General features: G+C 59.4%; 54 protein-coding genes and 1 tRNA gene (1 of these 55 running past the window's edge). 14 read left to right on the forward strand and 41 right to left on the reverse strand.

Annotated elements, in window-relative coordinates; translation table 11 throughout:
- Window positions 1-1,706 precede the first annotated feature (1,706 nt).
- From VGR81_00300 to VGR81_00335, 8 genes are all read right to left on the reverse strand, one after another.
- Window positions 1,707-2,204 (reverse strand): hypothetical protein, encoded by a 498-nt coding sequence (locus VGR81_00300; protein ID HEV2287372.1) that lies wholly within the window; start codon window positions 2,202-2,204, stop codon window positions 1,707-1,709.
- Window positions 2,205-2,282: 78 nt separating this feature from the next.
- Complete coding sequence (locus tag VGR81_00305) at window positions 2,283-2,717, reverse strand: hypothetical protein (GenBank protein HEV2287373.1); 435 nt, start codon at window positions 2,715-2,717, stop codon at window positions 2,283-2,285.
- Between the two features lie 347 nt (window positions 2,718-3,064).
- Complete coding sequence (locus VGR81_00310; protein ID HEV2287374.1) at window positions 3,065-3,553, reverse strand: hypothetical protein; 489 nt, start codon at window positions 3,551-3,553, stop codon at window positions 3,065-3,067.
- A gap of 47 nt (window positions 3,554-3,600) precedes the next feature.
- Window positions 3,601-5,007, reverse strand: coding sequence for an RHS repeat-associated core domain-containing protein (locus VGR81_00315; GenBank protein ID HEV2287375.1), 1,407 nt, complete (start codon window positions 5,005-5,007; stop codon window positions 3,601-3,603).
- A 424-nt stretch (window positions 5,008-5,431) separates the two neighbouring features.
- The gene (locus VGR81_00320; GenBank protein HEV2287376.1) at window positions 5,432-6,493 is read right to left on the reverse strand and encodes an RHS repeat-associated core domain-containing protein; all 1,062 of its coding nucleotides are present in this window, start codon (window positions 6,491-6,493) and stop codon (window positions 5,432-5,434) included.
- Between the two features lie 153 nt (window positions 6,494-6,646).
- Window positions 6,647-7,411 carry a hypothetical protein gene (locus VGR81_00325; GenBank protein ID HEV2287377.1) on the reverse strand — a complete coding sequence of 255 codons (765 nt, stop codon included), beginning with the start codon at window positions 7,409-7,411 and terminating at the stop codon, window positions 6,647-6,649.
- Between the two features lie 329 nt (window positions 7,412-7,740).
- Window positions 7,741-8,217 carry a lytic transglycosylase domain-containing protein gene (locus VGR81_00330; GenBank protein HEV2287378.1) on the reverse strand — a complete coding sequence of 159 codons (477 nt, stop codon included), beginning with the start codon at window positions 8,215-8,217 and terminating at the stop codon, window positions 7,741-7,743.
- Window positions 8,218-8,253: 36 nt separating this feature from the next.
- Window positions 8,254-8,649 (reverse strand): hypothetical protein, encoded by a 396-nt coding sequence (locus VGR81_00335; protein ID HEV2287379.1) that lies wholly within the window; start codon window positions 8,647-8,649, stop codon window positions 8,254-8,256.
- A gap of 151 nt (window positions 8,650-8,800) precedes the next feature.
- Here VGR81_00335 and VGR81_00340 point away from each other — a divergent pair, with 151 nt between their 5' ends.
- Complete coding sequence (locus VGR81_00340; GenBank protein HEV2287380.1) at window positions 8,801-9,496, forward strand: class I SAM-dependent methyltransferase; 696 nt, start codon at window positions 8,801-8,803, stop codon at window positions 9,494-9,496.
- A gap of 32 nt (window positions 9,497-9,528) precedes the next feature.
- On the opposite strand, the gene VGR81_00345 is transcribed toward VGR81_00340, so the two are convergent.
- The 6 genes from VGR81_00345 to VGR81_00370 all read right to left on the reverse strand — a co-directional run bounded on the left by VGR81_00345 (window position 9,529) and on the right by VGR81_00370 (window position 17,823).
- Complete coding sequence (locus VGR81_00345; protein ID HEV2287381.1) at window positions 9,529-12,735, reverse strand: hypothetical protein; 3,207 nt, start codon at window positions 12,733-12,735, stop codon at window positions 9,529-9,531.
- A gap of 17 nt (window positions 12,736-12,752) precedes the next feature.
- Entirely contained in the window at window positions 12,753-15,842 is a 3,090-nt protein-coding gene (locus tag VGR81_00350) for a hypothetical protein (GenBank protein HEV2287382.1), read from the reverse strand.
- 98 nt (window positions 15,843-15,940) lie between these two features.
- Window positions 15,941-16,195, reverse strand: a complete 255-nt coding sequence (locus VGR81_00355; GenBank protein HEV2287383.1) for a hypothetical protein — start codon at window positions 16,193-16,195, stop codon at window positions 15,941-15,943.
- 39 nt (window positions 16,196-16,234) lie between these two features.
- Complete coding sequence (locus VGR81_00360) at window positions 16,235-16,783, reverse strand: hypothetical protein (protein ID HEV2287384.1); 549 nt, start codon at window positions 16,781-16,783, stop codon at window positions 16,235-16,237.
- A gap of 114 nt (window positions 16,784-16,897) precedes the next feature.
- Window positions 16,898-17,293 (reverse strand): hypothetical protein, encoded by a 396-nt coding sequence (locus VGR81_00365; protein ID HEV2287385.1) that lies wholly within the window; start codon window positions 17,291-17,293, stop codon window positions 16,898-16,900.
- Between the two features lie 191 nt (window positions 17,294-17,484).
- Window positions 17,485-17,823, reverse strand: a complete 339-nt coding sequence (locus tag VGR81_00370) for a hypothetical protein (GenBank protein HEV2287386.1) — start codon at window positions 17,821-17,823, stop codon at window positions 17,485-17,487.
- 127 nt (window positions 17,824-17,950) lie between these two features.
- Here VGR81_00370 and VGR81_00375 point away from each other — a divergent pair, with 127 nt between their 5' ends.
- From VGR81_00375 to VGR81_00385, 3 genes are all read left to right on the forward strand, one after another.
- Entirely contained in the window at window positions 17,951-18,301 is a 351-nt protein-coding gene (locus tag VGR81_00375; protein ID HEV2287387.1) for a DUF2089 domain-containing protein, read from the forward strand.
- 45 nt (window positions 18,302-18,346) lie between these two features.
- The gene (locus VGR81_00380; GenBank protein ID HEV2287388.1) at window positions 18,347-18,793 is read left to right on the forward strand and encodes a hypothetical protein; all 447 of its coding nucleotides are present in this window, start codon (window positions 18,347-18,349) and stop codon (window positions 18,791-18,793) included.
- A gap of 138 nt (window positions 18,794-18,931) precedes the next feature.
- A complete protein-coding gene (locus tag VGR81_00385) occupies window positions 18,932-19,861 on the forward strand; it encodes a pirin family protein (GenBank protein ID HEV2287389.1) in 930 nt (309 codons plus the stop codon).
- A 43-nt stretch (window positions 19,862-19,904) separates the two neighbouring features.
- Here VGR81_00385 and VGR81_00390 read toward each other — a convergent pair whose 3' ends face one another.
- Window positions 19,905-20,927: a Hint domain-containing protein gene (locus tag VGR81_00390; protein ID HEV2287390.1), complete on the reverse strand. Its 1,023-nt coding sequence runs from the start codon at window positions 20,925-20,927 to the stop codon at window positions 19,905-19,907.
- A gap of 67 nt (window positions 20,928-20,994) precedes the next feature.
- Between VGR81_00390 and VGR81_00395 the strand changes: the two genes are divergently transcribed.
- Both VGR81_00395 and VGR81_00400 read left to right on the forward strand, forming a co-directional pair.
- Window positions 20,995-21,552 (forward strand): hypothetical protein, encoded by a 558-nt coding sequence (locus VGR81_00395; GenBank protein ID HEV2287391.1) that lies wholly within the window; start codon window positions 20,995-20,997, stop codon window positions 21,550-21,552.
- A 142-nt stretch (window positions 21,553-21,694) separates the two neighbouring features.
- A complete protein-coding gene (locus VGR81_00400; protein HEV2287392.1) occupies window positions 21,695-22,753 on the forward strand; it encodes a hypothetical protein in 1,059 nt (352 codons plus the stop codon).
- A gap of 244 nt (window positions 22,754-22,997) precedes the next feature.
- Here VGR81_00400 and VGR81_00405 read toward each other — a convergent pair whose 3' ends face one another.
- On the reverse strand, window positions 22,998-25,382 hold the full coding sequence (locus tag VGR81_00405; GenBank protein HEV2287393.1) for a hypothetical protein: 2,385 nt from the start codon (window positions 25,380-25,382) through the stop codon (window positions 22,998-23,000).
- Between the two features lie 94 nt (window positions 25,383-25,476).
- Here VGR81_00405 and VGR81_00410 point away from each other — a divergent pair, with 94 nt between their 5' ends.
- On the forward strand, window positions 25,477-25,752 hold the full coding sequence (locus tag VGR81_00410; protein HEV2287394.1) for a hypothetical protein: 276 nt from the start codon (window positions 25,477-25,479) through the stop codon (window positions 25,750-25,752).
- 6 nt (window positions 25,753-25,758) lie between these two features.
- On the opposite strand, the gene VGR81_00415 is transcribed toward VGR81_00410, so the two are convergent.
- The 3 genes from VGR81_00415 to VGR81_00425 form a co-directional block, all read right to left on the reverse strand.
- Window positions 25,759-26,250, reverse strand: coding sequence for a hypothetical protein (locus VGR81_00415; GenBank protein ID HEV2287395.1), 492 nt, complete (start codon window positions 26,248-26,250; stop codon window positions 25,759-25,761).
- A gap of 203 nt (window positions 26,251-26,453) precedes the next feature.
- On the reverse strand, window positions 26,454-26,603 hold the full coding sequence (locus VGR81_00420; GenBank protein HEV2287396.1) for a hypothetical protein: 150 nt from the start codon (window positions 26,601-26,603) through the stop codon (window positions 26,454-26,456).
- A 451-nt stretch (window positions 26,604-27,054) separates the two neighbouring features.
- Window positions 27,055-27,414, reverse strand: coding sequence for a hypothetical protein (locus VGR81_00425; protein ID HEV2287397.1), 360 nt, complete (start codon window positions 27,412-27,414; stop codon window positions 27,055-27,057).
- 322 nt (window positions 27,415-27,736) lie between these two features.
- On the opposite strand from VGR81_00425, the gene VGR81_00430 reads away from it, so the two are divergent.
- A complete protein-coding gene (locus VGR81_00430) occupies window positions 27,737-29,647 on the forward strand; it encodes a choice-of-anchor D domain-containing protein (GenBank protein HEV2287398.1) in 1,911 nt (636 codons plus the stop codon).
- 48 nt (window positions 29,648-29,695) lie between these two features.
- Here VGR81_00430 and VGR81_00435 read toward each other — a convergent pair whose 3' ends face one another.
- Complete coding sequence (locus tag VGR81_00435) at window positions 29,696-30,397, reverse strand: hypothetical protein (GenBank protein ID HEV2287399.1); 702 nt, start codon at window positions 30,395-30,397, stop codon at window positions 29,696-29,698.
- A gap of 101 nt (window positions 30,398-30,498) precedes the next feature.
- Window positions 30,499-33,375 carry a hypothetical protein gene (locus VGR81_00440; GenBank protein ID HEV2287400.1) on the reverse strand — a complete coding sequence of 959 codons (2,877 nt, stop codon included), beginning with the start codon at window positions 33,373-33,375 and terminating at the stop codon, window positions 30,499-30,501.
- Window positions 33,376-33,457: 82 nt separating this feature from the next.
- Here VGR81_00440 and VGR81_00445 point away from each other — a divergent pair, with 82 nt between their 5' ends.
- Entirely contained in the window at window positions 33,458-34,072 is a 615-nt protein-coding gene (locus VGR81_00445; GenBank protein ID HEV2287401.1) for a hypothetical protein, read from the forward strand.
- Window positions 34,073-34,122: 50 nt separating this feature from the next.
- On the opposite strand, the gene VGR81_00450 is transcribed toward VGR81_00445, so the two are convergent.
- Both VGR81_00450 and VGR81_00455 read right to left on the reverse strand, forming a co-directional pair.
- Window positions 34,123-34,770: a hypothetical protein gene (locus VGR81_00450; protein ID HEV2287402.1), complete on the reverse strand. Its 648-nt coding sequence runs from the start codon at window positions 34,768-34,770 to the stop codon at window positions 34,123-34,125.
- Window positions 34,771-34,844: 74 nt separating this feature from the next.
- A complete protein-coding gene (locus VGR81_00455; GenBank protein HEV2287403.1) occupies window positions 34,845-35,438 on the reverse strand; it encodes a hypothetical protein in 594 nt (197 codons plus the stop codon).
- A 158-nt stretch (window positions 35,439-35,596) separates the two neighbouring features.
- Between VGR81_00455 and VGR81_00460 the strand changes: the two genes are divergently transcribed.
- Window positions 35,597-36,358, forward strand: a complete 762-nt coding sequence (locus tag VGR81_00460) for a hypothetical protein (GenBank protein HEV2287404.1) — start codon at window positions 35,597-35,599, stop codon at window positions 36,356-36,358.
- A gap of 119 nt (window positions 36,359-36,477) precedes the next feature.
- Window positions 36,478-36,565 (forward strand) — tRNA-Leu (locus VGR81_00465).
- A 125-nt stretch (window positions 36,566-36,690) separates the two neighbouring features.
- On the opposite strand, the gene VGR81_00470 is transcribed toward VGR81_00465, so the two are convergent.
- Window positions 36,691-37,971 (reverse strand): hypothetical protein, encoded by a 1,281-nt coding sequence (locus VGR81_00470; GenBank protein ID HEV2287405.1) that lies wholly within the window; start codon window positions 37,969-37,971, stop codon window positions 36,691-36,693.
- Window positions 37,972-38,353: 382 nt separating this feature from the next.
- Between VGR81_00470 and VGR81_00475 the strand changes: the two genes are divergently transcribed.
- Together VGR81_00475 and VGR81_00480 are read left to right on the forward strand one after the other, a co-directional pair.
- A complete protein-coding gene (locus tag VGR81_00475; protein ID HEV2287406.1) occupies window positions 38,354-39,316 on the forward strand; it encodes a response regulator in 963 nt (320 codons plus the stop codon).
- 195 nt (window positions 39,317-39,511) lie between these two features.
- Window positions 39,512-40,573 (forward strand): hypothetical protein, encoded by a 1,062-nt coding sequence (locus tag VGR81_00480; GenBank protein ID HEV2287407.1) that lies wholly within the window; start codon window positions 39,512-39,514, stop codon window positions 40,571-40,573.
- Between the two features lie 11 nt (window positions 40,574-40,584).
- On the opposite strand, the gene VGR81_00485 is transcribed toward VGR81_00480, so the two are convergent.
- The gene (locus VGR81_00485; GenBank protein HEV2287408.1) at window positions 40,585-41,784 is read right to left on the reverse strand and encodes a hypothetical protein; all 1,200 of its coding nucleotides are present in this window, start codon (window positions 41,782-41,784) and stop codon (window positions 40,585-40,587) included.
- 302 nt (window positions 41,785-42,086) lie between these two features.
- On the opposite strand from VGR81_00485, the gene VGR81_00490 reads away from it, so the two are divergent.
- Entirely contained in the window at window positions 42,087-42,980 is an 894-nt protein-coding gene (locus VGR81_00490; GenBank protein HEV2287409.1) for a response regulator, read from the forward strand.
- Between the two features lie 27 nt (window positions 42,981-43,007).
- On the opposite strand, the gene VGR81_00495 is transcribed toward VGR81_00490, so the two are convergent.
- The 16 genes from VGR81_00495 to VGR81_00570 form a co-directional block, all read right to left on the reverse strand.
- Window positions 43,008-43,778, reverse strand: a complete 771-nt coding sequence (locus VGR81_00495) for a hypothetical protein (protein HEV2287410.1) — start codon at window positions 43,776-43,778, stop codon at window positions 43,008-43,010.
- A gap of 10 nt (window positions 43,779-43,788) precedes the next feature.
- Entirely contained in the window at window positions 43,789-44,574 is a 786-nt protein-coding gene (locus VGR81_00500; protein ID HEV2287411.1) for a hypothetical protein, read from the reverse strand.
- A 163-nt stretch (window positions 44,575-44,737) separates the two neighbouring features.
- Window positions 44,738-47,185 (reverse strand): hypothetical protein, encoded by a 2,448-nt coding sequence (locus VGR81_00505; GenBank protein HEV2287412.1) that lies wholly within the window; start codon window positions 47,183-47,185, stop codon window positions 44,738-44,740.
- Between the two features lie 80 nt (window positions 47,186-47,265).
- Window positions 47,266-47,688 (reverse strand): hypothetical protein, encoded by a 423-nt coding sequence (locus VGR81_00510; protein HEV2287413.1) that lies wholly within the window; start codon window positions 47,686-47,688, stop codon window positions 47,266-47,268.
- Window positions 47,689-47,718: 30 nt separating this feature from the next.
- A complete protein-coding gene (locus VGR81_00515; GenBank protein HEV2287414.1) occupies window positions 47,719-48,447 on the reverse strand; it encodes a DUF4145 domain-containing protein in 729 nt (242 codons plus the stop codon).
- Between the two features lie 8 nt (window positions 48,448-48,455).
- Window positions 48,456-50,186: a hypothetical protein gene (locus VGR81_00520; GenBank protein HEV2287415.1), complete on the reverse strand. Its 1,731-nt coding sequence runs from the start codon at window positions 50,184-50,186 to the stop codon at window positions 48,456-48,458.
- Window positions 50,187-50,236: 50 nt separating this feature from the next.
- Window positions 50,237-50,404: a hypothetical protein gene (locus tag VGR81_00525; protein ID HEV2287416.1), complete on the reverse strand. Its 168-nt coding sequence runs from the start codon at window positions 50,402-50,404 to the stop codon at window positions 50,237-50,239.
- A gap of 85 nt (window positions 50,405-50,489) precedes the next feature.
- Window positions 50,490-50,804, reverse strand: coding sequence for a hypothetical protein (locus VGR81_00530; protein HEV2287417.1), 315 nt, complete (start codon window positions 50,802-50,804; stop codon window positions 50,490-50,492).
- Window positions 50,805-50,908: 104 nt separating this feature from the next.
- On the reverse strand, window positions 50,909-51,277 hold the full coding sequence (locus VGR81_00535; GenBank protein HEV2287418.1) for a hypothetical protein: 369 nt from the start codon (window positions 51,275-51,277) through the stop codon (window positions 50,909-50,911).
- Between the two features lie 381 nt (window positions 51,278-51,658).
- Window positions 51,659-52,165, reverse strand: a complete 507-nt coding sequence (locus VGR81_00540; GenBank protein HEV2287419.1) for a hypothetical protein — start codon at window positions 52,163-52,165, stop codon at window positions 51,659-51,661.
- Complete coding sequence (locus VGR81_00545) at window positions 52,162-52,704, reverse strand: hypothetical protein (protein ID HEV2287420.1); 543 nt, start codon at window positions 52,702-52,704, stop codon at window positions 52,162-52,164. Before VGR81_00545 ends, VGR81_00540 begins: the two co-directional genes overlap by 4 nt.
- Complete coding sequence (locus tag VGR81_00550) at window positions 52,701-54,272, reverse strand: hypothetical protein (protein ID HEV2287421.1); 1,572 nt, start codon at window positions 54,270-54,272, stop codon at window positions 52,701-52,703. Before VGR81_00550 ends, VGR81_00545 begins: the two co-directional genes overlap by 4 nt.
- Window positions 54,269-54,826 (reverse strand): energy transducer TonB, encoded by a 558-nt coding sequence (locus VGR81_00555; protein HEV2287422.1) that lies wholly within the window; start codon window positions 54,824-54,826, stop codon window positions 54,269-54,271. The genes VGR81_00550 and VGR81_00555 overlap by 4 nt, the downstream gene beginning before the upstream one ends.
- A gap of 149 nt (window positions 54,827-54,975) precedes the next feature.
- The gene (locus tag VGR81_00560) at window positions 54,976-55,512 is read right to left on the reverse strand and encodes a GNAT family N-acetyltransferase (protein HEV2287423.1); all 537 of its coding nucleotides are present in this window, start codon (window positions 55,510-55,512) and stop codon (window positions 54,976-54,978) included.
- Window positions 55,513-55,590: 78 nt separating this feature from the next.
- Complete coding sequence (locus VGR81_00565) at window positions 55,591-56,445, reverse strand: CPBP family intramembrane glutamic endopeptidase (GenBank protein ID HEV2287424.1); 855 nt, start codon at window positions 56,443-56,445, stop codon at window positions 55,591-55,593.
- Window positions 56,446-56,537: 92 nt separating this feature from the next.
- A protein-coding gene (locus VGR81_00570) for an ABC transporter permease (GenBank protein HEV2287425.1) crosses the window boundary here: on the reverse strand, window positions 56,538-57,671 show its end. Its footprint extends 1,797 nt past the window's final position; 1,134 of the gene's 2,931 nt are visible here — the last part of the coding sequence; its start codon lies off the right edge, out of view; its stop codon occupies window positions 56,538-56,540.

Consider the following 57,671-nt stretch of genomic DNA (forward strand, 5'->3'; position numbering starts at 1 on the left):
CGGTGAAACGCAAACTCTCGGCTCGCGCACCCGGTCGCACGCTGCGCATGCAAGGCCGTCAAGCCCTGCTGCTCGGTTTGAGTTTCAATTTGTATCGCCTGTAGCATCGACGCCTTTTTCATAGGATGTCAACAGAGCCATCATGTCTTTTCGTTTTTCTTGGTCCTAAACCATAACGTTCGGTCTTACAAACCGCGACGCGCTGTCAAGCCCTCTGGCTCCTGGTCTACCAAGCTGTTTAGACGTGCGTTACGTTATGCATCTCAGTAAAATAGGATCTAGCCGGTAAAAAGCTTTAATAACCTTGTTGGGTTGTTCCGTAACAGGGGCCATCTACGCCAAACTAGCAAACGGAAAAATTCCATGCAACGCGGGGAAGTATCATATCGCCGCGCGAACGTCGCGACGGCAGTTTGGTCTGCCAACCTGCCTCGACGTGCCTCGGTTATGCGTTTCGACGAAACCCACGACGCAGACGGTGTGCGGGTAGCCCGCCTCAATTCCCATGTCTTTGTCTTTCTTAACAAGCATAACGGAGCGCACTCGCCTCCTTCTATATGATAACATAATACGGATTAGAGGAAGATACGCTTGGGGGCAAATTTGTGTCAAGCGGTATTTGAGCGTTTTGGAGGGAAAGGTGCGGAATTGCAAGTTGCACAAACGAGTTGGGTTAAGCGGCTCGTCTACAATTTCTGTAGTTATGGATAGAACGATTCGCCTGGGATGGCGGTAGAGGTGAACAAGGCTTGCGGTGGGGGCTGCCGAGGGGCATCCATTGCGGAGACGGGCTTGGGTCGAGGTGCTGGCTCGGCGCGCAGTGCGATAGTGGTGGACGTGGACTTCCCTCGGATGAACAGCTTTCAACGGAAATGCATTTTCAGAGGCAGACGGGCTGGGTTGAGTGCCGATGCGATGCGCTTCGCTTCGTGGTGGTTGTGGATGAGGTTTCCCGGCGGAGGCGGACCCGCCGTGAAAGGACTGCCAACAAGAGCATATTTTAGGGACACGTCGCGTTAGCTCAATGCGCTTTATGGGCCAGGCGAGCGGTTCAGTCGTCGGGAGAGGTGATGGCGGCACGCTCCGCAAAGGAGGAGTCATAAGGTACGATCCCGGGCGGTTTTTTCGTCCATGGTAAGCGCGCCAAAGGGGTTCGGGTTCCCTGCGTGATGCAGCACAAATGACGGGCAGCGGCCGAGAATCTCGTACTCGCGGGCGAAAAAGCGCGGGCCGCGCAGAGATGCGAAGGCTCAGCCTTCGCGCTTCGGGCGCGCGCCAGAGGAGGAGGGTTTACGCGGCTGCGCCGAGAGTTGAAATTACGGAGGACGGGACAATGGGTAGCCGACTCGTTGTGTCGCGTGTCCAAAGTGCGCCGGAGAAAAAGAATTTACGCGACGCAGCGGCTCAGCGCGTCGTAACTGAGCCCGAATGGCCCAGCGCTCAGGAATTGGCCAGGCTAGTTCGTGCTGCAAATGGCAGATTCTTCCTACGCGACTGCAGCGAGAGTTGAAATTGCGCGCATGGAGGCGGCAGGGCGATGGAAGCACTGGGTTAGCGGCAATGTGCGAAAACGCGGATGGCGAGACGCTTCAATTCCCCTCTGACGCTTCGATGGGAAAAATCTTCGCCAACATCGGAGCTGCGCGGCGCGCGGAGATGCGAAGGCGGGGCCTTCGCGCTTTGGACGCGCGCCAGAGAAAAAGAATTTACGCGACTGCTGCGGCGATGCCGGCCGGGTCGGGCGAGGGCCAGCGGCCCAGAATCTCGTATTCGCGATACGCCGCGTCGTAGAGATTCGTCGTGGTGTTCTCCGCGTTCCCCGCAAACGCAATGTTCGTCACGCCCGTGCTGCCTGAAGCTGCATACGTCTCGCTCCTTCGGCTACGCTCAGGACAGGCTCCCGGCGCATACGCCAAATCATTGTACATCGTCCGTGAGGTCGTGGAAGCGAAGCGCGAACTCCCGATCCAGTCGGAATGCTGATAATACGGCGACGAGCCGCTGGACTGCCACACCTCCGCCGTCTCGCCCGGCATGGGAACCCACGCTTTGACGAACGTTTGGCCATTCATCAACTGCATCTGGAATCCTGTGGGAGAGTACTGAATTTGCGTGTAGCTGCCTGATTGCCCTTGCTCCACCATGCGTCCCAACGCACCATAGGTCATGGTGACAGAATCAATCGTCGTGGGTAGCGCTGCCACGGAAGAGTCGTGATCTACGAAAAACTCCATACTCCAAAAAGACCAAAAAACGAAGCCCGACCAACCCGCACTCGTCCCTCACGGCCTTGTCGAAAGCTCAATCTTTGCCAAAGCAGTTCGATAGGCCACGAAATAACCGAGAGGCCCACTGAATAACCACACGACAATAGTGATAGTGATGGCGAAGTTCGCCGAGACCAAGCCCATCTTTACCGCCGAGTAAGACAGCGCCGTCACGGCCAGCTCGATGAATGCTGTGGATGCGATGGCCATGTTGCGAGCGCGCCGCTTCGGAGGGTCTTCGCGCCGTCGGTTTATTCTATCGAAGAAAGGCCCAACCACAATTGGCGCGACTGCCAAGGCGATGTACGGACCAACAAGTCTGTGCACAGATATCTTAAAAAGCCATAGGCCCAAGAACAGTGATCCCGTCTCCAGCAGTAGCCAGGTCCCCAGATACCAGAACATCCATACGAAGCAACTCTCATTGGCCCTGGAGAGTGAAAGCTTCATGGCGCGCCTCCTACGATCCGGGGCCACAGGTGACTGCCTGCTTGATTGCTGAATACGCCCTCTTCGTCTCAAAGATGCTGATGCCCGTCAGGGCGACACCCCCCTGCCGATACGGCTACTGCTCCAAAGCTAGCCGCTGCGCTTTGTTTTCAACACGTTAACCGGGAGCGCCCGAAGGTTAACCGCCAGCGCCGGAAATTTTGTAAGACGTTGATTTTTCGATGGTTCCTATACAGCAACCCAAGTTGCTGTGCAGCACCCTTTTAGGGGTGACGTGTCCCTAAGAACACCCCGTGCGAAGCACGGCTCTTTACGGCGCTCCCCGGCGCTCCCCGTTAACCAGGTGGCTAACCCCTCGCTCTCATCCGCCGGGACTTGACGTAAACTATAAATAGAACTGCCACAGCGATGACATCGAATGCGACGCCCAACGGAACGTGATAATCGAACCAGGCGTTTAAGAGGAGCACGAGCACGACGATCACCCAGAACACAGGGGAACGCCCCTTGAATCGATCAAAAAATGTAGGCCGCACTGGTTGGATGGTGTGCTCGCCTTTTGGTGAAGATTCGGGAATTTTGGAACCTAGTACACGTCCGCCGAATAGTTCTCGTCCCCACTTGTCAACTTCTACGCCACAACTGGGACACGTCCAACCACCCCACATCTCTTGGCGAAGAGACTGCGGATGTCGCAGCTTTGGAAGCGGCGTGTTGCAGCGCGGGCAAGAAACATCGCAAGGATTGATTCCCCACCTGTTCTTTGCAAGAGTTCCGTAAATCACTACGGCCCCACCGACAGCCAGCAAACCCAGAATCACGACCAGAGGAATCATCGCCGCTCTTCCTTTCGACCGCGCTGTGCGACCAGTTCGCCCGGGCCCTAAGACGGGCCGTAGGCTCCGGTGTTAGAGCAAACAAAAGTAGCCGCAGCGCCCAAAAACACACCTGCCCCTGCACCTGCCACGCCCCCAACGACTCCCCCTACGATCGCACCGGGGATGGCACCAAGGCCAGCCGTGGGAACTCCTAGGCCATCTGCCCCTGCAATTGCCCCTCCTATGGCACCCTTTGTTGCGCCGCTCGCCATCCAGTTCAATATCCCACCGGAAGGAGAGTGTCCGCAAAGGTCCCATTTGGCTGCGGCCTTAGCTTTTTGCCACAGAGTCGGCGACGGCTGCGGTGTCGGTGTTTGCGGTGATTGCAGTGACTGCGGTGATTGCAGTGACTGCGGTGGCTGCGGAAACTGGGGACTGAATATGAAAGCGGTCCCCGTTGGTTGGAAGGGGTCGACTGTAAATGTACAAGCCACAACCGGGCAGAACGGCTGTGGCTGCGACGAGCTAACCACTGGAATGTTGTTTATCCCGAAAAGAACGGGAGGCTGCCCAGATACTCCCTGACCAGGTTGGAATCCCCCGTTGGGGATTTGTCCGCTATCGTCTCCGACGTAGGCACCATCGAAGGTGCCACTTCCGCCAACGCCAAGGGACCCAGACCAATCACTAAAGTAATTGCCGCCGCCGCCGAAGGGATTCTGGTGGATGAAGCAGCCGCTCTGCTGCTGAGGAGGATCGGCCTCTGCATCGCTGGCGTCTGTATCCGACGGCCCGTCACCGGAAGCCTGCTGCGAGGTGTCCGTGGGCGTCGCTTCCACCGTGGTACATGACCAAGTTCCCAACCGATCCATCAGCATCAATGGATTGTTGGTCACATAACTGTAGCGATTCCAGCTTTGCGGATTGGCCGGATTCGCGGCGGCCATGCCTGCCGGATCGGGCGAGGGCCAGCGGCCCAGAATCTCGTATTCGCGATACGCCGCGTCGTAGAGATTCGTCGACGTGTTCTCCGCGTTCCCCGCAAACGCAATGTTCGTCACTCCCGTGCTGCCTGAAGCTGCATACGTCTCGCTCCTTCGGCTACGCCCACCACGGTGGGCAAGCTCAGGACAGGCTCCCGGCGCGTACGCCAAGTCATTGTACATCGTCCGTGAGTAAGTGGATGCGAAGCGCGCGCTCCCGATCCAGTCGGAATGCTGATAATACGGCGAAGCGCCGCTCGCCTGCCACACCTCCGCCGTGCCGCCGGGCATGGGAACCCACGCTTTGACGAACGTTTGGCCATTCATCAGCTGCATCTGGAATCCGGTGGGCGAGTACTGAATTTGCGTGTAGCTTCCCGATTGTCCTTGCTCTACCATGCGTCCCAGCGCGTCGTAGGTCACCGTGACGGAATCCAGGTACGCAGGCGGTACGCAGCGCTGCTTAAAGTCTCGGTCCAAAGACGCCATGTCATCATCCGGTGGAGGATCGATTTGTTGCAAAGGGAAGCGTGGTGGGCGTCCCACTGAATCCGCGAGACCACGAAGCCGCCCGATTCTGACTCCTTCTCGGCTTCGTGTCCGCGCTCATTTAGACTGGCCCCTCTGTCGCCATGCCAAGATCTCGCGCGTAAACCACCACCATAGAGTAGACACAAAAAGCACAACGCCGATATCCACGATAGCTTCAAACCACCGCCACGGGTATCGTAGGCCAGCTCGTCCTGCAGCCGCCCTGAACGTTACGTAATCTATCGCACGATACAGAATGATAAAAGGGAGACCGAAGCGGAGTACGGACTGCCAGAAACTGGCGCACTTGAGACTCCCTTTCGCTAGCTTCTTCGTAAATGGTTCATGCATCGTGATCTCCTTCCAATCCAGGTCACCCCATCTAGCCGCCACCGCAGGCTGCGAGACTGGATTTCAATTGGTTTATGATCTGCCTTGTGTCGACATAGTTGTGATACAGCTGCACTGCGGTTCCCTCTAGTAGCCCCCCAAGGAAACCGACGACTGCACCGGGGACGGCTGCCTCCACACAACCGACCTCAACGGTGGTCACGCACCCAATCACGGCCCCACTTACCGTCCCTGCGACTGCTGCCTTGAGTGGATTCTTAAACTGATTCCGAAGTGAATACAAATCCGCAGCAGCGGCGTCAGCATTTGTATAAGCTTCAATCTCGCAATTTTCTACATCATCAGGAGATTTGGGCGATGTCGGTGATTGCGGCGTGGGGTTGCCTGGGCTGCCGGGGCCGCCACCCCCACCGAAGCAGTCGCCGCCTCCGCAGAGGTCTCCGCCACCGGGGCCGCCTCCGCCGAGATTAAAAACATAACAAGTTTGATAATTGAGTTCTCCGACGCATAGCGTCTGCACTCCACCGCCGCCACCACCGCTGCTACTACCACCACCGCACGGCACTAGTGCCCCGTCTACGTCACAATAGCCCCCGTTGTCAGGACCACAATCGACGTCATTCGGGACTCCACCCTGTCTGGCTGCAGCATAGGAGAGCGGCCCTCGTTCTTGCATGCCTGCCGCGAAGCAGCCCTTCGGCCCGAACCCCGACGGATCGATCAATAGCAGCGGGTTGTTGAACACGTAAGCATAGCGATTCCAGCTTTGCGGATTCTCCGGATTCGCAGCCGCGATGCCTGCCGGATCCGGCGACGGCCAGCGGCCCTGAATCCCGTACTCCCGGTATTGCGCATCATACAACGCTGCCGACGTATCCTCGTTGTTCCCTGCAAACGCAATGTTCGTCACTCCCGTGCTGCCCGTCGCTGCATACGTCTCGCTCCTTCGGCTACGCCCACCACGGTGGGCAAGCTCGCCCAGGCGGGCAAGCTCAGGACAGGCTCCCGGCGCATACGCCAAATCATTGTACATCGTCCGCGAGTAGGTGGATGCGAAGCGCGAACTCTCCAGCGAAGATTTGTTTTTTTCCAAGCATTTTCTTGCGAGCGACGCCCTCGATTGTGTCCAACTTGATCAGCTACCGCTCACGATATACTGCACCATGGACAATCATCTTGGCAATGGCGCAAGGCTTGCGAGGCGGCAGAGTGATGGAGATGCTTCAGGCGCGCGGCGATTGTGGCGCTAGCGGCAATGGCCGGAGGAGCAGAGGGCGGCGGAGGAGATTGCGCCGCCGATGAGGAGGAGTTTCGCGTCGTGGCCGAGGCGGCGCCAGAACGAGCCGCCCTTGAGCGCCTTGAGCGCGGCGTCGCGCTGCTCGCCGGCGGCGGAGAGTTCTTCGCCGGCGAGTTTGAGCTGCCGATTTTTTGTTTGTAAATCCTGCTGCGCGGCGGCGAGCTTCGCCTGGCATTCCTTGCACGATTCCACGTAGTCGCGCAGAGCGGGCAAGTCAATTTGCGGAATCGTGGCCAGCGCGGGCGGAAGCGAGTTCCCTGCTGGCGTTTGCGCGGGCTGGAGCGCGGATTTTGGCGCTGAAGATTGTGGCGCAGCGGACGCAGCAACATTCGATGATGCTTGCGCGGAAGCGGCCGCGCGCGAAGTTGCAGGCACAGTGATTTCGACGGGTTCCGGCGTGGGGATTTGCTTCGGAAGCCATGCGGCGATTTGCGCGGCGGTTTTCAGTTGTGCGACTTGCGCTCGCATCGCGGCGATTTGCTGCGCGGTGGCGCGATCGCGCGATTGCTCGGCGGCGGTGAGCGCGTCGTACTGCTTTTTCTGCTGCGCGAGCAACTGGCCCTGTGCGGCGATGGTTGCGGTGGCGTGAAGCAAAGCGTCGTGCGCGGAGAGCCACTCCTTAAAAACAAAACCGCTGGCGGCCAGCGCAGCGACGAGAAGCGATTCGCGCCAGTATTTTGCGACGGCAAGCGTCGCCGTGGCGAACATGCCCATTGGAAAATCTCCCTTTGCGAATTTACGATTGCGATTTCATTTTTGCGCGTGGACGATTCGAGCGGGAAGTATTGCGACGACGTTTCAGCGACAGAGATTCGGATCTGCAGAGCCGCGCCTTGCAGGCGCGCGGGCAGGGCAAGCCCTGCCCCTACGAAGGCAACACACGCGGCGAGTTATTTCACGCCGTCTAAATTGGTGAAGTCGCGCGGCGGCGATGGCACAGGAGCGCGAATGGCGTCGAGCGCGCGGCGAAAAGTTGCAGCGCAGAAAAGCGATGCGGCGAAATGGGCTGGAAGCCGGCGATCGCGCAGGATTTTATGGGCGCGTCACGACGCGGTTTTGTATTTCTCGGCGCACGCGAGAACCTCGCTGGCGTAGGAAGGATTCGCGCCGCCGTTATAGGCCTGGAGCGCGTCGGGCAGATTGCCGTGCTGCAGGCGCAGCTTTTCGCTGAGCGCGCGGCATTGCCATTCGATGCCCGTCGCGGGATCGCACAGCGCGGCGAGACGGCCGCGATAGCCGAGTTCGCGCGCGAGTTCGCCCATCACCTGGCCGAGTCCCCAGGAGAACGCGCGAGCGCGAGCCTCGGTCGAATCATGCAGCGCGCCGGAAGCGAGCATGGGCGCGATGTAGCGCGTGAAAAAAGCGTCCTCGTAGCGAATGGTCCACGGCTGCCAAGAGCTTTCGCGCTCGATCTGGCCGCAGACGATGTGAGCGAAGAGGCCGTGCGCGGTGGCGATGGCGCGAGCCAAAGCGATGAGATCATCGCGCGCGATTGCGTTTTGATTTTGCGTGGCCGACACAGCAATTCCCTTCCCGGCTTTCTTTCGCGCGAGGCGTCAGTTCCCTGCTGAATGCGGATCGCGTGCGTCGCGGATGTGATCGCGGTCGTTGGGATGTTCATCGCGAGAATCGCGATTATTTTCCGCACGCGCATCGGCTGAAGAATCGGCATCGCGCGCAAAACAATCGGACGGAGCGGCGTCCCATTCGCGCGGCAGCGGCGATTGGCGAAGATAGAGCGCGACGCCGAGAATGGCGCTCAAGAGCGCGGAAACACCGCCGATTTTGAGCGTGTCGTGAATGCCCGCAGCGAGATTGAAATGATGCGGGTCAATGCCGATGGCAGCGAAGCCGGTGACAATGCCGTTTGCGGCGCCGGAAATGGCCGCGGCGGCGATGCCTTTGAGCCAGAGTTCAGCGGAAAACCATTTGCTGGAAATTTGTGCGGGCATGAATTTCCTTTTCTACGAGAGCCGCTCAAGTGCGCAGAATTGCGCGCCTAGTGCCGAGGAAATAAAAATGACGGGCTAGCAACGGCGCGGCGGCTATATGCGCGCTATGTTGGTTGGTATTGTGCTTATCCGGGGAGTAAAATGAGCCGTCATGCCCACGAACCTTGACTCCTCTCGCAAGTTCTGGGATCAGAAGGCGCAGCAAAATCCCTACTGGTACATCTCTTCCTATGGCCCTTACGAAGGCCGAGATCTGAAGGAATTCTGGCGCTCCGGGGAAAATATCTGGCAAGAAATCAAAACCACGATTCACTACTTTCCTTCACCTTCTGATGCGGTAGTCGAAATCGGATGCGGCATCGGCCGGCTGACGCGGGCCATTGCTCCAGAGGTCAAAGAAGTTTTTTCGTTTGATATTTCCGAGCAGATGCTGGAGCTTGCGCGGCAAAACGTTCCATCGAACGTAAAACTGAATCTCGCGGAAGGAACTTCGCTTTCCCCGGTCCCGAATGCGAGCGTTGATTTGGCGCTTGCCTATTGCGTGTTTCAGCATTTGCCGACGTTGAAGGATTTCGAGTCTTACTTGCAAGCGATGCATCGCGTGACGAAGCCGGGAGGCATCATTGCATTCACGATTTGCGAGCGCCATTGGACATGGTCGCTTTTGCCACTTCTCAGACTTAAGGGCTTCGTAAAAAGCAAACTGCATCTTCAGCCGCCAGATCTCTATAAGAAGGAGTGGCTTGGAATCCGCCTGCCTCTGGCGCAGATTCGCTCTATCTGCCCTGTAAATTTAGAAGTGAAATATATCGGAGGCGGCCGAACGCTTCTCTGGGGCCGCGTCTAGCAAGCTTCCCTGCACTCTCAAGCAACACACGATTAGTGAACCGTCATGGCGCGCGGGGCGCGGATGACGTAGATGTGCACGTCGGTCTGCTGCCAGGTGTCGGAAAATTGATTGCCCGTGATGGGCAGCGAACGGCCTTCGCCGAGGACTTCGACGCTCGTTGCACCCGCTGGCGGATTCGCGAGCGTGAATGTCTCGGTGAACGGCGACGCGGCGCTGCAAAGATTCGTGGCGAAGATGTATTGATCGGTTTCGCCGGTACCGGAAAGCGCGTAGGAGTGCGTCACAAAATTCGCGGGCGCGGCGGGCCAGAGCGAGGATTGCGTATAAAAATACGGCGTGTAGGCGCTTGTGACGTTGCACGCCGTGGCTGCGGAAACGCTCGACGAAACTGCGGAGACAATCCCGCCGAGGCCCAGAACCGGCGAATCCACCACGGGCGTGAGCAGCACGGGCGCGAGCGCGCGGATTTCGTTTGTGGCGCGCTTCGAATCGAACCACGCCTGGATATTGTTGTTGAGCGGATTGCCGCCCTGCGAAGCGAAAACGGACGACTCAAGCCCGCTCGAATCGACCCAACCCCAAGTCATCGCATCCGCGCCGAGCGAGCCATAGACCTGCACGCCGATGATGGCTTTCCACATTTGCTTTTTCATTTCGGCATAAGGAAATCCGTCGTAATTTCCGCTGCCGAATTGTTGCACGACCATCCACGACGGGCGCGCGCCGAATGTTTGGCGGCCTTCGTCGTCGGCCCAAACGTCCACGCGGCTGGGAAAACAACGCGGCTGGGATGCAGCGGCGCTATTCTGGCCGTACATATTGCAATTTTGCGTTGCGGATTCTCCCGTAGCGTATTCCTCGGGGCTCGGAGCAGCGTTGTAGCCGTAGGGGTCGTAGCCAGTGAGATCGCAGATGTAGCGGCCGAGCAAAACCTGCTCGGGGCCGATGAAGACGCACGCGGTGGGAAGATTGAGATTGTCGGCGAGGAGCGTTTGCTGCTGCTCCCAGAGCGAGCCATAGGAATAGAAGCCGCATTCATCGCACATATACATGCCACCGGCGGATTGCGGATATTCGGCGGTCATCAGATTGAAAAGCTGTCCCCACATCGTCGGGTCGGTGCCGGAGCCGCCGACGGGGCGGAATTGATAGGTCGTGTCGGCCGTGGGCGGAGGCGCGCCGGATTGAACGTTCGAGAGCGTGACGCTTACACTGCAAGGAATGTCGCCGCCGGAGCCGAGCATTCCGCTGACGCCGAGCGGATACTGAATCGCGAACGAACTGTTCGCGGGCGGAGTCGAAGTCGAGCTGGTGGCGGCGTAGATGTTCCAGCCTTCCCAGCGCGCCGTCGGACAGGCGGGCATGATGAAAGTGACGCTACAATTTGTGCCCGCGCACGAGGACGAAGATAAATTCACCGTGAGCGGCGAGGACGGAAGCGTATTTTCCGGCAGCCGCGTTGGCGAATTCCCTGCTGGATTCGGATTCGCAAAAGCGACGGCTTCGAGAAAAAGATAATTCGCGGAGATTGTGCCGCCTGCGGACGCGGTGACCGTTGGCGCGAAAGTCGGCGGCGTGGTGCAAGGCGATGCAGCTTCGCCGACGAGGCAGCTTGTCCAGTTGTTGAGAATCTGCCAGTGCGTCATCGGCGAGCAAAATTCCGAATAGACTTTCAGATATGGCGTGAGCGTGTCGTTCGGCGGCACGAGCGACGGATTGATGCCGGAAAAAGTGGAGAACGAGCCGAGGACGCCGGAAAAACCTTGCGAGCAGTAATCGGTGATGAACGAGCCGTTCTGGCGAGTTCCACCGGAAGGCGCGTTGATCGCTTGCGGCGCGGCATTCACGGGACCAAGCGAGCCGATGCCCTGGATGTAATCCGCGTCGGTGGTCTGGCCGACGGTGGTGTTCGCGCGAAACGTCGCGCTCCAGCGATCGTATGTGCCGAGGAGAAATGTTGGCGATTGATGGTGCATCCAGACGCTATTGGGGTCGTACCAATTTTCGAGCGTGGCGCGAAATGCGGAATTTTCGTAGAAGCCGGCCCATACGACGTCGTTATCAATGAGCGAAAGACCGCTTGTGAGATAGAGCGACGGACAAATCCAGAATTGCTGGCCGACCGCCAGAGAACCATACTGCGACGGCGTGAATTGCCACGGCTGGACGGATTGCGGCGAGGCGAATGTGTCCGTGGCGAGAACGCCAGTCGCGCAATTCGCGCTGGTGGCCAGCACAATTTTCAGTGTGAGTTGCGAAAGCACGTCGCCGGGCGGCGGATCGATTGTGGTGACGCCCATGATTTCGCCGGCGACGGGCGTTGCGCCAGTTCCCTGCATATTCCAGAACGGGCTTCCGGCACTTATCGGTTGAATTTGCGTGAAGCGCTTCGGCGGAACGAGATCGTTCCACAAATAGCCGCGATAGTTGGGATAGAGCAGAAACGAGCGCAGCGGAAACCATTCGTCGTCGATTTCGATGCGCGTGACATAGACGACGTTCTGCTGCTGGTTCGTCCATGTGACTGTGCCATCGGTCGTTGTGCCGCCGGTGGTCGCGTTCCACGATGGAGCGGAAGCGCCGCTCGTGCCTGCCGAGGTCACTTGCTCGACGTTGCCGCTGGCGTCCACGATTTCCGCGCCGAGAGCATACGACGCGTTCGCAACCCACGCAGGAGTTTCGAGCGTGAAGCGTTCGTCGAGATTCGTATCGGAGCCATGCTCGGTGATATTCGGATAGAACTCGACGAAGTTTTGCACCCAGCCGGAATTTCCGCCGGTGGGGCCGCTGACGGTTTGCTGATCGCGCGCGATAGATCCCGGACCGGCGCCATCGCCGTGATTGTTGTCGAACGTGGAGACGCTGAGGCCGCTGGCAACGGAGCCTGCGGGAATGTTGATCTCCCAGCGCACGAGCCATGCTTCGTGATTGTGCAGCGCGAAGCCGGCGTCGAAGACACGCAAATTCGGCGCGCAGCCGGCGAGTTTCATCGCGTAGGTGTCGCCGGGATAAACGACGCTCGATTGAACCGAGGCGCAGCCTGCTTCATAGGCGTAGCCCGTAAAATTGCCCGCGGAGAAATTCCAGTTCGCGCCGAGCTGATTCGCCACCAACTGATCGGGGTTTGGAGGCAGAGAAGTTGCGCCGCCAGCCTGCGCGAAAAGAGGCAGGGCTGCGAAAGAAAACGCAGAAAAACAAGCGCACGCGACGAAGCATGCGATCGAGCGCCGTTGCATGCAGCGAAAGAGATTCACTATTGCACCGTCCAGTAATTTGCGCCGTCGCTGACAAGCCAAACGCCCGCAGTGGGAATCGCGAATGTGGTCGCGCCGTTGATGTTGCAGCCGGAAGTGGTGATTGTCGGCGTGCCTGCGCCGGTCATTTTCAGCATTTCGCGCCAGCCGTTTGCGAAACTCGCGCCGTTCGGGCACGGAAGCGACACGGCGACCGCGGAAGAATTGTTGAACGTCGTGAGGCCGTCCTCATCGGTTGTCTGAATCGTGTAGGAAGTTCCGGCCTGTGCATTTACGGCGCCGTGCGCGGCGAGCGTGCGATTGGAATCGGCGCTCGGAGTGGTGGAAGATGCGCACCAGTTCCCCGCTTGCTGGCACGGATACAAAAACGAATTGAACGCGTTCGCCGGCGAGCCTGCGGCTTCGAAGTAGCCGGGATTCGTGTTGCTGCCGCCGCTGCCGCTTTGCACAAAAACATACGATGGATTCGTTTGCGAGCCGGAGCCGAGCGTAAGGCTATTCTGGCTCGTCAGCGTGAGCGACGACGCGGTGAGAGGGCCGGTGAGCGTCAGAGCGTGAGTGCTCGTCGTATAAAAAAAGTTTGTCGCGTCGCCGCCGAATGCGCCGCCGTTATTGAATTGCACGGCGCTGCTGCCGCCGCCGGGAGAACCGCCGCCACCGCTGCCGGATCCGCAGGCGCTCGACGTGACGGTGATAAGTCCCGGCGAGCCGCCAGCCGCGAGACAATTTCCGTTTGTCCACGAGCCGGTGAAATACGGAACTGTGCCGGAAACTCCGAGCAGCGACGGACCGCTCGAGCCGCTGGTCAGATTGGCGAGCATCGGCCCGGCGGCCCAGGCGTTTGCGTTCGATGAGCTTGTGCCGCTGACGTAGAACGTTTGCGTGCTGCAATCGCCGGACGTTGTTCCGACCGCGCCGCCGCCGAAAACATTCGACGGCCACGCGAACGTCCACGGCCCGCCGCCGCCCTGGCAAATGATGAAATCGAGCCACTGGCCGGGCTGCATGTTTTCGAGCGTCACGGAGGTCACGTTCGCGTTCATAATCAGCTCGAACGTGTTGCCGAGGCTGGCGTCGAACGTGGCGGAATTTCCGGATTGCGTGACGATCACTTCGGCAGCGCTCGCCGCATATGTGCTGAGCATGTCGGGATGAGTCCCGGCGCCGAAGGGCGCGGCTACAAACGCGCTCGCGCCATTATTCGCGAGCGAAAATGCCGATGTCGTCGCGTTGGCCTGCCATGCTGGAGCGCCTGCTTCATTGAAATTCAACTGGCTCGCGCCGCTCTGCGAATCGATGCCCAGGCCGTAAAAATACGGCGTGCCGGGATTTTCGGCTGTGCCAATGGATTCGACGTCGCTCTCGATGAGCCCCGTCGTGTGCGTGAGCCACGCGAGCGGCTGTGCGTCGGAAATGTTGCCGAGCATGTTGATGTGCGCGGACGCGCCGGTGGACAAATCGTCGACGATGTTCTCGTGGCCGCACTGCGAAAACGAATTGCGCTCGATGTCCAGCACCTGCGACGTATCGACGACGATCGGCGAAGGCGGATAGGCGGTGAGGTTGCACTGCATGAAATTGTTGCTGAGGTTGATGGCTCCGGGCGTGGGCGTGAAGCCCTGCGGCGGAATCGAATTGTCGCCGAGCTGCACGTTGTACGACGGCGGATTGCTGCCCTGCTGCTCGAAATAATTGCCGGTGATCTGATAGGGCGAACCATAGAGCATCTTCAGGTTGCCGACGACGTTGCCCTCGAAATCGTCGTCTTCGATGTTGATGTCCGCGCCGTTGACGATGAGTGCGCCAACGTAGTCGGACTGGATGTAGCTGTCTTTGATCGAAAAATCGTTGTTCGAGCCGGAGCCGAAAACGCCGATGCCGAAGCCAGCGATGTAAACGTTTTCGAGCTTGCCGCAGCAGCCGAAGCTCGTGTAGCCGTTGGCCGTGGATGCTGTGCCCGCGGTCGCTGCGTCGTTCGTGAAAATTTTCACGCCATCGAGCTGCGCGCCATTGGGATCGTAGATCGCGGCGTAGGCGGTTGTGTTTACCGCGGGACGAAAGCCGAGGTTGGCGAGCGTGCCTGCGAAGGTCCAGCTTGTGCCGATGGCCAGAGGCGAAGAAACTTGCAGCGTTTCGTTGTTGGGGTTCGAGGAAACGAAAACGTTCCAGCCGGTCGCGCCGGTTTCGCTCGCCGGCGCAGTCACTTTGAAGCACTGGCCGCTCGCCGTCGTGATTGTCGCTTCGGGCGAAACGTTCGTTTGACCCTGCGCGCTCACGTAGGTCGCTTCGACGTAATACGCTTCCGCCGGACAGCCGGAGCCGCTGACCGTTGTAAGCGCAGGGGCAAGAGGCGCGGCGAGCGGTCCGCCGATGGTCGTGGGATACTTCACGCCCATGTTGCTCATCGCGAAGCCTTGCGCGCTGATGTTGAGCGCGTTCTGCGGCGTCGCACCCTGAAAATCGATGTAGCTCGGCGGCGCGTTTTGCGTGATGAACTGAAAATGGCCGATGCCTTCGAAGGTCACGTTTGGCGTGGTGACGTTGATGGCGGAGGTCGTCATGCACACGCCCGGAAAACTGACGATGCCGCCGATGGCCGCGCCGCTTGTTGGCAGCGAATTCACCGCAGCCTGAATCGCTGCGGTGTCGTCGTTCGTGTCGTTACAGAGCGCGCCATAAGCGCGGACGTCGCGCGTGATGCCGGAGCCGCAGCCCGCCGCGCTGGAATTTGGGACGCAGCCGAGCGTGATCGTCTCCGTGAATGGGACGATTGCTTTGCCGGGCGAATAGAATTCGATGAAATACGTGCCGGGCGCGGCCCAGAAACTGAAGTTGCCATTCGTGTCGGCGAGAATCGGATTGGCCGCGGGCGCGGAGAGCGCGGGGTCGGCGTAGATAGCCGCAAGCGGCGCGCAAGGCTCGCCGACGTTGCCCGGGCTCGTGGGATTCGCGACGCAAACGGCGACGGCGCCATTCGAAAGCGGGCGATTATCGGCCGTGCGCGCGACGTCGTTGTAATGCACGCCCTGAGCGAGCGCGGGCGAAGCGGCGAATATCAATAGAGCGAGAATCCGCAATAGTTGTTTCATGTGTCGTGTCCTTACGCGAAGGATAACGTAACGGATGGATTATACGGCGATGCGTGCATATTGAATGCGATTGGCCGCGATGCGATCACGCCGCTTCCTCAGTGCGTGCGATCGTTCCAGTCGATCCAGCGGATCGAAGGCGAGGGCGGGCGCTCGATTCTTTGCTGGTCGCAGAGGCGCGAAAGCAGATCGTAAATGTGCGGCAGATGGTTTGTGGCCATGTCCGCGACGAAAACGCGCATGATTTCGTCGTCGCGGATGCGGCGGTAAATCCAGCGCAGAAACAGGACGAGCTGCACCGCCGTCGCGCCGAGGACCGCGATGGTCGTGGGATTCCAGAGTTTTGCGAGCATGATAGGAGCATTTCGGATGAAATCGCCAGCAATCGCGCGCTAGCCGAAAAGAGCGCCGAGACCGAGGCCGACATCGCCGAGCAATGTGCTTACGCCGGGACCTTTTGACGCCTGCTCCTGCACATTGAGCAACTGCGCGGGCACGCCCATCGCGCGGCCCAGCAGATTCGTATTGATGTTGTAGGTGTTTTCGAGCGCGTTGAGGCCGGCCATTTGCTGATTGATTTGCTCGTTGGCGAAAGCGATTTGGTCGGACTGCGCCTGATTGGCGAGCGATTGCGCCTCCTGCTGGCCGAGCTCGGATTCGAGCGCGTTGTAGCCGGCGGTGTTGTTCGTGCGTGCGACGCGATTCGCGGCGGATTCCTGCAGGGCGTCGTAGGCCGTGCGCGCCGCGCCCATGCCCTGCTGCTCGATGGCGGATTGCTGCGCAGGCGTGTAGCCGGGACCGTTCAGAAGATTTTCGATTTCTGGCGTGAGGACGCCGAGCTCCTGCTGGCCTTCCTGATTGGCCTGCGAGATGAGCTGGTCCTGCGCGCCAAGCTGCTGTTGCGATTCTTGCTGGACTTGCTGCTGTGCACCTCTGGACATGATTCATTCCTTTCGCGAAAATTCATATCGGCCGAGCTTTGGAATCGGCTTGCCGATTCAAAGCAAGTGGCAAGTGACGAGTGATGAGTGATGAGCAAAAACAATGGCGACAAATCAGCGCAGGCGCTTGCAGTAGGGCGTCCAGCGGTCGTCGCGGACCCAGCCGAACGATTCGAGGCGGCGGCCAAAGCGTTCCGCGATGCGCGGCGGCAGCCAGGCGTGGGCATCATCGAGGCCGCGAGCGCGCAAGTCGTGTGCGCCTGCGCGATGCAGCTCGAGCAGACGCGCATAACGATCTCGCGGAGCGCCCGCTTTCGGATCGACAAGCAGATACATCTCGCACGTCAGCCGCGCGAGAGATGCCATCACCGCGCGGCCGGATTCATCTTCGAGAACGAGTTTGCTGACGAAGATCGGGTCGCGCAGATCCGGAAAGGCGTAATCGAATCCTTGCGCACGATGCATGGCGAGGAGCGCGTCGAGATCGGCGTCAGTGTATTCGCGAATCATGGAAAGGCAGTGACGAGTGACCCTTCGGCTGCGCTCAGGGCGGGCAAGTGACGAAAAAAATCAGGCACGAAAACGCGACGCTGCAATTGCAAGTCGTGAACCAAAATAAAACAAGATAGGGCAATGGCCACGGCGAGGTCCTTCGCATCGCAGAAAACGCTCTGCTCAGGATGACAATCCTAGCCGGATTGTCAAAACACGCGATGACGCAGGAGCGGATTCACGCGCGCGAGTTTTTCGGCGAGGGTGAATGTGTCGTCTCCCGAAGCGACGCCGAATTGCGCGAGCGCGGAAGCGACGCGCTCGGAGACAGGCGTGCGCGCGAGCGGATGCGGCAACACTTCGAATTCCGCGTCGTTTTCGAGCGCGATGTGCGCGGCTTCGTCGGCCGTGATGAGCGCGAGGATTGGCATGCCCTTCCCCTCTTCGGCCGCCGAGCTATCTGCCACGACGAAATGCGACTCGGCACAGCGCGGGGCGTGGCGCTGCCAAGCTGCCAAGGTTGTCAGGTAATAGCGCCTTCCAGTCATGGTTTCACTCTAAGCAAATGAAAATAAAGGATTTCGACGAATCTGACCGAATAGATTAATATTATTCATGTTCAGATTGACAATATTAATTTTCTTGGATAGTTTAGTTGCAAAAACGGAGCTGCGAATGGATATTTCAAAGTCAATTTGCCCTGACTGCAAGCAGTCACTGACAGTCGCGAAGATGGTTTGCCCTAGGTGCAAGATGGCCATGGAGGGCGAATTCGATGTCTCGGCGCTGGGCAAGCTGCCGCTGGAAGACCAGGCGTTCGTGATCGCATTTGTGCGGCATCACGGGTCGCTCAAGAAGATGGAAAGCCTCTTTAACATCAGCTATCCCACGGTGAAGAACCGGCTGAACGCCATCGGCGCGGCGCTGGACAAAAGCTTCGAGGCGCCGTCGCCGAATTTGTATGTGCTGGAGCAGCTCGCGCGCGGCGAATTGACCGTGGACGAGGCGCTCGAACGATTGAGTTAGGAGCTGACGCAAATTTACGAAAACGAATTTCGAAAAGGAGCGACGATGAGCGAAGAGCGAAAGAAAATTCTGGAAATGCTGGCCGAAGGAAAAATCACCTCTGACGACGCGGCGCGATTGCTCGATAAGATTTCTGGCGCGGCTCCGGCAACCGGAACGCCCGCGTCGGCGGCGAACGCAGTGGCGAGTTCGGTCGCATACGGCACGCAAGCAAATGCAACGGACGCGAAGAAGCCGCGGTTTCTTCGCATTCAAGTCGAGCGGCCCGGGCGCGAAGGCACGAGCATTCGCGTGCCGCTTTCTTTTGTGCGCGGCGGACGCCACTGGATGGCGATTCTGCCGGAGCGCGTCTCGGAAAAGCTGCGCGAGCACGGAATCGACTTCGGCTCCCTGGATCGCATGAACGATCAGGATTTCCAGCGAAAACTCGATGAAATGAATGTGGAAATCGAGAGCGAGAGCGGCAAGCGAGTTCGCATTTATTGCGAGTAAATTCCACGCAGTCGAAAAGATCTCGAACTATCAAATTGATTTCGGCGCCGCCCGCCGCGGGCTGAACGGAAGCCGAGAGTTCCCTTCCCTCATTTGCGATGGCGGGCGATGCGATGTAAGCTGCGAGAGGAGGGCCTCATGTCGCTCCGACCTGTAAAGCGCATCATTCAATCCAAACCGACGCTCGAAGGAGCCGGTGTGCATCTGCGGCGCGCGTTCGGCTTCGGCAATACCAAGGATTTTGACCCGTTTCTGCTGCTCGACGATTTTCGCAACGACGTGCCGGAAGATTACCTCGCGGGTTTTCCGTGGCATCCGCATCGCGGCATCGAAACGATCACGTATGTGCTTGCCGGAACCGTCGAACACGGCGACAGCATGGGCAATCGCGGCGCGATCGGCGCGGGCGATGTGCAGTGGATGACCGCGGGCAGCGGAATCATCCATCAGGAGATGCCCAAGGGAGATCACGCGGGCCGCATGCACGGATTTCAGCTATGGGGCAATCTTCCATCGGCGCTGAAAATGACGACGCCACGCTATCAGGAAGTCAAAGCGGCGGAGATTCCCGAGCTGAAGGACGACGACGGCACGCACGTTCGCGTCGTATGCGGAAATTTCTGGGGCATGAAAGGTCCCGTCGAAGGCGTCGCAGCCGATCCGATTTATCTGGATGTATCTGTGCCTCCCGGCCGGCACAAAACGCTGCCGGTGGAGACGACGCGGCATGCCTTCGCCTACGTGTTTGCCGGAAACGGAAAATTCTGCAATGCTTCGCGGCCGCTCGAAGTGCCCACAGAGCCTGTCGGGTGGCTGGAGACGAAACCTCCGACGCAAGCGGAAAACCGCTCGCTCATTTTGTTTGACCGCGGCGATGAAGTGGAAATTCGCGCGGGCGAAGACGGCGTGCGATTTTTGCTGGTCTCCGGAAAGCCAATCGAAGAACCCGTAGCGTGGTATGGCCCGATCGTGATGAACACGCAGCAGCAGCTCCGCGAGGCGTTCCAGGAACTGGACGAAGGAACGTTTCTGAAGCCGCCGGCGAAAAAGGCGGGCTCTTCGCGATAACGGCGAGTTTGTTTTTTTATTGGCGGATTCCCTATCGCATTGATCACGAACTGAAATTGTAGTTGTGCGTCAGCACTGACGCGGCGGCGCGGCCGGCGAAAAATTCGTGCGAAGGCTCGCACGCGACGATGACCTTGGCACCTTCTTCGGCGACGAGTTCGATTTTCTTCAGCGTCAATCTTCCCAACCGGCCAACCAAAATATCGCCGAGGCAAAGGCGCTCGGCGCGGACAGGCGCGCCATCGGCAAGCGTGAAGACGTGATGCGGCGTCACGTCGAGCGAATCCTCGTTTGAAAATGTGAGGCGGACAAACGCGTCGGCGGGATGAACTTCGTGACGCACGACGCGCGTCCACCTTTCGTTCAAGAACCCATCGTGGCCGAGAATATGCTCGCCGACGCGCACGTTTTCGATGGCGATGGTGTCACGGTCGCGCGAGAGAACCATCATTCCCGCGCGAACGCATGAACCGGAGCCGCCTCCGGAGCCGCCGCCTGTGCCGGATGTCGTGGTCGCGGCGATCATCGCGCCCGCGGAAAGCGGAATGCGGCCCTGCAATGATTGTTGTTGCGCAGCGGCGATGGTTTTTGAGGTAAACGCGTTCGGCGGATTCCCCGCCGCGGCGGGCCAACCTGCTCCGCCCGCGACCCAGGCGAGCGCGAGAAGCGTGTCGTCCCAATACGGATAAAAATAATACGTGGTGCCGGGCGAGAGACTCGCAATAGCGAGCGAGCCGTTTGCGACGGCTGTTGTTGTGCCGTCGGCGCGATAAATCACGAGGCCGGACCACGACCAGGTGATGCTCGAAGTGGTGCTGGCGTAGGTGAACGAGCCGTTCCACGTCGGCGGGACGGAGCCTTTCATGAGCACGCCGGGCCTGGTGGGATCGACGTCGTTGGACGTGAGCGCAGCGGCGGAGACGCGCGCGAAATCCGTGCCGTCGGTGACGTCGGTATCCATCGAGAGCTTCAGATTGTTCACGCCGGAGACGATGCGGTTCATCGCCTCATAGAGATGCGTGCTGATTTTTTTGAGCGCTTCGATTTGGGGAATATTCAGCGGCATGATTCGATCGTTGTCTTAGACCCGTCTAGGTTCGTGAATTTGATAAGATGCGCGCGCGGATCATTTCTTGCCACTAACGAAAGACAAATCCGGCGGCATCCTCGGCGCGGAGTCGCTGAAAATTGTTCTGGTATCGGTCGCGGCGGCGATGGGCTACGGAATTGTTCACGACGAAGTGACGATTCGCGTTTGCGCGGAGTATTTCACCGTGGCGCACGCGCATTTGCCGCTGCTGCACTCAAGCTCGGCGACGATAGTCGCGCTTGGCTGGGGCGTCGCGACATCGTGGTGGGCCGGGCTGGCAATCGGAATCGCGCTGGCGATTGCGGCGCGCGCCGGCTCACTCCACAAATTCACATGGCGAGATTTTCTGCGGCCTATTGCGTGGCTGCTTTTCGCGATGGCCGCGGTCGCTGCGCTCGCGGGATTCGCGGGATGGTGGCTCACGGAAACAGGCCGCATCACGGCGATGCAAGCATGGGCCGCGATGCTGCCGTTCGACCGGCAAGGCGTTTTCATGGCCGATGTGTGGGCGCACGCGTCGAATTATCTGAGCGGCTCGATCGGCGGCTTGCTGCTGGTTGCGCACACGCTGTGGCAGCGCGTCAGCGCGCCGATTGCATGAATGAATCTGCCGCCACATGCGGCGACCCAGAATTGGCTTGACAGTCCACGCTGTCTTCCCGTGTAATTACGAAACTCTAACGCATTTTGCGTCCGTGAGTTGAGGCTGAACGGGAAGCCTTCAGGTCGGATGGTGTCAACGAATGCTGCGCGCATGGTGGAACCAATTCTGCGAAATCAATAAGAGCATCTTTCGCCTGAAGGGCGATGATTTCGCGTATTTCACGATTGTCGGGCTTGTGGTGATCGTCGCGGATGTGGTGGCGGCATTTTCGACAATTTACGTGAGTTTTTTGAAATTTGTCGTTGGCTTGCTGGTTTCGGATGACAACCTGCGCGCGCGAATCCTTGCCGAACCGCTATCGGGACACGCAGAGTTTCGAATTCTCTTCATGCTCTCGTTGATGGCCGCGGTGTACCTGTTCCTTTATGCGTTCCGCGCGCCTGAAGTGCTCATGCGACGGCAGAGAGATGCTGCTGCCGCGCGAGACGGGATGGCGGCGCAGATCAAACGACTCGAACACGACAAACAGGCGCTGGTGCTGAAGTCGAATTACCGCGACCAGCTTGCCGCCGCCGTGGGCATGAGAGTGACGTCCGTCAAACGATTTTGTTACATTCTCAACGAAAAGGGCGACAGCCGAGTTCGCCAGGAAGAGACGTTTGTCGTGCTGGGCCTGGAAGTTAAACACCTGGTGCGAAAATTGCGGTCGTACACGGCGACCGGCCGCAAGCAGCCAAAGATCGAGGCGCTCGGCCTGCCCGCGGACCGGCAACCGGAGACCACTTGCCAGCAATCCGGGCCGGAGACACGGTTTCACATCCGCTTCAAAGATGCGATTCCCAAGGGTCAGGCCGTCACTCTGCTGATTACCGAGGAAATTGACGGCAATTTCAAAATGGCCTACGGAAAAGACTCCGAAGAGGAGTATGTGGGCCACTGGGTTTACGAGCCGACCGAACTTCTGGAGTTATACGTCGAATTTCCGAAAAATTATGACATCTCACGCGAAGACGTTTGGAACCGCACGACGTATGGAATGAGCGAGACAAGGCATCACGAAGAGGAAGAACGGATGCACAAGGAAGGTGCAGTGAGCCGCACGTTCAACGCCGATGGCAAGCTTGCGCTAGGGCTAACGGTTAAGAATCCAATTTTGACTCTTGCGTATCAACTGTGCTGGAAGCCCAAAAAGGCGTAAAGGAATTAAGGTAAACCCTTGTGAAGAAAGTAGGCAGGATTTCAGTTGCTACTGGCCACCGGTCATTACATCGTTCATCAGTTTCATAGCCACCCTCCGCAGCATTGAATTCTAGAAGGATTATACACCACTATCGGCAACTTGCGCCCACTTTTTGCCATTTGTGTCCAGTTTTGGCTGTTTTTGTATCCACTCTGGCAATAGATCCGTGTAAGGCTCATGTTTTAAGCGCTTTCGGCCGGCCCTAATTGTGGCCGCGGACGAAGGAGAAGGGTGAGGGCTTGGCCCAGGGGACGCATTTCGTCAGCGAAAACCAGGAGCCTGCGGCGTTGGTGGCGAACTGGTAGGCGACGCGCTCGGCGTTGAGATTGGAGATGATCTCGAGATCCTGCGGCGCAGGATAACTGAGCGCGAGCGAGCCGAGAAGCGTTTCGGTCGCGTTGCCGGGCGTGAAGGCGTTGATGTTGAGTGTGCCGGAGCCTTGCGCGAAGGCCGTCAAATAGCCGAAAAGATCGCGGCCGGTGGCGCCGGTGCGCGAAAGAAACGCGGTCGTGTAATGGGAATTGATGGCTGCGCCGTCGTCGGAGAATTGGCCTTCGGTGAGCTGATAGATTTTTCCGTTGGCGATGTTGTTGCCGAGAAAAAGCGCGGCGGTGCCGTTGGGGCGCTCGATGAGGCTGGCGCAATTCGCGGCGATGAACCACGGCGCCCATTTGCGCGCGTTGGGCGGCGACGAAACGGCCATCCACAGCGGGTCCTGAAAACCTTCGACGTAATCGAGCACGAGAATTTCGTTGGGCGTGGTCGCGCTGCCCATGGGCACGCCGACGTAGATGCGTTTGTGCTGCGTATCGACAGTGACCCAGAGCGAGCTGCCGTATTGCCAGTTGATGGCGTCCCAGGTGGGCTGAATTTCCTGCGACAATTTTTGCGGCTCGCCGCCAGTGAAAAGATAGAGGCCGGCGCGCGAAGCGATAACGACCCAATCTTCGCCGATGCCGACGCCGTGCACGGAAGGCGTGCCGACGGAGTTGGAAACTTCCTCGACGTCCCAGAAAGCAGGCTCGGTGGCGCCGTTGTCGGCGGTGACGTAGAGGCTGCGCTCCTTGACGAAATACAAATTGTTGCGGATGACGAAGGCGGAGCGAACGGCCTGGCCGTTGTTCACGGCGATTTCGATGAGGCCTTGCACGCCATCGTAGGCTTCGGGGTCGGAGTTGCGCGAGGCGCGCACGATGGAAGGGCTTTGCGCGGCGTTGGTCGGGAAGATTTCGATGTTGTCGACGAGAAATGATTCGCCGCTCGGCGAAGGGGTGCCATCGGCATAAACCTGAAGCACGAGATCGCTGGGAAGCGAAGTTTCTGGCGGCATCAGCTCGGCGATGAATTCCTGGTAGCCGGTGGTGGCTTGCTGCGCGGTGACGGCGAGGCCGCTGCCGAAAAATCCGTGCGATAAGCTGTAACAATTGATGCGGAAAGTTCCCTGCGTGAGATTCGCGGAGCGGGCCACGCGCGCACGAACGGAATAATCGGTATTCGTTTTCAGTAGCGGATTGCCATTCACGTCGGTGAGCGCGGTTTGCTGAATATTGCCGCGCTCGATGGTGGCGCCATCGGCGGTGATGCGATAGGCGTCGCCCCAGACGACGTTGCTCGATTCGCGCGATCCGCCGGCGCTGAACGTTGGGCCGAGCGTCCAGCCAAGCGGACGGCCGTTGCTGGAAGCGTCCCAGCCGCCATCGAAAGAAAGATTGCGCCAGTTGGGCATTTTGGCGCGCTCGCCCCACCAGAAGAGGCGTTCGGAATACGCGGCGACGCCGAGCTGATCGGGTAGCTCGACGTTGGCGAAAAGATCCTGCATGCTGACGCCCGAGAGAAGAATGCCATCGGTGAAGTCGACTTCAAGCGACGTGGTGACGTTGTCGTTGATGGTCATCGAGGACGGAATCTGATAAAAGGTTGCGCCGCCTGCGCCAGTGAAAGCGAGCAAGCGCTGAACGACGTTCGATGGGCCGGTGGGAATGTTCGTAATGTTGGCTTTGAAACCGCCAGCGGCCGTCCACGAAACGGGCGGCGAAGGCATGGTCCAATAGCCCTGGCGCGTCACGAAAATCACGGCGCATTGATGTACGCCGGGGGAAATGCTGCCGGAAGTTGTGGCGTCGGCGACGGCGGGGCCTTCGGCGGGGCCGATCTGGCTGACGCGATCGAAATACGTGTCGTCATACTGGCGCGGAATGTCCTGGCCAAGCGTGCCGCTGGAAAAGGCCATGTATTCGCGGCCAAAATAATTCGTGCTGGCGAGAAAAAGGCCGGGCGCGACGACGCTGCTGACGATGGAGAGCACGCCCGGCGAAGTTTCCTTCCAGAAATTTCCGAGCGAATCGAGCACCAGCAGGCGCTGCACGAGATCCGTGGTGATGTAGGTTTTCAGGCCGTTGATGTTCGGCGCGCCGCCGAGCGGCGGATACATCGAAAGCAAGCCGGGGCGCGTGCGGACGCCGCCGGGGAAAAATTCGATGTCGCGCACGTCGGGCGACATTCCGAAAGGCACGTCGGAAGGATCGAGCAGCGTCATCCACGTGCCGAAGTGCGTCAACTGAATCGGGAAGAAAGATTCGATGGACATGTTTTGTGCCTGGAATTGCGGTGATAACCTAGAGCGAATGCGGCCTTCCGAGAAAAATGAAAAAGCGAGCTGGCGGCCCAGCGCGGCGGGAAAAATGCGCCTCGATTCCCTGCTGCCTGACCAGCGAAAAGCGCCGCGACAAAGCCCGACGCGGCGATTGCGGCCGGCGGTTTTTACGCTGGTTTTTCTGTTTGCGGCCTACGAGTTTGCGCACATGTGGCGCGAGCCGGAGATGCGCAAGATGCGCCCGCAGCTTGCGATTGTCGCCGGCGTCGTGATTTTTATCGCCGCGTTCGCCATTGCGAGCGTGTTGCTGCGGAGTTGGCGTTCCCCGAAACACGACGACAAGCAAAGCACTCTAAAACTTTAGAAACGATTACTTCGGGCGGTAGAGCGGATTCGGGAGATCGAGCTTCTTTTTGCCGAGCATGTCGGCGGTGCCGCCGAGAGGATTGCGGAAGCCGCCAGAATTTGCGCTGGCTGGCGCTGCCGGAACGGGCGCGGCGACGGTTTCCGTTACGGCGGGCGCTTTGGGCGTGCTGGAATTCCCTGCACCGGCGGCGTGCGACGAATCGGCGTGCTCCTCGACGGGCTCGCCAGCGGAAATGGTCTCCTCCCAGCCCGTAGGAATCGGCCGGCCTACGTAATCGGTTGGGAGTTCGTGCTGCTTGGCGATTTTTTCGAGCGCTGCGGCGATGCGTCCGAGGTCGCGCGTGAGCTGCTCGGTTTCCTTCGTGCGTTTCAGGACGATGAAGCGCTGGCGCGAACCGCTGCCGGTCATCCAAACCAGGATGATGATGACGGCGATGGCCGCCGCGCCGATGGCCATCGGATGCGCCCAGAAATAGTTGACGAAAGAATCGAGCATTGCGGCTCCTTCAACGCCAATTCCAAGTATAGCGCGGCTCACGCGGCATACAAGGACGCTGCGCGAATGTGTTCACAGAGACGAGATCGGGCGGGCCTGAAGGCCGCCCCTACGGCATTGTAGGGCCGGGCTTCAGCCCCGGCCGGGCATTATTTAGCCCAGAGTAGTAGTATTCGCGAATGCATGAACGGCGCTTAATTCGTCTACCGCGAGATCAGTATGTTGGTGCCAGCTGGTTCTTCGTAACCATTTGCTGCCACGAGAGACAGGCAATTCTTGCCGATGGAGATAAGGCCTCGCGCGTGGAGAACCATCTCAGAACTGTCGCGCAAGCCCAAAACTTCTTGGTTCATGCGTGGTGCATCATGCCCGACCACATCCATATGCTAGTCAAAGGGGCCAGCGAGGGAAGTAATCTGTTGCGCTTTGTGGTGTTGTTTAAACAGGCTACGGCGATGGACCTATCCCGTGGGTTCGGAGTCTGCCTTTGGCAGCGATCATTCTACGACCACCGAATCCGGCGACATGACGAGGTCAGCAGAGTCGCTGCATACATATGGATGAATCCCGTGCGGCGAGGCCTGTGTAGTGCACCGACAGAGTATCAATTCTCCGGCTCGTTCACATGTGCGTGGAAGAGACACGCAATAGTTCGGCGAACTTGGTTGCCTCCGTGGAAGCGGGAATGGGCGGGCCTGAAGGCCGCCCCTACGGAACCACTGCGTGGCATTGGGAATTGATGAGGTGCTGAGGTAGCCTGCAGAAATTCGAACTGACGCAGAGCGCGAGTGATGGTGAGCTCCGCTAGCGCAGGCGGGGGAAGATGCCGTAAAACGTGATGGTGTCGGCGGAGATGGCTGCGGGATACGCGCCGGAGGCGAGTTCGGCGAAAGCGCCCGCGGAGCCAGCCTGCTCGAACATTTTGACTTTATTGCTGTTGATGGCTGTGCCGGAAGAAAAAACGTAATCGTAGCCAGCGAGGCCATCCATCCACGCCGTGCCTTGAATCGGCGGCTGCGTCGTGGGAATGCCGAGCGAGCCGATTTCGGTGAGATCGAGCGTGTCGCCGCCGGTCGCGTAATTGCCGGAAGCGGAGATGGTGCCGGCGACGTGGATGCGTTTGCCGTCGTCCCAATAATCAACCAAAGTGAATGCCAGTGCCATGAGATTCCTCCAAAGTGAGTTTCGAGAATGTTGAACGGGCGCAAGCCGTGTGAATTGAGCGAAGTGCGCGAAATTGGCCGTGAAATCCATGCAACCTACGCGCGCGGAGCGTCATCGCAAAGGACTTGAAGGCGGCCTCCGGAGCGCGTGGACAGAGCGCATTGGTGCGTTTGCCGCTGGTGCATTCGTGTTGCGCGAACGGCTGGCCGCGCGGATGATTCGGCGAGAGGGATTCGGCGCTCGTGTGTTATGATTTTGTGCTCTGTGTAACGCCGAATCGCATCAAGCAATCTTGAATTCGAGGAGAGGAAATTTGCGCCGTGTGCTGGCGGCGTTCGCCATATTTGCGACGCTTATTTGGTTGGTAACGAGAACCTCTCGTCCCGTTCGGGCGCAGCAGGCGGCCGCGCAGAAATCCAGCGCCAGCGCGGCGCTGACTGTGGCTTCGGGCGCGCAGTATGCCAACGTGCGCGGCCTGGCGGTTGACGCTGCGAACGAGCTTTACGTTTCGCTGAGCGCCATGCCGCCCGCAGCGCAATGCGTCTCGCCGGGAACAACAACTTCCGCTTCAAAATCCAAGTTAGCCGCGAATCTGACGGTGATCGTCTTCTCGAATTGCGCTTCGGCGCCAAACGAAGATCCTTCGGGCATCGCCGTGACGCCGCAAGGACAAGTGTATCTGGCCAATCGGCTGCAAAATACGATCCGGCTGCTCGATACGGTCGGCGGAAAAGTGACCGTGGTGCCGCGCGCGATGCAAAATGGCGCTGCGGCGAGCGCCAGCCATCTGAATCTCTTTGAGCCTGCGGGATTGTCGCTCGGCGCGTTCGAAAATCTTTACGTCGCGGACCGCGGCAATAACCGCATCGTGACGTTGAATTCCGGCGCGGACAATTTTAGTTATCTGGCGCACGTCCTGGACGCGGATGTTGTCGCTGCGGATTCCGCGCGCGGCGAACTGTACGTGGCGTCGCCGGGGTCGAATCAAATTTTCAAAATTGACCTGGCTACAAACGGCGTGGCTCCGTTTGCGGGCACGGGCGGCGTGCCGGAATCGGACGCTGCGCAAATCGCTTCGCCGATTGCCGCGACATCGGCAACTCTTGCAGCTCCGGATGGCGTGGCGGTGGATGGTGCGGGAAACGTGTTCGTCGCGGACACAGGCGCGAATATGCTGCTGCGCGTGGACGCGAAAACGGCGATGCTGACGCGCGTCGCGACGGCTACGAATTTCAGTTCGCCGGCCGCGCTGGCCATTGACCGGCAGGGCGACGTGTTTGTTGCGGATCGCGGCAACCAGCGCGTGCTGGAATTCCCCAAGCTCTCTGCGCCCGCTTCGCCGGCGAATATTTTTCTGACGCCTTCGTCGTGGGATTACGGCGACGAACCGACGGGCGGCATGGCGCCGGTGGAAGCTTTTACGCTGACGAATAATTCCACCGTGGCGATTGCGCTCAACAGCAACAGCTTCACTTTTGCGGGCGCAAATCCCAACGACTTCACCGAGACGACCAGCTGCATTCCGCAAGTCGCGGCGAATGGCGGGACGTGCCAGGTCAACGTGACGTTTATGCCGCTGGGCACCGGGGCGCGCTCGGCGACGCTCGAAGTGGCAGACTCGGATCCGTCGAGCCCGCAAACCGCAGCGCTGAGCGGCACGGGCGACGATTACCAAATCAATGGAACGATCATTGACACGACGCAGAGCGTGATTGCCGGAACGACCGCGACCTACAGTCTTTCCGTGACCGCGGACAACGTTTTCAGCGGAACAGTCACGCTGCAATGCCCGACGATTTTGCCGAACGGATCGAATTTGACGTGCCAGACTTCGCCGCCGTCGCTTTCGCTGACGCCGGGAGCGACGCAGCCGTTCAAAGTGATGCTCGGCACGGGCGCGGCGACGACGAAAGTGCCGCCGGCCTGGCCGCGGAAAATTCCGCCGGCGCGTTTGCCGATGATGTTGATCGCCGCGATTTTGGCGCTGCTGGCGCTTGTGCTGCGAATCGTGGCGAGGCGTTCCGCTGTTGAGACGCTCCGCGCCGGCGCACGGCCGCGGCGAACGCGGCTGGCCTTCGGATTTGCGCTGGTCGCAGCAATGGCCGCATCCGGTTGCGGAGGCAACACGATAACGAATCCAGTGGCGACGAATCCGGGCACGTATTCGATCATGATTCTGGCGACGGCGCAAAACGCGACGCGCTCGATCACGCTGATACTGAACGTCAATTAGCACACGCGCAGAACGCCTGCGATTCCCTGCTCGCCTGATTTTTCCAGACTACAAATAAACGACGCGGCGGCGATGACCGTAAGGCTTGCGCCGGCGGCCCTTGAATTGTTCGGGGCGAACGTAGCGCTCGATCAAATTATTCGTGGACATCTGCGCTGCGCCCATCATGTCCGCGGCCAGCGCCTGCGCGCCGCGCGAACGCGCCGCGAGCGCCGCGACGGAATACGCGAGCGGATCGATTGACGAACGGATCTGCACGGGATCGGTTCCCTGCACGAGCGCGGGCAGCGATTTTTCGTAGCGCACGCGAAGCGTGATCTCCTGCGTCGCGCCGATGAGCTGAATGGTATCCTCGCGCCATTCCCACATGCGCAGATACGAGCTGGGCTGAAAATTCGGCAGGCCGCTAGTGATTTTTTCCATGGGAATAAAAAGGTCGCTCGAATTCGCGGCCTGCTCCCAGAGCTGATGCGGCGCGAGAAGATCCGTCGGAAGCTGCGGCGAGCTGACGTCGCTGATTTCCGTGACGGTGACGCCGCTCGCGAGCGGCAGATTGAGGTCCTGCTGCGCGACGAGTACGGAGACGCCTTCTTCGGCGAGCTCGCGTTGCAATGCGCGATAGGCGGAATTCAAAAACGGAAAAAGCACGGCGTCGGAAAAAACCGCGCCTGCGGCGTCGTTGAGCAGCGAGCGCGCGAGAGTGAGCACGTCTTCCGCTTGGTCGTATGCCGTGGTGGAAATTACGGGCATTGAGAAACCTCCGAAAACTGTGACAAGTGACGAGTGAAAAGTGACGAGCGACAAGCGACGACACACGAAACAAATGCAAGAAAGCGTGGCCGTCGCAACGACTACTGGTTTGCGACACCGGGCGACGTGGCGAAGGCGCTCGTGCCGTCGAAAACGAAACTTTGCGCGCTGCACTTCCCTGCCGTCGTGCCGATGGTCATCGCGCCGCGCATGCTGCCCGGCCAGGCGAAAGTGAACGGGCCGCCGGAAGACGGCTGGCAAATGATGAAGTGCAGCCACTGGCCCGGCTGCGCGTTGCTGAGCGTGCTGGATGTCGCGCTGGCGTTGAGCGTGACTTCAAATGTGTTGCCGAGGCCGGCGTCGAAGGAAGCAGTACCGCTCGATTCCGCGACGGCGACGAAGCCGGCGGTCATGCCGTAATTATCGACGAGCCCGGCGTACGATTGGCCGCCGAAAGGCGCGAGCTTCATCGTGGTTTCGCCGAGATGCGCATTGAAAGTGAAGCTCAGCGCGGACGAGGATGCGTTCGTGGTCCACACGGTCGAGCCGGAGTTTCGCCAGGTGATGCCGCTCGCGCCGGAGGAGGAATCGATGATCGGTCCGAAAAACGTAGGCGAAGCAAAAGGCGGCGCGACAAGTTGATCGCTCGTGTTTTTCGAGAGCGTTACGTCGGCGGTGTTGGCGTGATTGCGCCAGGCGATGGCGTCGCCATCGGCGAGGCGCAGGGCGCCGCTTTGCGCGGGATTCGCGGAGAGCGTTTGAAACGCAGGCGCGGCGAGATTGTCGTTGCGCAGGCCGCAGATGGTGGCGACGAGGCAGGTCGAATCGTATGTTTTGAGCGCGTTCGCGTACGCGGCGATTTCATTGGGGCTGATGGTGCCCGCGGAAATGTAGTTCATCACCGGCGCGTAGGCTTGAATCGTGTACGTGGCGTTGAAGGGCGCGAAAAACGTGAGCAGCGCGGGATTCGTGGCGGCGGCAGTGACTTTGTAGATGCAATTCTGCCAGGACCATTCGCCGTCGCCGAGAACGGGATCGCCGGTGCAGCCGCCCGTGAGCGCGTTGCCTGTGCCGCCGACGGTGATTTGCAGCGCGGTGAAGGAGCTGCCGGAATATCCGTTGGCCGTGGCTGAGCGTACCCATGCGCCGGCGACGATGTAGTCGCCAACGGCGATGGCATGATTCTGCTGATAAAACGAAAGCGTCTCGAAGCCGGTGGCGCTCGTGTTAGACGCCTGCGAAGCGTTCGTCGAACCATCCGGCGCGAGAAAACCGGATGGCGTGAAAGTCGTTGTGCCGGAATATTGCGAAAGTATCCAGGACGAAGGATTGGTCGGCGCGATATTCGCGAAGCGCACGGGCGCGAGGCCGAAATTGCGCTGCGCGTCGTCGCGCTTGCCGAAAACCCAGCCGCCGATGAATCCCGATTGTCCCGCTTGCAGCGGAGAAATGGTCGAAGCGGCGAGTGTCTCGGGGTATTCGTTGAGGACGGTGCTGGGGCCGGAAGGTTCGCCGCCGAAAATGCCGCTCGCGGTGATGACTGCGTTGCCGTCGTTTTCGACCGCAGGCGTGGGCGCGGTGGCGTCGGCGACAGAAATGTTGCGCAGATCGTTCAGGCTGCCGTTCGAGGACGCGGTGAACCAGACCGCGCCTTTGCCGTCGGACTGACCTTCGGTGATGAAGCCGTCGACTTTCAAGCCGTCGGCGACAATGCCATTGGCTTCGATGCCGCCATCGCTGCAATGCGAATTGTAGATGTAAACGAGGCCGGGCGGATCCGTCGTCCCTTCATTATCGAGCGCCATGCACTGATGCTGCTCCGTGCCACCAGTAGCGGAAATATTCGAATCGAAATTGCTATCGTGAATATAAATCTCGAAAGAATTCGGGCCGATGAGCATCGTGGGGCCGTTCGATGCGGATGAGCCGGTGACGTAAAAATCGTCGTCTTTGAACGTGAGGTCCGCGGCGCCGGACAGGGTCGCGAAGCTGCCGTTGGAATCCTTGCCGAGGAGCACGCCGATGTTGCCACCGGCTTTGATGCGTTCGAAGCTCATCGGCCGCGATTGGCCGGAAATCCAGATGGCCGGATGATTGGAATCGTTGCCGGTCACGTTGCAACTGGGCGTCTGGCCAGAGCTGCCGTTATTTCCCGCGCCGTCGCAAACGATGCTGACATTTTTCATCACCAGCCAGCCGGAAGGCGGCGAAGAAAAATTCGGATCGTTGGGGCCGAGGATTTCGAGGCCCTGGCCCGTGACGGGTCCGCCGAATGCGGCGTTTTGTGCCAGATGAATCGTGCCGCCGCAATCGGTGAAAGAACAACCTGCGGAGCTGGGCAGATTATTCCACGCAGTATAAATATCAGCGACGGCTGTGCCGGGAGATTTGCCGTCGTTGGCGTCATTGCCGTTCACGGAATCGACGTACTGCACACCGTAACCGGGATCAGGTTTGAGCGCGGCGTTGCTTGTGAGCGCAAGATTGGCGTTGAACGAGCCGGCGGTGAGCGTGCCGGTGACGTTTGCATTTCCGCCGACGCTGAGATTTCCGCCGAGACTGAGCGTGAGCGCGCTGATGGCATTTGTAGCCGTGAGCGAACTGAAGAGCGCGTTCGAAGGATTGATGGGCAGCAGAACGTCGTGCATCGTGTACGTGTTGACGCCCGGGCCGTAGATTTGCACGGTGTACATTCCCGGCGCGGCATAGAAATGAAAGTTGCCGAGGCCGTCGGTCGAGAGCGGATTGGCCGAGGCCGTGGCGAGGGTCGCGTCGGTGTAAAGATTCGCGAGCGGCGTGCACGGCGTCACGGTGACGTTCGCGGGCTGCGTGCAGACGACGATGGTCGCGCCGGAGACGGGCTTGCCGTTTTCGCCGAAGACCACGCCGTCGTGGCGTGAGCCTTGCGCGCGCGCAGTAGATGCGGCGAAGATGAATAACAGCGCAGCGGGAATTACAAAGTCAAAGATTCGTTTCATAAATGACTGGCCCCTTGTCAGCGATGCATCGCGGCCCGAGGGTAATCGCTTTCGATACGTCATTTTGTTACTATCAGCCTCTATGAACACCTGCGCACCCTCAGATGTGCCCGCGTGGATTTCCGCTACGTTCACTTTTGTTATAGCGTTGGCCACGATTCTCTACGTTGTATACACACGCAGTCTTTGGAACGAGACCAAGAAATCGGCGGATGCAGCGAAAACAGCGGCTGAAGCTGCCAAAACATCGGCCGACATCGCGGCCGCAATGTACGGGCCAATTATCCAGGTTGCGAAATTGGGATTTGCCAGATCTCCGGCGACTCTGATCAATTCCAACCTTTTGGTGAACAGCAGCTTCGATCTCCAAATTACGTTCAAGAATTACGGCTCAGTCTCTGCCTTGGCTGACCTCGACATCAAAGCCGGTCTAAGAAGCAGACAGGGCAATCGTATGATTAAGGAAGGGTTCGAATTAGCCGCTGGAAGTGAGTGCCCAATCAGCATATCTGTAAGGATACAACCCGAAGATCTCACGCAGATCCAGAAGGGCGAGATATACAGCGTTAATATTACCTGCACATATGCGACCCTAGACGGCCAGAAACGTCACAAGTACGAAACGGAGAGAGTGCTTAGTCGCCATGACTATAGTTTTACCGCCGAGACCAACCGTACGACTCCATTGAACACTTAGCGCAGCGGAGGATTTGCGCGAAATACGGGGCGTTTGCGGATGTGGTCGATCTACGATTCGCTGTGTTGCTTGCGGGGTGATGATGGCCGGGCGGCGCGATCGGGCGGCAGATATTTCGCCGCGCGGTCCGCATCGAGAATTGCGCCGCAGTGCTTGCACAGCGCGACGCCGGCCTTCAGTTTCTCGCCGCAGACGGGGCAATCGACCGAACGCTTGGGCACGTAGGCCCATTCGCGTTCGAGGCCCATGGCGAGCGCAGCGCGGCGATGCATGTCGGAAATTTCGCGATAGGAATGGCCGCGCGCCCACATTTCGTCGGCTTCGGCGACGAGTTGCTGATACCACGCATCGCGGCGCGCGCGAGCTTCGGTGAGTTCGTTTTCCGTGGGACGTTCGCCGGTGCAGACGAAGATGCCGTGATTTTCGAGGTCCTGAATGATGTCTTCGGAAATTTCGCGCGCGGAGATGACGAATGGAAAGCGGCGATTGTCGCCGAGATCGAGCGCGTCGCCGCGCGGTGTGACGATGACAAAGGCATAGTTTTCGCCCTTCGGGCACGATGGAATGTGGAAGACGCCGTAGGTGCGCGTGACGTAAAAATCCTGATCGGAGACGGAGGCGATGGTGGCCGACGCTTCGTGCGCGGCGCTTTTCGGATTGGCAATCGTGGCCGTGCTTGGGGTCGTAGTCTGGGTCATGGAGTCTCTTTCTTCCGTTAGATTGTTGCAGCCGCGGCTTCGCGACGCGCGAAGACGCGGAAAGGCAAGATGCGTCAGGCGACAGCGATGTGCGGCGCACCGTGAAATGCGGGGCCCGTGTCGTTGAGCAACGCATCGGCGCGCGAATCCCAATCGCGCTCGCGGCGCGCTTCCCTTCTCTCGAGCGCGGCGCGATGTTCCTGGCACGGTTGCGCGCGCGCGAACTCGACGGCGCGGATGATTGCTTCGCACGCAGCGGGAGAAAGCGGAATGAATTCTCCGCGCGGGCCTTGCAGCGTGAAGCAGTGCTCGTACTCGCCGCGCCGCGGATAGGGGCCGAGTGCGGGAATCGAAACGCCGCCGGCGCGCTCGATGGTTTGTGCGTACCACTGCTGCGGCGAACCGTAAGATTCGGGCGGCAACCAGCGCTCGATGTGCCAGCGGTCAAATGGAAAGTATTTGGGCACTTCGCGCAGCTCGATGATTTCGCGCGTGACGTTGCCATGGGCGTCGGTGTCGGTCCATTTGCCGCCGATCCATGTGAGCCGCGACCAGCCCCAGACGACGCGAAAGTTCGGCTCGCCGAAGCGGTTGAGTCCGCCAGCGCGCGCGAGGCGAAGCTCGAGCGATATGGGGGCGATGTGCGTTTCGCGAAGAATTTCGATCATGATTTGAAGACGCCAGCAGCTTGACACTGCCAAGCAACTCGCATAGCATCTGTCCCCAGAATTTTCATCCTTCCCTTTGCATCGAAATGCGGACCCTTGGGGCAATTTGGAGACTTCCGCGGGGCGCGGAAATTTGAAACATTTGCACGGAGGAGTGCATGAAACGACGCATCGTTGGAATTGCAGGAATCACGGCTGCGCTGATCGCCGGAATTTTGTTCGCGCCGAAGCCGGCCGCTGCACAGCAGCAAGATTATTACACCTATGTATCGTATTGGGCCGTTCCGAGAGCGCAATGGGCCGCGTTTGAAAAGCAACTGGACTCAGGCAATGCGATGCAGCAAAAGCTCGTGGCCGACGGGACGCTCGTCGCATGGGGCAATGACGAAATTCGCGTTCACCAGGAAGACGGCTGGACACATGAAACCTGGATGATGGCCAATAGCCGCGCGAATCTTTTGAAGGCGCTCGAGGCGGAGTGGTCGACGGCTACGAACGCCAACTACGTTTCGGCAACGAAGCACGTGGATTATTTCCTGCATACCCTCGCGCACAGCGGCAAGACGGCGACATCGTCGAGCGGATATATGCGCGTGGCGATTTATCAGGCCAAGCCGGGAAGCGCTGAACTGCTCGAGCATCTCTTGATGTCCCAGGTGAAGCCCATGCTCGATTCAGCCATCAGCAAAGGCACGCTGCTGATGTACAACATCGATACCGAAGAAATTCACACTGACCCGATGGGCGCATACGATCTCGCAATGCTATTCCCGGATGGTGCGGCGATGGACAAGTTCTACGCCGATTTCGCGGAAACCATGAAGGCGAACCCAGCGTTTGGTGATCTATTTAACAGCCTGACCGTGACAGAAGCTCACCGCGACTCGTTGAGCCGCGCGGTGAACTTTCAGCATCAGTAGCAGCGTAAGGGTGGGAAAAACCGCTCTTGCGGTCCGCAGATTGTCGTATTCGCGTGTGAGTAGATAACGTTGTAGTGAACTATCTACTGTGTTATAAGTCAACCGCTGAGGCGCGTTTCGGAGAGTGCTGCCAGAGAGGGCACTGGACACGCCTCAGAAGCGTTGGGGGTTGGGAACAGCCTCGGAGTTCGAGTCTCCCACTCTCCGTTCTTGCTCTCAACGCGGCATTGCAGCGGCGGTTTTTCTGTGGTATCGTTTGGTTGCTTCTGAGGCGTGTCCAAGACACGTTTGAATTTCGAGGGCGGCGGAAACGCCGCCCTTTTTGTTTTTGATTAGTAGCCGGTGGGAATGGCGAGCGAATCGATATAGGCGCCGGAGCGCGGGGATTCGTTCCAGACCTGGAAGCCGGTGACGAAGTAAAAGATGTACGCCGCGGAGAGGCCGCCCGAAGCGCCATAAATCGGGAACACGGTTTGGCCGCCGACGTCGTAGAAATCGATGTCCTGCATCACGGCGCGTCCCCAGTGCGACAAATCGAGGAAGTCGATGCGCGCCTGATTGGCGTTGATGGAAGATTTGATGGGCACGCCAGCCATGGTCAGCTCGCCGGTGAAGAGCAAGTCGAGATCGCTGGCGCGGCCGCCGGCTCCTTCCTTGATGATTTGCGAAATGCTGATGCCGAGCTGCTCCCATGCGTTTTCCTGTTCGAGCGCCGTGTAAGCGATAAGTTTGCCGATTTGATTTGTGCCCAGCGCTTTGCGGACTTTGTTGATCGCGAGGCGAACGACGCCGGGAGTGATGGCGGCGTTGTTGCCGGCAACGTGCGGCGTGGCAAGCTCGACGGGATACGTGGCGCGATTGAGGTTGAGCCACGTGCCCGTGGTGGCGTTGGTCTGATGATACGGCACGCCGAAAAGCGAGATGGGTTGCGCGCCGGTGAGGCCGTCGTGAACGACGGCGTCGCCGACGGAAGCGCCAGTCGGAAGATTATCGATCTGAATGAATTTGTTGAACGGATCGACAAGCAGGATGTTGGACGTGACGCTCGCGGCGACGTTGCGGTTGGTGGTGAGCGTCGAATCGTAAAACTGAATCGTCTGGTTGTAGTAGAAGAGCGCCGCGCCCGGAGGCGTGGTCAAATTGATTTGCGCGCCGACGCCGGCGGGCAGGCCGGTGGTCACGATGGAGCCGACCGTGCCGAGGACCCCGTTGCCGTTCGTTTGCATGACTTTGTCGAGAAAACTTCGGAACTGCGCCATGCCGTTTTTCACTTCGCGCTTGGCGGCGTTCTCGACAGCTTTCTCCGGCGAATTCGTGCTGTACTCGACGAGCTTGGTGATTTCGACGGCGTTCCGGAAAAATACGGGCGTGACTTGCGCCACGTCGTAGGTCGTGCCGGAGCCGCGGCCCAGATCGCCGCCGTCGAGATTGGCCAGGCCGGCTTTGCCTCCGGGACGGATTTGCAACGGGAGGCGCATATTTCGGCTGGAGACTTTTTCGACGTCGCCGCGCTGCTGGATCATGGTGAGCAGGATGTCGTCCCGCTCGTAGAGCAGCGGGAGTTTGTCGCGTACTTTTTCGAGCTGCAGTGCAACGGACTGCGCATTTTGCATTTGTGCTATTGAGTTGTTCTCCTAGGAGTTGAAATTCAAAGCGATGGTGCGGGGTCTTCAGTCAGGGTCGGTGAAAGCGTTGCTTGTCTTCGGTTCCATGTCGCCACAAGAAAGCGCGAGGCGTAAGACATCCATAAAATCAAGCGAAAACGCGGGCGAGGAAGCTTCTGTACGCAAAAATATACGAAACACAGTTTGCGAATTGCGGCCCGGAGGCGCGGTTTGGTCGGCTAGTACGTTGGTACCAGTGCGAAAGTGCTGAACGTACTGGCAGAATGTAACCCTCGCGCTATATCAGCGTGCCCGGCAAAATGCAAAACTTACGCATATTCAATGAACGGCCCGCGGCGAGCGCGGGCAATAATCGAACTGAGGCGCGGCAATGGGTGAATTGACAGTCGACACGATCGCAACACTCGAAAAACCAATGGCGGAAGCAACGGAAACCAACGAAGCAGCGGCAGCGGCGGACCGTTCGCCCGAACGCCGCCGGCGCCTGCGCACGAAGCTCTCGGCTCCGGTGCGCGTGCGCGCGAATGCAGGCGTTTCGCAGAAGGCGGAAGTCTGCACGACGGTGGACGCGTCGCGCGACGGCTTGCTCTTCACCACGCAAAGCTTGGAATACCGGCGCGGCATGGATTTGGCGGTCACGTTCCCCTATTCCGGCGCCGCCGGCGGCGTGCAGCACGAGCGCACTGCCGTCGTTGCGCGCGTTTTCGAAATGCCCGAAGGGCGATATGGCGTCGGCATCCGATTCTACGAAGGCAAGCGGCCGAACTTCACCGCTGAAGCCGCCGAGGATGCGAAGACCTCTTCGTCTGGACAAAAGGCCGGCGCTGTGGCGCTGGATCTCGAAAAACCGAAGCCGCTGGTGCTCGTCGTCGAAGAGGACCGCCGGGCGCGCGAAGCCATGACGCTGGTTCTGAACAATGAAGGATACGCCGTCGAAACCGTGGAGACCGGCGCGGAAGCCGTGGAAATTTTGCGGCAGCGCACGCCGAACCTGCTGATCACGGAAATCGAAATCACGGATATGTCCGGCTACGATCTCTGCTTGATCGTAAAATCAAACGAGAGATTGCAGCGCGTTCCCGTGGTGATGACTACGCGCGCGGGGCAGCCCAACGATTATTCGACAGCGCATGCGCTCGGCGCAATCGTTTGCATGTCGAAGCCGTATAAGCAGGAGCGCTTGCTGCACGTCGTGCGCATGCTCGCGCCGACGGCGACGGCGCAGGAAATGCCCGCGCTGCCGAGCATGGGGCGCCAGGGTCGTGTCAACGGCCGTGGGCACGCGCATCAAGCGAACGGTCACGCGCACAATAAGCATCGCGCGCGGCGGTAAGCTTTCCGGCTACGCGATCTGCGCGGAGCCGCTTCCCTCAGTTGCTGGTGGCAGGCGCATTGCCTGCCATCGGCAAAAATCATAGCTTCCCATTCCCGTATGCAGAACAGTCGGTCGTAGGGGCGACCCTTGGGTCGCCCGGGCGAGGCAAGCCTCGCCCCTACAGTGTTCTTCCGCGGTGATTGCGCGAATACTATGCCAGTGGTAATCTTCCCCTACTCCATGCCTTACAGTAATTTTCTTCGAAGAGATGTCGCCCTGCTTCCCGTGGCGGCAATCCTTCTTGCTGCGATTCCCTTTTTCGCAGTATTTGGCCACGACACCCAGGAGAGTAAGAAGGAACTCAAAGCACAGGCCGAAGCGCTGCTCGCAAAATCGCAAGGGTTGAGCAATATCGAGGCGCCAGGGAGCCCTCCGTTTGTTCTCAACATGAAAATTCATTACCGGATCGGCGCGCAGTCCATGGATGGTCAGGGGCAAATCATTTGGCTGGCGCCGGATCATTATCGCGAGGCGTTTAACTCGCCCGGCTACGAGTACACAGAAATTGTGCGTGACGGGTATCAATATCTTTCAAGAACTAAGGACGAGATGCCGTTGCAGATGTATGAGCTTCGCAATGCAATTGTCGCGGCGATGCATGGCGGTGTAAATCCCGCAGACCTAAAAATCAAACAAGTGAAGGCCGAACCGAGCGATAGTCACATAATCTGTGTTGATTATGACGCGTTTGCACCGATCACCGATTGTCTGGACGGCGACGGCGATGTAGTCAGTTCAGAAATGCAGACGAAGGACGTCCAAGGTATTCTGGCGCGACATTACGAATTCAGTGATTTTGCTGCTTTCGAAGCGAAGCGGTTTCCTCGGAAAATCGCATTTCGCGGCGGCGACGGCGATGGCATTGAAATTGAGGTCTCGCAGCTTGCGGCAGTGAAGACAGTTGCGCCTGTTGCGTTTAATGTTCCAGCCGGAGCAATGAAGGAAGCCTGGTGCGAGAGCCCAACCTCGGAGCCACTACATCCGGCTTCTCGCGTAGACAATCGTAACGAATTTATGACACTTCTGGATGCTGAGGCGTCGGTATATCTCGTGGTAGACGCGAACGGGCACGTGCGCGCGGGAACCGTCATCCATCAAACACGTGCAATCAGATATGACGATCTAAAGACAATGTTTCGGGCCATGCGTTTTCCCCGTACTCTTTGCGGCAACAATGGAATCGAGTACGAGACAATAATGCATTTCGGTCATTGATCCGTTTCCTTCTACAAATTGAGAATGTCGGCGTCGGAGAGGCGCTTGTAGTCGACGTCGCGCGGCGAGAGCGGCTTGCGATTAACGCCATCAGATGGCGAGGCGCCGGCGATATCGACGCGCTTGGCGGCGGATTCGTGGCGCGAGAGTCGTTCGCGATTCGCGGCGACGACGCTGCCAGTCCATTCGCCGATGACGCGCTTGGCGATCGCGGGCAGCGCCTGCTTGGCGCGCCCGGAGAGGAGCGCGACGATGGCGCGCTGATGTGCGGCGTCGCCCGTGCCGCCTTGAAACGCGTCGCGGAGCTGCTGGCCGAGCTGGCGATTGGCGCGCAGCGTCGCGTCAATTTCGCGATAGATTTCGCCGACGATGCGCGTGCGCGTCGCGGCAGAAACGCTTTGCGGCAAAAGGTGTTCGACCTGCGACTGAATCGCCCCAATGATTTGCTGCACAGCGGCGGCGTTGGTGGAATGAAAGAAGGCGATTTTCGCGGCGCGCTGTGGATCCACGAATGGCTGCGCGGGATTGGCCGGCGCGACGGGCGCAGCGGCGCCTGGCGTGGGAACTGGCACAGCAGGAGGCGTTTGACTCGCGGCTTGCGCTGCGGGTGGCGCATTTACATGCGCGGCAGCAGTTGTCGCAGGCGCTGATGCGTTTACTGTGCCTGTCGTGGCTGCTGCAGTTGTTTGCGTTAGCGCGGCGGGCGGATTTGCGTTTGCTGCGGCGAGCTTCGCCGAATGTGCGTGCATCGCTTGCGCCAGGCCGTGAAACGCTGCGGGCGACAATTCGTGCATGTGCGCGGCGAGCGCGGCGTGATCCGCGGGCTGCGCGGAGAAAAACATGGCGTCGAGATCGTCAAGCTGCGCTTTCGCGTCGCGCGCCGCTTCCGGCGTGGCGAACACGGAGCGATAGGCTTGCGCTTCGGCGAACGCCTGCTGCAATTCCGGATGCGCCTCCAGAGCTTTTGTTGCTCGCGCGGAAAGCGCGGGCGGAGCGGAAGTGCTGGCCGCGGTTTCCGCCGGAGGATTTGCGCCGCTTGCCGCGGAGGCGCTGCTTGCGTCGTCCGGCGGCGGCGCCGGCTTTGCGACGGCGGTTACCAAGCCGAGAATTTCGTCGTCGGAGGGATGCTGCTGCGCCGAACGCGAATGCGCTGCGCGAGCGGTGGTCGAACGCGCGCCGCGCGACGGAACTGCCGTTGTATTTACAGCCATGAATTTTCTCCTTTTCTCAAATTTGCCGGTGCGATAGCGCGCGGCGAAAACAATGCGAACAGGCCAAGCGATGGTTCCGTTCAGAGCATCTGAGGCTCGGCGGCACAGTGGCAAATGCAGCACAAACGAGCTTTCGTACTATTGGCCGCGGTGCTACTCTCGGTGGAGTATAAACGTGCTCGGGCCGCGCCATTTGCGCCCGCCGCAACCTGTCGCTCGACCGCCGCAATGGGACGATCGCAAGGGGGCTTGAGAGCGCTGCCAGCGAAAGCGATTTCTGGCGTGCCTCATGAGGTGCTGCAATGGGAACTTTGAATTCCGAAAATTTGATGGACTCTCCGAAAAGCGCGGAAGCTGATTCCGAGCGGCGTCGGCGCAAGCGTGTGCGCGTCTCAGCGCAGGTGCGCGTGCGCGCCACGGATCCGCGCGCCAAGGACTTCACCGAAATTGCGATGACCGTTGACGTCTCGCGCGACGGAATTCTTTTCGCGACCGACCGGCGCGATTTCTGGAAGGGCATGTCCATCGGCGTGACATTTCCCTTCTCCAATGCGCCCGGCGCGTTGAATTCGGAAGAACCCGCCGAAGTCGTTCGCACCGTCGAGCTGGCCGAAAATCGCATTGGCGTCGGAGTTCAATTTCGCCGCAGCCAGCAAAAAGCCACAGCGGCAACGGCTGCCGCGGGGCCTGGTTCCAAAGAAAAATCGCAGACGCACGGCGCTTCTTCGGCGGCGAAAGGCGCGGCGCTGCCGGCTTCGAATGCGCGGCCCATCATTCTTGCCGTCGAGCCGGATCAGCGCGCGCAGGATCAGTTGAAAAATCTGCTCGCGCCGGAAGGCTATGACGTCTTCGCTGTTTCCACTGGAGCTGCGGCGCTGGATATTCTGAAAACCACGATTCCTTCGTGCTTCATCGCGGAGGTCGAAGCGGGCGACACGTCCGGATACGATCTCTGCCTGATTATCAAGAACAGCGACCGGCTGCGGCACGTGCCGGTTGTGCTCGTGACGCGCAACGCCACTCCCGCCGACTACGCGGCGAGCCACAATTTCGGCGCGGTCGTTTGCATGGCCAAGCCTTTCAAGCCCGAGCGCATGCTGCAAGTCGTGCGGCTTGTCGCGCCGCCGAATCGCGGCGACAAATCGGCGTACGGCAACACGCGCGGCGAAACGCCCCTCATCGAACGGCATTTGTAAACTCCAGAGACGCACTGCCAAATCCTCTTAGCGGATAATAACAATCTTAACTTTCACGTCTTTTGAAGGATTTCCGTTTTCTAGAGTCTTTAGGAACGGCCCAAAAGTCTTTATGGGTGAAGCTCCGATGGCCCAAACTGGCAGCGGCTGACCGTAGTCGAGAAAGAAGTGCGTGGCACCGCCCGTTGGGTCCGGTTCAGCATTCGCTTCTTGCGCTGCGCGTCGAGAATCCTTGCGAGCGGCAGCAGCCTCCGCTGAGGATACCGTTGAGGTAGCGGCAACGCGCCGTCTTTGCCTGCGGATCGCTTGGTCGCGGCGCGGCGCACTGAGGTTGAGCGCGAGCGCGAAACTGGTTTTGGTCCACGTTTGCTTAGCGTGCAGAAGCTCCGCATCATCCATGTATGCAGTCAAATAGCTCGGCTGGCTCGGAGGGAACCGATCCTCGGGTCTGCCATACAGAAATGCGGTGCCGTCACTCCCGATCCAAAACATTCGCAAGACTTCGCCATACGGCATCAGCTTATAGATCGCCCATGCGAGACCCTGATTATTGAAAGCTGGTTGAATATATAGTTGCAACTGATACGAGCCTTTCTCTGCGGGTACCCCCGCGTCATAGCCATCGGCTTGCAGATGGTTGGCGTAAATTTCGTCCTGAATTGCTTGGATTAGCGAGTGAATATCGCCACTGCTGACAGGCGCTTCCGGGATCGATGTGCGGCACTGTTGCGCAGCAGAAGAACACTGAAGAAGTAATAACCACAGGCCAACAGCAAATATTTGGAAGCGGCGGTTCATTCCACACTCATTAGTGTTTTAGATGGTAAACCCGGATGTACACTTTACCACCTTTCTTAGGGCCATGCACGCCGCCTTGGCCCGAGGTAATCCGGAAAGGACCAAACGATTTTATGGGCGTCTTTTTTGCAGCCCACGCAGGAGGTGCCTGGCCGTAATCCATATAGTAATGTGTTGCTCCGATGGTTGGGTCCACACCGGACGCAGCCCCTTGCGCCGCTTTGAGCGAGTCGTTATAGGCGTGCTTCACTGGAGGGTAATTGTGGATCGCATCGACTTCTTTCGAACGGAGATTTTCAGGCGCTACTATACCGAGTTTCCCCGATGTTTCGCGGTTTTCAAGTACGTGAGCTATATACAAACGGGCATCATGGAGATCTTGTGCACTGCCAGGGCCGTGCTTGGTGATAGGTCGTAAGTCCGAAGTCTCGTTGTACACGCGATTCGCATTTTGAACGGGGGTCTCGGGTTCTTGCGTCGTTTGCGGCGATTTCTGGGCAGGATGTGTTTGCTGCGGCGCTGGATGCTGAGAAAGGTGCTGCCGCTGATTCGCGGAGTTGGGCTGCTGGTCGGCCAGAAGCCGGATTCCCGGCTCGCGCTGACGCGCATCATAACCAGGCACCGGGTCAGTCTCGTGTGGCGTATGAGGTCCGAGAAATTCGTTGCGAAATTCTCTTTCGGGATCGTTCAAGCGGGCGCGTTCGAGAGCTGCACCGTACTGCGGATTCATGTAATACCGTTCGTTGATCAAAGGCATCTTGTCCTCTTTAGCGCAAGTAAATCGGTCGACCAGCAATGAGGGTTTTTAGGTGGGCGAAAACAGAGTCGCGTTTGCGTGAATGCCTAGCATGCAAGAGACGTCGTCGCATTCCGCAACTGCAACAGCGGACTCATTTTCGCCCCACCCAAGAAGCGTTCCGGACTCGCTCGGAATGACAACAAGAGGCAAAGCGGCGCGACTATTTCGTCGGGCCAGCGTTGCGCGCCGACTGCGTGGCGGCTTGCGTTATCTGCGCCTGTTGCCGGAGCAGAAATTTCTGATGCACTTGTGCGTGCGCGCGGACGTTGGCGTAGCCCGCGGGGGATGCGATTTTCGCCGCCTGGCCGGCGTCGGAGGAAAACCAGCACATGCAGGACTCAAGTTCGATGGCGTGATTATCCGTGAATTCGTCGGGCATGATGGACGGCAGAAGTTTTTCAGCAGAGGCGCCAGATTCCCCGGCCTTCGCAGAAGGCGCGAAGGATGGGCCACCCGCGGTATTTTCATGCGGTGAAGACATAGGCTGAGAACTCGCGACACCGGAAATCACGACCGGCTGTTCTTCGAGCAACTGCGAAATCTCGCGGTACTGCTTGGTGCGCGATTCTTCGTCAGGAATAACAAGCTCGTCGAGACCGATGAGGCGCTTGAGCAAGCCCAGATTCGACGGATCGCCGAGCACGGCTTGAATGCGCGGATCTGGATTGGCCATCAACTGCATCAGCACACCGCGCTGCTCGGACCACAGCGTCGGATATTGCTCTTCCGTTTCCGGATGCGAAAACAAATTCCCTTTCAAATCGGCGAGGCGAATCCATTTCGATTCGAACGCTGCGCCGGCGCCCAAGAGTGTGATTTCGACGTCGCCGGGGCGATTTTTGCGGAAGCAATCGACGGCCGCGAGCATCAAGTCGGCGTGAAAGAATTTCATGCGCCGCCAGACAAGCCCGATGCGGCCCATGGCTTGATCTCGCGCCATGGCATAGCCGCTCGCGGTGCTGGTGTTCGTCATCGCGCCGCCAAAAAGCGCGGGGAATGCGCCAGTGAGAAATTGCGCGACAGGGCCCATCAGGTCGGCGGCGTGCATCGAGAGATCCGGCGGAATGCGCGCGGGCGCGGGCTGGAAAAATCCCGCGGCGAGAGGCATGCCGGGCTTAGCTTTCGCCGGATAATGCGCGCCGGGCTCGGCGGATTGCGATTGCAGCGCATCGAAATCGAGCACTTCGCTATCGGCGTAAATCGGCGGGATTCCGTATTCGTAGGTTTCGATCTGCATGTTCGAGAGCGTGTTGAAACGCTCCTGCACGCTGATGAGCGAATCGCCGAGCGCGGGACGTCCGCTCGAGCCGTCGCCGGGCATCGCGTGCATCACGCGCCAGTGGTCGTCCACGTTTTCGTTGCGCGATTCGCAGTAGGCGTCGCCGGCGAAGGCCACATAGCAGCCGTCGGGAAATAATTCGAGCAGTTCGGCGCGCAGCGCTTTGTCGTCGAGCTGATAAAACGCCCACGGGCGCAGCCAAGTGCGCTGAAACGTGATGAGATTCGGATTGTAATCGCCGCCAGCGGTCAGCGGTCCGCCCTGCGATTGTTCGAGCCGCGCGAGGCGTTCATACTGCGCCGATTCTCCTGCGGCGATGGGCGCGCCGATTTTGTCCGCGGCGTGCGGATAGGCCGCGCGCAAACGCGCCTGATGCACTTCCATGTTCCATTGCAAAAATGGATATTCGTGAATTTCGTTGGCCCACGGCGGAGTTTTCAGCTCCAGCGCGCCGACGATGGTGATGATTTCCTGCCCGTTCGCCACGCGCAACGTGCGCACGCCCGCGGGAACCGTGACGATTTCTTCGGGCACGAAATTCTCTTCGAGCAGCAGCGCGCCGCACATCGCGCAGCTCATCGGTGCGCCATCTTGCGGGCCGGGATGCTGGGTCGGCGCGTTTTTCGTTTCCGCGCCGCACGCCGGGCAAATCCACACACCGCCGATTTTCACTTGCCGCTCGTCGAGCTCCATTTCCGGATGAAAACCGAAGCGCTGGCCATCCACGACGTAGCGCACATGCGCGCCGATTTTGCCGCCGGTCCAGAGATGAAACGCTTCCTCGACGAGCAAATTGCCGACGCGATTATTCAGTTCGATGAGTTTCGAGACTTCGCTCGCGGCCTTTGCCGAAGCGACGTCCGCTTCTGTCTCCGCCGACTGCGGAAAAAATCGCACGCGCGGAATATCCTGGCTGAGAACGGAAATAATCGAGAGGCCGAAGGCCTGATAAATGTTGGTGACGAATTCGTAGCGCGGCATATCTTCGAGCGAGCTTTGATCCGCGAATTTCTCCTCGAAGGGCAGATGCCAGTTCTGGTCGCGGTCGCTCCACCAGAGATATTGCATGCCGCGCCAGAATTGATGAGCTTGCTTGATGCGGCGAATTTCGGCGCGGCGCGAGATTTCGGATTCAGTAGTCAGTTCGAGCACGATGCGGCGCAGCGCGTTTTGCAGCCGATCGGGAAGCTGCTCGTTGTTCTGACCGAAGGCATTCGCGGCCATTGCCGTCGCGCGCGTGGCCAGCCGGTCGGTTGCGTTTCCCTGCTCTACCGGAACGGACGCGGGATTCGGCGCCGATGTTTGTTCTGACGATTGTTTGAGAGTCATAAGATTGTGCCGTACGGAACGCAGTGGCTAGTGACGATTGGCTGGCGGCTAGACACGCCTGAATCCACAACGGTGTTCAATTACGCGCGCGGGACGACGTTGCGCGGCGCGGGAAAAGTTTCTGTGTTGGATTCACGTTCGCGCTGCGCGGCGCGCAAGTCTTCGATTTCCAGCGCGCGCCCAATTTGGTGCCACGAACGTCGCCGAAGCGGCGCCGCGTGCGAGTTCCCGTCTGAGTTCGCAGCAGCCGGCCGAACGGCCGTCGCTACAAAACCGTGGATGTTGTTCTCATCGTGGCCGGTGTTGATGCGCGCCGCAACCGATGCCGAGCGAATCGGCGGAATGCCCGCCACGCCGAGAATGGAATTCACCAGCGCGCGATTTTCCGCGCGCAGCCGCGCCACTTCGTCTTCGAGCGCGCGTACGTAGCTTACGCGCGGCCGTCTTGCAGCACGCGAGCGCAGTCCCGCGGCAATTTTTCGCCAAATAGTTTCGAACGGCATTCGATGTCGTTGTTGTTGTTGCTAGAGTCTTTACGGCTGCGCTGGCTGCGGCGGCGTTTGCGCAGGTGTGGGTTTACGCGCAGCAAGCCGCGCAGGAGTGACATAGACACTGTCAAAAAAATGCTTCGTAAACGCAATGATATCGTCCGCATCGTTCTCTGAAACGTCCTTCAGACCATCCTTGTCAGGGTGAGCGCCGTCGTTGCCTGTAAGCCTGACCTCGCGAGCGTAATCCTTAAGGGAAGCCGTAAGCTTGCCCTTCATTGCAAGCTCGTCAATCTGCTCTACTAACTTCTTGTCCGAGGCGCCGACGTGCAGCACGCTGCTCTGAATGGCGCGGCGACACATCGTAACAGTCGCCTTGTACGCTTTGATCCACCTGCAACGGAGCGCCTCCGCGAAATCTTCGCGAATTGACGACGGCACCGCCTCATCAACCGAATCGTTGGGCTTGCCAAGCGGATAGAAAGCCTCCAATAGATACGGTCCCGTGGCTAGATTCCTTCGTCCGACGAGGAGAATGAAGCTTTTGCAATTCTGGCATTGAGCCGGATGCACCATCCTTAAAGTGCCATTGTCACAATATGGCCCGCCGACTGGCTCGAAATATGAGGGGACGCCGCAGTGTGGACAGCTACCTCTTCCGCCAACCTTGGCAGACTGGGGTCCCAAATTGACGAGTTCCATGGCCAGATTGTAGCACGGCCATAGCATGTCAATGCCTTGCAGAATTGCGTCAATGAACGAGCCTTCTGGCATGGTTTAGCCTACCTTCGGCGCCAGCGGGAGAAGCGGCCAAACACGGGCTGATTTCGCTGCGGCAATTCCAGTTCGGCTTTGCGCGCTTGAATGGCGCGGATCGTTGGATCGCTCGACGTAACGCGTTCGCTCAGCTCCTGTTCGCGCGGCGGCTTTTGCGGACGCGCCGAAGCGCGCGATTTCAATCCGTAGCGCGCGGCGTCGGCGGCGTCGTCGCCGTCGCGTTTGGCGATGTCTTCAACGTTCGCCGAATCACGCACGAGTTCCGGCAGCGTGCGAATCAACTCCGGACACGAATCGGCGATGAGCCACTCGCCGGCGTCGAGCTTTTGATACATCAGCATCCAGCCGCCGACGCGATCGTTATCGGCAGGAACGGGCCGCGGCAATCCCGCCGCCGCGAAAACGTCGCCCATCTGCTCGGCGATGGAAGATTCATCCGTGCGGCGCGCGAAAGCGTCGGGCGAAAGATAAATCGCGTCGATTGTTTCGCGCTTCCCTGCCCCATCGAGCGAGCGCTCGACAATCGCCGTGGCCAGAGCGCGCGGCGCGAGATGCTGCGCCGTGAATTCGCGATACGTAATCGTACTCGTGCGCGATCTCGCCGCATCATTCGGAGAAAGCGTCGAAGAGGAGAACGCGGCGGCATCCGGGACGTGCGACGCCGGCCGCGCCGGGGTGGACGGAGGAGCAGCGTCACCGGCTTTCGGAAACGCCAAGTTGTTCGTAGACAGGCTTTCGCCATGTTCGTGCGTCTGGCGTTCATCGAGCCGGTGACGTTGATCCTCTGCTGCGAGTACGCCGCTCGTGTGCCAATAGACCGCGGCGGGATGCTCGAAGCCCCAATCAATGGAAATCCAGCGCGGCCACCATTCGGCGGCGGCGATGGATTCCGCGCGAATCACGCTGCGTTGCGCATGGAAATTCGTGAAATACTGGCCGGAAAAAACGCTCCAGTCGCCATCGAAAAACGCGCGACGAAAATAATCGGGGAGCTGTTGCAGTGTTTTCAGATACGAAGCGTCGGCGGCATAAATCGGATTGTCCCAGACGCGCGCGGAGATGAATGCATAGTCCTCGGGATCGTATTCGCGCGGGTCCATACCCGGCGCGGGCTGTTTATCAATGAAAAGCGCTTTCACCCACGCGTGGCCGACGTTTCCGGGATTCGTCGCGCCAGCCATGCACGGACGCGAGCCGTTCACGGGACAGCGATTGCGGCTGGTGAGAAATTGCCACTGGCGCAGCGTGAAATGCGTCAGCTCGTCAATGCCGATGAAAAGGAATTCGCTCGACTGATACTGGTAGATGTCGTTTTCCGTCTGCGAATAGCCAAAGCGCGTCGTCGAGCCATTGAGCCACATGACGGTGTGCTTCGCTTCGTTATACGAGCGATAGAGTTCGCGCGGAACGTCGCGGCGAAAATAGAGCAGCAGCGAGCTTTCGAGTTCCGGAAACGTCTTGCGCAGCAGCAGCGTGTTCGCGCCGGCGCAATCGTTGGCCTGCTTGATCGCTTCCATCAGCAGCGCTTTGGATTTTCCCGGGCCCGCAGCGCCGCCAAACAACCGATATTTCGCGTCGCACGTGTGAAATTCCGTCTGCTTCGGGAACGCGCTGTAGAGCAGCTTCGGCCGGCGCGCGGATTTCGCTTCGCGTTCAAGCTCTTCTTCGCGGCGCGCGCGTTCGAGGCCGCAATCGCGGAGCCAGCGATCCACTGCGGAATTGGCCGTTATGGACATGAGCGATTTGTTGCGTGAGTCAGCGTGTGCGGACGCGATAGCGCGGCGAATTAAATTCCCGTCTGCTTGATTTTATTGCCAATGTACATGGCCGCCGCGCCGCCGAGGAAGCACGCGGCAATCCCGGCGTGATGCACGCTGAAAATCGCGCCGACGACGAGTGCAGCCACGCCTCCCAGCTGAACTGCGTAACCGATGATGGACTTCGATGCGCTCATGTTTCCTCCGGATGAAGACTTTGTAGGGGCGAGGCTCGCCTCGCCCGGGCGACCCAAGGGTCGCCCCTACGAAATGCTGCGCGTGTTACTGCACCGTCTCGGTGCGGTCGGAGCGCGGAATATCGTGAACGATTTCCGTTGGCGCGTCGGCTTCTGCAGCGGCACGTGCCGAGGGCGGATCGAGATGCCGCGACGCTTCCTTCAGATAATCGAGCAGCAATTTATTGCGCGCGGCTGTTCCTTCGGCTTCTTCTTTCTTCGGCTGCGCCAGCTCGTCGACTTTTTGATTCAGCACGATGCTGATCTTCCATTCGTCGAGGCCGGTGGCGCGCAGCGCGGTGCGCATGCGGACGCGCGGACGCGGCGCAGCAAGAAGCTGTGGTTTTTGTTTTGCGGACATGGGCTGAGTCGGTTTGCGTTTCGCTTTCTGTTTTGCAGGCGCGCGGCGCGGCTTTTTCGCTGCGCGGAGGCCTCGCGGCGCGTGTTTTTTCTTGCGCGCCACGGCTAGCTAAGAATCTGCACGGTGACGCCGCTGCCGCCGGTGATCGAGCTGACCTTGGCGCGGATAAATTTGGCGCGTACGCCGGAGACGGAGCGAAATTCGCCGGCCGTCACTGTGGACGTGTCGATCGTCGCGTACTGCGCGTCCACGTCGTTCATGGCCGCTTGCAGCACGATGGAGACGGCGGAAGGCGCGGTGCCGTAGATCGTTTGCCAGCTGATGCTGCGGCCGTTGTCGGGGAAACCGGAATAGCTCGGCAGCGCAAATTGCTGGCTGGCCTGGCCCGCGGCGGGCGATTCGGCGTTGAATGCCACGGCGATGTCGCCGGGATAGACGGAGTTCGGCGGATTCTGCGTATTGTAATTCGGCACAAAAGACTCCTTCGGAACGAAAAGAGATGGCGCACGAATGCGCGTGCGCAGGATGCGAGATGGGTGCCCGAGCGCGTGAAAACGCGCCAGAAAATAAAAACGCCGGCGAGGACCGCCGGCGTTGAAATTCAGTGTGGGATTCGCGTGGCACTTGCTTGTCACACGAATCGAGGTTACAAGAAAAACTTTTACGCTCAGGCCGTTTTTTTGTCAAGTACCAATTTATCTAGGAGAAAATCGTCTACGGTAGAATTTTCGGCGAGGCGCTGAAAATGCAAGATTTGAACGCGCCGAGGCGGCGAAAAAATATTTTCGCGCGCGAAGGCGCATAGTACTTCACCCGCCGGATGGCGCGCCAGAAGTGCCGGGCGTCGCGCCGTTCTATTGTGGCGCCGACGCATCCTCGGAAGAAGCCGTTGTCTCGGGAAAAGATCGAGGGGAGTCTGCGAACAGTGCTTCCACCGACGGACGCGTAAATAAAATTAGCCACCACGTCCCCGGCACAATTAAAAATAGCATTCCGATCAGAGCCAGACCGAGTGGTGAATCGAACAGCGATGGCCCCCCCGTACGTCCGTGATTTGGCAAAGTGAGGTATATGTCGATCCAAATATAGGCTCCAGAACCGACCATACCTGTCGCGATACAAAGAATGCTCCACCGCGCCCAACGCCGGAGACGAAAAATCCCCCATGATGTTGCAAAGAACCCGAATCCGATGACTAGAATCCGCAGTACCGGCAAAGTCATGGCGCGGACAACGCGCATGTTTTCTCCGGGATGCAACCGAAACGCAAGGGAGACAAGGTTCACGAATCCAGCGAGGAGCGCGATTGCATAAAGCAGCAGAACGCCTGCGGCTACCATGACGCCCACAGAACGTTTCATGGGGGAGTACCCTTATCCGCAGGAAATGTGCGGGGATCTGCAATCGCAACGGGCGGCGAGGCGAGAGGCGCTGCGCCGCGCGTGGAGAATTCGAGGATGACGCGCTTGCGCGTGAAGAGAATCAGCCACCAGATGGCGATTCCCAGCGGAATGAGCATTCCAACGACGGCAATGATGACGCCAAGTTCCACAAATTGCGCGGGAACGTTCGGCTGCGACTCCATGATTCGCGGAACGATCGCCGCGCCGAGGATTCCCATGCACGAGAAACCAATGGCCAGCACGCTCATCACGATCGCGGAGATGCGCGCCCAGGGCCGCAATTGCAGGACGCCGATGCCCGTGGCGACTCCCCAAATCATGCCAAGCGCGTACATCGCGGCGACCATGATTTCCAAGCCGCGTTGTTCTTGCGGGAGTTGCGCAGAGAATTGCGCAACGAGCCCGCCGAGCAACATGACAGCGGTCATCAACAGCAAAAGCGCGCTGCCGATGAACATGACGACGGCTGCAGCCGTCACAGCGCCGGAACGTTTCATTGCGGCGTTCCCTGCTCTGCGGATGGCGCGGGCGAATATGGCGCGAGAGGCGCAGCAGCACACGCCTCGCGAAAGGCGCGCCGCCGCGTGAAAAGAAAATAAAGCAGCACGGCAAACAACGCCGTCGAAAAAACCAAGCTGATGTCACGAAAAACATTCATATGCTCGAAAGGACTGGATGCCGGAGAACCATCCGGGAGCTTGATTTGCGCAGTGAAGTTTTCTATCTGGGCGTGAACTTCCGAGTTATACCTGACGCGCTCCGGTGAAATGAACATCAGGCCATAATTGGCGATTCCCGCGAGAAGAAAAACAATCAGCGCGTCGAGCGCCCAACTCCTGCGCCGGAGAATCGCCACGCCAAAAATGACGGGCGCGATTCCAAAAACAACATAAAACGCATTGACGCCCCAGCCGTGTACCAGAAATCCGAAAGCGAGCAAAGGCGGCTTCATGTTCATCATTCTGGAATAGAAGGGGCCAACGAAAGTAAGCGCACCAAAAATAATTTCCACAACGGCGATGACGCGAATGCTCACGGGAATTTCCGGCGCGGCCAACGGGACCGCTGTGGCCGGCACGATTTGCGGTTGCGGCTCAAAGACCGGCGATGAAATCGGGTGCATCGAAGGCAGCGAACTCACCGCTGCAAATTCGCCGGCCACGCGCGGGCGCGTGAACAGGACGAGCCACCAAACCGCAATTCCCAGAGGAATGAGCAGAGCGCCGACTCCTGCGATGATTGCGTCGCGCATGGAGGAAGCGGGAATATCGGGAGGGGGTGGCGTCAAGAGCGGCGCGATGACGATGCCAATGGAACCGAAAACGCAGAATGCAATCGCAATCCCGGCCGTGACAAATATTAGAATGCGGCCCCACGGACGGCGCTTAACGACGCCTACGCCCGTGATTATGCCCCATGCAGCGATGAACAAGTAGAAAAACGCCACCATGACCAACATGCCGCGAAACGGAAAACCGAAGTCGGGTTGCGGTGGTGCGAGAGCTGTGAGCGGCATCATCACGGCCAGGAACAGCATGAATGCAGAGCCGAAGAACAGAACGATGGCGGAAGCGTCGACAGCGCCGGACCGCAAAGGCAGCGCGTTCCCTTCTCCAGCCGCCGGGGCAAATTGGGCGCGCACGCTGCGGCGCGTGAAAAGAATCAGCCACCAGACGCCGAGAGCAAACGGAATCAGCGTAAGCCCGACCAGGTGAATATATTGCTGGGAAATAAAGCTTCCGCCGCTAATGGTGGGAACACCCGTGGTTGCGCGAATGAGTTTGTGCGCGCCGATCAAATCGGGGACGTTGATGAGGACGAGCAGCGCGGAAATGATCAGCGCGCAGAGCCAGGCCCAGCGGCGCAAACGCAGAATCGCTGTTCCTGTGGCGATGCCCCAGATTGCGAACGCCATTTGGAAAATAGAGAGTGCGATGAGCGCCCCAAGCTCTTCCCCATGCATCGCGGACGCGTTTCGGAGCGGCCAGGCCGCGTATACGCAAAACGCAGCGCTGGCGGCGATAACAGAAATCGCTGCTGCGGTGACTCCCGGGGAACGTTTCATTGCGAACCTCCTGCGCTGGCGGCGGGCGCGCGCGGATGATCATAGGCAAAGGTGACGCGCAGTTGCGCGACAGCCTTCGCGAACTTCTGCGGCAGCGGCGCGAACGGCGCGGCTTTGGCGATGGCGATGCGCGTCGCGGCGTCGATGGAAGCGTCGCCCGAGGAATGCGCGAGCGAGAGCGCGCCCGCGAGCGAGCCGTCGCGATGCAGCGCGAAAGTGACGATGACTTTGCCTTTTTTGCCGCTCGCCGCGCCGGGAATCGCCGTGAGCCACGCGTGCGTGGTTGCGTCGGTGAACGCGGAAACGAAATTGCCCCAGCCTTCTTTGTTTTTTACGCCCGCGATTTCCAGCGTTTCGATGAGCATCGCGTGCGAATGCGGCGAAGCGCCCGCGGGACGCACATCCGCCTCGAATTCGATCACGCCGTGAAACGTGAGCGTGACGTTCGGCTCCGCGACAGGCTCCGGCACCCCCGGCCGCTCGACCTGCGCGACCGCCCGCGGCGCGACAAAAAGCAGCAATGCGAGTGCACCGATGATGCTTCGCAGCCGCATTGTGTTCCTCCTCGATCCGCCAAAAGCTGATTAGCTATCGAATACTTAGCGCAGAGTATACGCGCGGATGCGCATTCCGCGCAACGCAAGGAGAGCACACGACAGCGGCGAGTAATGACAACAGCAGCGTGTTCGATGCGATAGGGCGCTTACGCCGGAGGCGAAATCGCGTAGACGAGATGCAGGATGCCTTTGCGTACCGTTTCGCTGGCGACGGTCATTCCCATTTTTTCGGCGACGCGGCGCGAAGGAAGATTTTGCGGGCGAATCAGAGAAATCAATCGCGGCGCGCAAAGCGTCTCGAACCCATACGCGACGCACGCGCGCGCAGCCTCCGTAGCGTATCCCTGGCCCCAGAGGTCGCGGCGAACGTGATAGCCGATTTCGATTTCGCGCTTGCCGTCGACGTCCTGCAGCGCGTGGCCGCAATCGCCGATGATCCTTCCGGTTTTCCGCAGCACCATGGCGTAAAGCCCGTAGCCGTTGGCGTCATAGCTGGCCATCCAGCGTTCGATCCATTGCGCGACTTCTTCGCGCGAAAACGCGTGCGGATAATATTGCATCGCCACCGGATCGCTCAGCACGGCGGCGAGCGCGCCGGCGTCCTCCGGCTCCATGCGGCGCAGCACGAGCCGCTCGGTTTCCAGCACAGCCATGGAGGGCGGCTTCCCGTCGCAGATGCTCATCGAAGTAATAGTTTCCGTAGTGGCGAGACCTGCCTGCGCAGGCAGGCTTCAGTTTTGCCTGCTGCTGCGGCGGAAAAACTAAATCAAATGCTTCAGGTGCGCAAAAAAAAGGCCGACGCCGGAGGAAAAATCCAGCCAGCCGTGCGCGATCATTCCCGGCGCCAGCGATTTTCGCCACCATGCGGCGCCTCCGAGAATCAACCCGATCGCCACGATGATGGTCATATGCGCCCAGCCCTGGTAGCCATGTCCCAGGCCGAAAATGACCGCCTGAATCACCACGGCGGCCGCAGCGCTGCCGGTCATTCGCCGGAATTGCTCCTGCAAATAGCCCCGGAAAACAAATTCCTCGCAAAATCCCGCTGAAATTGTCAGCAGAGCCCAGACCGGCAATTCGATGAACGCATGCGGCACAAGCTCCGTGACGACCTTCGTGCCTTCGCCGCCCGCCGTGCGAAAAGGCACAGATAGAATCCCCGCGATAACCAGAATGGAAAACCAGACGCCCAATCCAATGCCAATATCGCGGTAGACGTCGCCGGCGCGATTCCACCGCGCGTTCACGCGATTCCGCACCGTTTCTCCGCGGGCGCGCATGCCGAGATAAACATACACAAACAAAAACCACTCCAAAGCCATCGTGCTCGCATAGGTCATCAACCGCGCCTCGAGCGAAGGTCCGCCAGTGGCCGCGGATTTCGCAACAAAAGTGCGCGAAAGAAAAAATGACGCGTAGGAATTGCCGAAGACCAAAATCAGAAGCCCGATGGTGTGCCAGAGCGGCGCGATCAGGCGCTCTTTCGGCGGCGTCGCGCGGAGAGATTCGGCGGGAGCGGCGGATTCGGACACGGCGTCAGCGCCTCTTCGCGCCGCCGGTTTGCTCCACGGCGGCGAGGAAGCGTAGCCGGTTACGCCGCCAGCGTCAACGGACAATCTGCGCTCTGCGACTTGAGCGGTGAAGTGAGCCTATTCCACTCGCCCGGTCGGGTCTGAAGCCCCGACCCTACTTGTCACTCATCACTGCCTTACTCGTACCGCAGCGCGACGATGGGATCGACTTCCGTTGCGCGGCGCGCGGGAATGTAGCACGCAGCCAGCGCCACAACCGTCAGCAGCGCGGCGACGGCGATGATCGTGACGGGATCGTTCGCGTGCACGCCGTAAAGCATCGAGTTCAAATAATGCGTCACGCCGAGCGCGATGGCGACTCCCACAACTGCGCCCGCGAGCGCGAGGACAATTCCCTGCTTGACGACCATGCGCAGGACGTCGCCCGCTTGCGCGCCGAGCGCCATGCGAATGCCGATTTCGCGCGTGCGCCGCGAGACTTCATACGACAGCAAGCCGTAAAGCCCGATGCACGCCAGCACCAGCGCGAGCAAACCGAAAAAGCTCGAAAGCCGAGCGATCAGCCGCTCCTGAAACAGCAGCCGGTCGATTTCCTCCGATTCCGTGGTCACCTGGAAGAGCGGCAAATTCGCATTCACCTGCGCGACGACTTTGCGGATCAGCGGAAGCAGCGCCTGCGGGTCCGCCGCGGTGCGCACTTCGAACGATGCGCCGCCGCGCCGCTGCGGCTGATACATCATGGCGTGAATATCGCGGCGCAGGCTGTTGTATTTCGTGTCCGCCACGACGCCGACGATCTCGTAGCCGGGATTCGCCGGGCCGTTCGCGTCCGCCGACGCTTCGCCGAATTGCTTGCCGAGTGGATTTTTTTTGCCCAAATATTTTTCGACGAACGCCTGATTCACGACGACTGGCGTCGGCGCGGAAGTCGGCGTCGCACCGCCATTGGTGTCCGCAATGGCGTAATCGGATGCGTAAAAATTCCGTCCCGCGAGAAACGGAATATGCATCGCGTCAAAAAAGTCCGGTCCGATTTGCAGAACGTCCGCCTCGGATACCTGGTCCTGCGGCGTTCCGGGCCAATGGAAACCCGTGATCATCAAGCCGCCGCTCAAAAGCGGCATCTGCGAATAACTCACCGATTTGACGCCCGGCGTCGCCGCCAGCCGCCCCTGCAAATCGCGATAGAAGCTGTTGATCTGCGTGTCTTTGTAACCGGCGAGCGTAGGATCGATTCCGAAAATGATGATGTTGTGCGCATCGAAACCCATGTCCACACTGCGCAGATTTTCAAGCGTGCGCACCAGCAG

This window comes from Candidatus Acidiferrales bacterium (assembly GCA_035934015.1).
In the GTDB taxonomy this organism is placed as follows: Bacteria; Acidobacteriota; Terriglobia; order Acidiferrales; family UBA7541; genus DAHUXN01.

Coding starts and splice junctions, on each gene's coding strand:
- VGR81_00335 (HEV2287379.1), bottom strand. CDS start 8,649: ATGCCCGCACAAATTTCCAGCAAATGGTTTTCCGCTGAACTCTGGCTC.
- VGR81_00540 (HEV2287419.1), bottom strand. CDS start 52,165: ATGAAACGTTCTGTGGGCGTCATGGTAGCCGCAGGCGTTCTGCTGCTT.
- VGR81_00555 (HEV2287422.1), bottom strand. CDS start 54,826: ATGCGGCTGCGAAGCATCATCGGTGCACTCGCATTGCTGCTTTTTGTC.
- VGR81_00485 (HEV2287408.1), bottom strand. CDS start 41,784: ATGGCTGTAAATACAACGGCAGTTCCGTCGCGCGGCGCGCGTTCGACC.
- VGR81_00525 (HEV2287416.1), bottom strand. CDS start 50,404: ATGAGCGCATCGAAGTCCATCATCGGTTACGCAGTTCAGCTGGGAGGC.
- VGR81_00410 (HEV2287394.1), top strand. CDS start 25,477: ATGCGCCTCGATTCCCTGCTGCCTGACCAGCGAAAAGCGCCGCGACAA.
- VGR81_00510 (HEV2287413.1), bottom strand. CDS start 47,688: ATGCCGTTCGAAACTATTTGGCGAAAAATTGCCGCGGGACTGCGCTCG.
- VGR81_00505 (HEV2287412.1), bottom strand. CDS start 47,185: ATGACTCTCAAACAATCGTCAGAACAAACATCGGCGCCGAATCCCGCG.
- VGR81_00370 (HEV2287386.1), bottom strand. CDS start 17,823: ATGACTGGAAGGCGCTATTACCTGACAACCTTGGCAGCTTGGCAGCGC.
- VGR81_00445 (HEV2287401.1), top strand. CDS start 33,458: ATGAACACCTGCGCACCCTCAGATGTGCCCGCGTGGATTTCCGCTACG.
- VGR81_00470 (HEV2287405.1), bottom strand. CDS start 37,971: ATGCAAAATGCGCAGTCCGTTGCACTGCAGCTCGAAAAAGTACGCGAC.
- VGR81_00380 (HEV2287388.1), top strand. CDS start 18,347: ATGAGCGAAGAGCGAAAGAAAATTCTGGAAATGCTGGCCGAAGGAAAA.
- VGR81_00340 (HEV2287380.1), top strand. CDS start 8,801: ATGCCCACGAACCTTGACTCCTCTCGCAAGTTCTGGGATCAGAAGGCG.
- VGR81_00420 (HEV2287396.1), bottom strand. CDS start 26,603: ATGAACCAAGAAGTTTTGGGCTTGCGCGACAGTTCTGAGATGGTTCTC.
- VGR81_00390 (HEV2287390.1), bottom strand. CDS start 20,927: ATGCCGCTGAATATTCCCCAAATCGAAGCGCTCAAAAAAATCAGCACG.
- VGR81_00450 (HEV2287402.1), bottom strand. CDS start 34,770: ATGACCCAGACTACGACCCCAAGCACGGCCACGATTGCCAATCCGAAA.
- VGR81_00405 (HEV2287393.1), bottom strand. CDS start 25,382: ATGTCCATCGAATCTTTCTTCCCGATTCAGTTGACGCACTTCGGCACG.
- VGR81_00345 (HEV2287381.1), bottom strand. CDS start 12,735: ATGCAACGGCGCTCGATCGCATGCTTCGTCGCGTGCGCTTGTTTTTCT.
- VGR81_00530 (HEV2287417.1), bottom strand. CDS start 50,804: ATGTCCGCAAAACAAAAACCACAGCTTCTTGCTGCGCCGCGTCCGCGC.
- VGR81_00310 (HEV2287374.1), bottom strand. CDS start 3,553: ATGATTCCTCTGGTCGTGATTCTGGGTTTGCTGGCTGTCGGTGGGGCC.
- VGR81_00305 (HEV2287373.1), bottom strand. CDS start 2,717: ATGAAGCTTTCACTCTCCAGGGCCAATGAGAGTTGCTTCGTATGGATG.
- VGR81_00550 (HEV2287421.1), bottom strand. CDS start 54,272: ATGAAACGTTCCCCGGGAGTCACCGCAGCAGCGATTTCTGTTATCGCC.
- VGR81_00400 (HEV2287392.1), top strand. CDS start 21,695: ATGCTGCGCGCATGGTGGAACCAATTCTGCGAAATCAATAAGAGCATC.
- VGR81_00490 (HEV2287409.1), top strand. CDS start 42,087: ATGGGAACTTTGAATTCCGAAAATTTGATGGACTCTCCGAAAAGCGCG.
- VGR81_00365 (HEV2287385.1), bottom strand. CDS start 17,293: ATGATTCGCGAATACACTGACGCCGATCTCGACGCGCTCCTCGCCATG.
- VGR81_00425 (HEV2287397.1), bottom strand. CDS start 27,414: ATGGCACTGGCATTCACTTTGGTTGATTATTGGGACGACGGCAAACGC.
- VGR81_00440 (HEV2287400.1), bottom strand. CDS start 33,375: ATGAAACGAATCTTTGACTTTGTAATTCCCGCTGCGCTGTTATTCATC.
- VGR81_00355 (HEV2287383.1), bottom strand. CDS start 16,195: ATGCTCGCAAAACTCTGGAATCCCACGACCATCGCGGTCCTCGGCGCG.
- VGR81_00350 (HEV2287382.1), bottom strand. CDS start 15,842: ATGAAACAACTATTGCGGATTCTCGCTCTATTGATATTCGCCGCTTCG.
- VGR81_00480 (HEV2287407.1), top strand. CDS start 39,512: ATGCCAGTGGTAATCTTCCCCTACTCCATGCCTTACAGTAATTTTCTT.
- VGR81_00325 (HEV2287377.1), bottom strand. CDS start 7,411: ATGGGCATGTTCGCCACGGCGACGCTTGCCGTCGCAAAATACTGGCGC.
- VGR81_00375 (HEV2287387.1), top strand. CDS start 17,951: ATGGATATTTCAAAGTCAATTTGCCCTGACTGCAAGCAGTCACTGACA.
- VGR81_00495 (HEV2287410.1), bottom strand. CDS start 43,778: ATGAACCGCCGCTTCCAAATATTTGCTGTTGGCCTGTGGTTATTACTT.
- VGR81_00415 (HEV2287395.1), bottom strand. CDS start 26,250: ATGCTCGATTCTTTCGTCAACTATTTCTGGGCGCATCCGATGGCCATC.
- VGR81_00385 (HEV2287389.1), top strand. CDS start 18,932: ATGTCGCTCCGACCTGTAAAGCGCATCATTCAATCCAAACCGACGCTC.
- VGR81_00455 (HEV2287403.1), bottom strand. CDS start 35,438: ATGATCGAAATTCTTCGCGAAACGCACATCGCCCCCATATCGCTCGAG.
- VGR81_00460 (HEV2287404.1), top strand. CDS start 35,597: ATGAAACGACGCATCGTTGGAATTGCAGGAATCACGGCTGCGCTGATC.
- VGR81_00435 (HEV2287399.1), bottom strand. CDS start 30,397: ATGCCCGTAATTTCCACCACGGCATACGACCAAGCGGAAGACGTGCTC.
- VGR81_00520 (HEV2287415.1), bottom strand. CDS start 50,186: ATGTCCATAACGGCCAATTCCGCAGTGGATCGCTGGCTCCGCGATTGC.
- VGR81_00545 (HEV2287420.1), bottom strand. CDS start 52,704: ATGAAACGTTCCGGCGCTGTGACGGCTGCAGCCGTCGTCATGTTCATC.
- VGR81_00560 (HEV2287423.1), bottom strand. CDS start 55,512: ATGAGCATCTGCGACGGGAAGCCGCCCTCCATGGCTGTGCTGGAAACC.
- VGR81_00315 (HEV2287375.1), bottom strand. CDS start 5,007: ATGGCGTCTTTGGACCGAGACTTTAAGCAGCGCTGCGTACCGCCTGCG.
- VGR81_00515 (HEV2287414.1), bottom strand. CDS start 48,447: ATGCCAGAAGGCTCGTTCATTGACGCAATTCTGCAAGGCATTGACATG.
- VGR81_00360 (HEV2287384.1), bottom strand. CDS start 16,783: ATGTCCAGAGGTGCACAGCAGCAAGTCCAGCAAGAATCGCAACAGCAG.
- VGR81_00475 (HEV2287406.1), top strand. CDS start 38,354: ATGGGTGAATTGACAGTCGACACGATCGCAACACTCGAAAAACCAATG.